The sequence below is a fragment of the Deltaproteobacteria bacterium genome, from assembly GCA_016180845.1.
Lineage (GTDB): Bacteria > UBA10199 > UBA10199 > JACPAL01 > JACPAL01 > JACPAK01.
Map to the genome: position 1 here is coordinate 287,472 of JACPAK010000001.1, position 54,443 is coordinate 341,914.

Consider the following 54,443-nt stretch of genomic DNA (forward strand, 5'->3'; position numbering starts at 1 on the left):
AATAAAAAGTGCATGCCGAGAGAGGAATATTGTACTTGCGGCAGCTCTCCTCGGCATAGTGAAGCTTGTCCTCTCCGTAACAAAGTGGTAGCTGAAGTTCATTGATCAAGATTCCATTTTCAATCTTCGGTCCTGAGGCATGAAAACCATCGACGCCTAAATATTCGGAAAGCGGTTGGATCGTCATATAGGGGCCAGAGGTCAAGAGAATAACGACATCACCCGCTTCTTTATGCTGTCGAATCTGTTCGATCCCTTTTGAATAGAGCCGCGGTTTAATATCCTTCTCTAAACATTCACGCCCGATCTCAAAGGCATGTTCGAGCGTCATCCCGGCCATGTCAGCGATGGCGATCCGATAGATCTTATGGACATCCTGATGTGAAAAAAGATTGGCCAGAGAATAATAGATCGCTTGAAAAAGACGCCGTTTCTTCAAGATCCCGTGCCGGACCAGTCGAAGGGTCGTGTAATAACCCGAATTCCCATCGACCAATGTTTCATCGACATCAAAAAAGGCGATGGACTTCTTTGCCACCATAGTTTCATTTATCAGGCCGGTCTCTCCATACTGCCTTCCTCGACACGCGTCGTTCGCCCTCTTTGGCCGGGCTCACGCGCTCCCTCTCGGCCATCGCAGAATCATAGGCCATTGAGACGATGGCCTCCGAGAGGTCTCGTCGGTCAGCAGAAGAGACCGCCCTGTATAGAAAATCTATCAAGCCCCACCTGTCAATATTTAAGATGCTTTAGAATACTTTGAAAAAAGGAACCAACAGAAGAATGCCGCTGCCGACTTCAGAAGGTCACCGAAGAGGAAGGGATAAAGTCCCTTCGCCAAAGTCTCTTGCCAGGCACCCCCCAGAAACTGGTGGAGCCAAAAAATACCCGGGACAAAGAGAATCGTATGCGCGAGGAGAAAGAGAAAGAACTGGCCTATAGGATTCCGAAAGGAAAAAAATCCCAAGAGCGAGGCGGCGAGGACAAATCCCAGAAGATAACCACCCGTCGGTCCCAAGAGATAGGCAAATCCGGCCGACTGATTCGCAAAGAGTGGAAAACCGACAAATCCCAACAAGAGATACCACGCGATCATCTGCAACGAATAGTATCTCCGAAGATACGCGGCACCGACTAACAGAAAAAAGGTCTGAAAGGTCATCGGAACCGGGGTGAAGGGGAGATAAATTTTAATATGGGCGCCGAGGCCGATCAGGAGGGCGAAGCCGAGGGCAAGGAGTGAGCGGGTCAGTGTGACTGAGCACGTGGAGTGAGAAATAGAAGAAACCTGCATGAGCCCTCTCTTATCTTTCTTGCTACAAATGTGTCAATTCCCTATAACTTCCCTCGATGGCAAAGGAAGAAGCCCCGAAAAGAAAACCTCTCTGGCAAAACCGTTGGTTTTGGGTGATCACCCTTATTTTCTCGATGGGGCTTTATCTTTTCTATCTCGACCTCACGATCCGTGGAAAATTTGAGGCGCGGCGATGGAATCTCCCCTCTCGAGTCTATTCCGATGCCACGTATCTCTTCCCCGGACAGCGGATCTCTCCTGTTCGCGTCGAGGAAAAACTGAAACGGCTTGCCTACAAAAGGGTGAATCGGATGATCATGGATGTCGGCGAGTTTTATCGCCAGGGACGCGAACTTTTTGTTTTTTTGCATAATTTTTCGTACCCCTCCGAGGAGTTTACAGGATTCCCGGTGAGACTCGAGTTTGATTCAGATTCCCTGAGTGAAATTGTGAATCTCCAATCCAGCAAAGAACTGAAAACCCTGAAACTGGAACCAGAGCTGATCGCCTCGATCTTCGATGAAAAAATGGAGGATCGTACCGTTATCACACTTTCAGAAATCCCTGAGGAATTGATCGCAGCGGTTATCGCGATCGAGGATGAGCGATTTTACTCCCATCATGGAGTCGACCCGCTCGCGATCCTGCGCGCCCTTCTGACCGATATCCTGCATCTGAAACTGGTCCAGGGGGGGAGCACGCTAACCCAGCAACTGGTCAAAAATTATTTCCTCACCTCCAAAAAAAGCTTCGTTCGAAAATTCAATGAGATGTTGATGGCTGTTATTCTCGAGCAGCGATATTCCAAGGAGGAAATCATAGAGGCCTACCTCAATGAAATCTATCTGGGGCAGAGAGGACCTGTCTCCGTCGCCGGTGTGGAGGAGGCCTCACGCCTCTATTTTTCAAAAAGGGTGAGTCAACTGACCCTCGGTGAGTCAGCCCTGCTCGCCGGCATGGTCCGGTCTCCTGGTTCCTATTCTCCTTTCCACAATCTCTCCCAGGCATACGACCGGCGAAACTTTGTCTTGAAGGAGATGCTGGATAAGGAATTGATTTCGGAATCAGAGCATCGGACCGCGCGAAAGGAAAAGATCATTGTCTCTCCACAGATCAAAACCCCTTTGGGGGCCCCCTTCTTTATTGATTTCCTGAAGACACAACTCAAAGAAAACTACGGTGAACAGCTGACCAGTGAGGGGTTGAGGATCTTTGCCACGCTGGACGCCGAGGCCCAGGAGGTAGCGGAAAAGGTTATTCAAAAAAGACTTGCCGAATATGAGAGAGACCGCCCCAAGGTCCGTGAGTGGAAGGAACAAGGGAAAGCGCTCGAGGGGTGCCTGATCGCGATGGACCCGCATACAGGCTATATCCGGAGTTATGTTGGGGGCCGAGATTATTCTGTGAGTCAATTTGACCGGGTTTCGATGGCTGAGCGCCAGCCAGGCTCTGCCTTCAAACCTTTTGTCTACCTGGCCGCGCTCTCCGAGGAAAAGTGGACCGCCGCCTCTCAGATCGAAGACAAGTCTTTTACGATCGAGTCCGGTGGCGAACCCTGGAGTCCCAAAAACTATGATGAAGAAGAGCATGGTACGGTCACCTTGAGAGAGGCTTTGGAGAAGAGCTTCAATATCGCCACGTCCCGTCTAGCGATTGAGGTGGGGCCTGAAAAAATTGTCACCATAGCCAAAAAAGCGGGGATTGAGAGTCCGATCGAGCCTTATCCTTCCATCGCCCTTGGGGTGTTTGCCTTGACCCCTCTGGAGCTGGCGCGCGCCTATACGATCTTCCCGAATAACGGGATCCTCTCGGAGCCGATTGGGATCACGAGTGTGGTGACTCGCGAGGGGGCGCTTCTGGAAAAAAAGAGTTTTAAAATGCATCGGGTCATTTCCCACGAGCTGGCCTATCTGATGAATAATTTAATGAAGGGGGTGATCGATCATGGCACCGGTCATGCCGCAAGACTTCTCGGATTGACCCGGCTTGCTGCCGGGAAAACAGGGACAACGACCGACTTTCGAGACAGCTGGTTTGTCGGGTACTCCCCACAACTTTTGACGCTCACCTGGGTTGGGTTTGATGAAGAGGCGGAGACCGGTCTCTCAGGCGCTTCAGGAGCATTGCCGATCTGGACCGATTATATGAAGGAAGTGGATCGGTCGAATGAGACCGATTTTCTGGCGACAGATGAAATCATTTTCGTTAAGATTGACCAGGTAACGGGCAAGCTCGCCTCGAGAAAGTGTGGCGAAAACTACGAAGAAGTTTTTATTCGGGGGACGGAACCTAAGGAGAAATGCCGATGAGAATTTCTGGAGTGTTTCTTACACTCCTCATTTTTTCAGCAGTCTCTTCGTTCTTCTCTTGCGCTTCCCTAGGCAAAAAACCGCTTCCCCCCGGCGCCCGAAGGGCGCCGGTTCAGGAGACAACGGTAGGTCCTGAACGCGAGGCCTCGAATGCCTTGATCGAGCAAGGCAAGTCGAAACTCGAGGCGGGTCATTATGACAAGGCGTTTGATTTTTTTCAGGAGTCGGTCAATGTCGATCCAACCAATGGCGTCGGATTTTATTACCTCGCCTACGTCAAGTATAAGACTGGCGAGTACCAAGAGGTCGCGAACTTCCTCGAAAAGGCAGAGGCCCTCCTCTCTTCATCGAAAGAATGGCAGGAGCGTATCGATTTGTTAAAGGGTGAACTCAACAGGTAGCCGATGCGTCGTTACCGATTACTCGACCACACCGCTGATATCCGACTCCGAATTTTTGGTCACAACTTACGTGAACTCTTTCAAAATTCTGTCTATGCGCTGACCGATACACTGACCGATGCAAAAAAGGTCCGGACAAAAGTCAGTCGATCCTTAAAGATAAAAGGAGAGGGTAACGACCTCTTGCTTCACGCCTTATTGAAAGAGGTCCTTTTTCTTTTCGACACGAAGCGTTTTTTAACCCGTCGTCTTGTGATAAAAAAACTAAGTGATAAAATTCTCTTGGTAACGTTGAGGGGAGAGAGATTGAAAGATCATGCAATCAAGACGGAGATCAAGGCGGTGACGTATCACAGGCTGAAGGTGGAGAAGAGACGAGGGAGGTGGATAGGAGAGGTGGTTTTGGATGTATAAGCTCGACAATTTCACCTGGCGTGTCCCGCGTGAAGGGAAGATGCGGGTCGATGGGATTATTTTTGCCAATGATAAACTGATGGAGTCGATCCGCGGTGATCAGTCGATCGAGCAGGTAAAGAATGTCGCGACATTGCCAGGCATCGTCGGCGCCTCATACGCCATGCCGGATATCCATTGGGGGTACGGTTTCCCGATCGGCGGCGTCGCCGCGTTCGATCCGGGCGAAGGGGTCGTGAGTCCCGGTGGTGTCGGCTATGATATCAATTGCGGCGTCCGCCTCCTGCGCACGAATATCGAAAAAAATGAGATCCTTCCGAAAATGAAACAGCTCGTGGAGATTCTATACCGCAATATCCCTTCCGGTGTCGGGGCGGGCCGGAAGGATATCAAGTTAAACACCACCGAGGTCAGAGAGGTCCTGAAAAAGGGGGCGCGATGGGGTGTCGAAAAAGGTTATGGTTGGAAGGAGGACCTTGAACGGATCGAATCTTCCGGGACGATCCCGGGTGCCGACCCCTCCGCCGTTTCGGAGCGGGCAATCGAACGTGGGAGAAATCAGGTAGGGACCCTCGGTTCCGGAAATCATTTCATCGAGGTCGAATTTGTCGAAGAGATTTTCAACCCAAAGATCGCGGAGGCGTTTGGCCTCTTCAAGGATCAAATCTGTGTCCATATCCACTCGGGATCCCGAGGACTCGGGTATCAGGTCTGCGATGACTCTCTCGAGGTGATGTTGAAGGCAGCCTCAAAATACGGGATTGAGCTGGTGGACCGACAGCTCTGCTGTGCCCCGCTGAAATCTCCAGAGGCGAGGGCCTATCTCGCAGCGATGTCGGCCGCCGCCAACTTCGCCTTCTGTAATCGACAGCTGATGGCGCATTTTGTTCGACAGTCTTTCGAAAGTTTCCTCAATCGATCGGCAGAGGATCTTGGAATGCATCTCGTTTATGATATTGCCCACAATATTGCGAAGTTCGAGGAACATACGGTGGAGGGACAAAAGCGCCGCCTCTGTGTCCATCGAAAAGGGGCGACACGTGCCTTCCCACCGGGACATCCGGATGTCCCTCCCCTCTACCGTGATTGCGGTCAACCGGTCCTGATCCCAGGGGATATGGGACGCTACTCCTTCGTCTGCGCCGGCACCCAAGAGGCATTCCAAAAAACATTCGGCAGCTCCTGTCACGGGGCTGGCAGGATGATGAGCCGGGTCAAGGCCAAAAAGGCGGCTCGTGGGCGCAAGATTTATGAGGAACTTGCCGCTCAAGGAATCATCGTCCGCTCCGCGACACTCGATGGGGTCCTCGAAGAGATCCCGGAGGCGTACAAAGATGTCGCTGATGTCGTCGATGTCGTCCAAGGCGCTGGACTCGCTACCAAGGTCGCCCGCCTGCGACCGATCGGGGTTATTAAAGGATAGTCCCTCAACATACCGCGTCATAGAATTTCTCAAATAAGGCACAACTCTTTTTGAGAGTGAAGCGAAGTCTTGTTTAGAAGGGGGGCCAGACGCATGTCAAAAGTTGACCTAAAACCGCTGATCGAGGGGCAGTGGACACATAATCGGGTCGATACCTTACTCACGAAGATTGCCGCTGAAGACAACAATGCCGAGGCATTGGATGAAAATGATTTTCCGTTGGGGATTGTTGATGGAAACACCGAAGAGGTCGCGAAATTCCTGGATCTCGCAGATACCTATCTCAAGACCCGCCTGAGTGCGAAGGGGAATGAAAAGGGTGCTGTCGATTTCTTCGTAGCAGAATTCAGCAAACTCAAAGCGCTCTCTTCGAAATATAAGGTGGAAGAGCTCCCGACAAGACAGGAAAATCCGCTGCGACCGTCGGTAACCGTTCGAGGGAGTTTTACCGGCTTGGCCCTCTTGGGAATAGGGGATGCCAATGGGACAGCCGATCTTGTCGAAACCGATCCGATGACAGGGCTACCCAAACAAGGAAGTGTCGATTGGGATATTCAGCGATATGGTATTGCGGTTGAGAAGCTCTCTCCGATGACCTCATTCCCCGGAGCCGACCAATTCCCTTGGGTCCGCTATGGTTGGCAGGCAGGCTTTACCTTCTACGATGGACAGATGGATTACGAAGGGGAAAAGGTCGCCAATCTCGACGGGCAATCGATTTCTTCGGGTCTGGTCGGTGGCGTGGAGTATCCCTTTACGAGCTGGGCTACCGGTCGCTTCTTCGCCAACTTTAATGTCGAGGTGGGGCGATTTGACACCACCCTGACGGACACAGACCCTGATGTCGATGGTTCTCAAAATCCGATTAAAGATCCCTGCTCCGGACTTGGTCTTGGTCCGAGTGCCGGCTGTGAAGTCGAAAGAACACTCGCTGTTTACGTGTCTCTCCCGATAGAGTTTGTCGCTGGGGCGAGGCTCTTCAACTTCCTTGACATTGACTTCGCCTGGCAACGCCCCGTAAAGATGGAATCCTCAGGGTATGTCTTTATACCTGATGAAATGAATACCTTTTGGGTGAGACTCGGAATCACCGATAGCCATTAGACATTACTCTTTTGAAATAATAAAATCGTCGTAATCACACGCCGCCGGTGAGTGGGTTGCATTTCCATCGGTCAGGATCCCAAGTCCGATCGGATTATCCTTCGGCTCTTTTTTGAAAAGCCTTCGATAATCCTCTAACACGTTGACATGAATCTCTCTCCATCCCCCTTTGGAGAGACCGTTCCCCTTCACAATGACGTAGAACTTTCCCCCTTTTTTTTCATAAACAGTCCCGACAGGGAGCGTGCTGCTCCAGACATATTTTAATCCATCACCGGTATACGCCCCAAAGATCACATAAATACCACAGGCGCTGTCGTTGCGATCTGGCTCGGACTCCCGAGCCCCATCAGGAAGAATACGGGCCCGCCATCGCCAGCGAAAAGCGGGATATTTTTTAAGATCCCACAGAAATTTTTTGAAAATCTGCGTTGAGATCTCTTCCGAATCGTCGGCGGAGAGGTAGAGGTTCTCCCCCTCCTGTTCAATTCGATAAACCTTTTCGGCCTTCCCCCTCTGAAAAGGCTTTGTCCTGAAACTTTTTGGGAACTCTCCTAGAGCCCCTTTTGAAAAATCCTCGACGATCTGAAAAGAAGGAACTTGGGAAACATCGGCATGAGCCATCGAAAAGGCAAAAAACAACAACCAAAAAAGCATCAAGACCCTCTTTGATAGCGAATCGAGAGAGAGATCGGCCTCTCATATCTCGGGAAAGGCGATCCTCTCTGAATCGAAATAACTGCCGCCTGATCCAGCAGTGAAGAGCCTGAGGATTTTAATATTTCAGTCGAGATCGGCCTCCCCTGCTCATCAATCCGGAATCGAATTGAAACAACCCCTTCCAAATCTGTTTTTTGGGCAAGATGCGGGTAATGTTTGGCACGCTCGATTCGAGAACGAATTTCAGATAAAACAGGGTCGGAACCGCTCCCATCACCAGAGCCACTTCCTCTCGCGGTAGACGATCCGGTCCCAGATCCTGACGGTAATTGCGATAAGATCTGTGGAGGGCCCTCAGTCAGGATTTCAACAAAAACAGTCCCCCCACTGCCTGACACTGGAGAAGGATGACCCAAAGAGAAACCCCTTCCCACAAGAAAAATAAAGGCGAGAAGGGAATGAAATAAAATCGAGAGAAAAAGAGAACAGAAAAGTCTCACTCGAGATTAACTATTACGCAAGCGCCGCTTGTCCTCTGACTGACGGAACCCACCGCTCGAGCAGCGCAAACCCACCGAAAAGGGTGACGGTATAGAGGGCATCGCCCAAGAGCTGATTTTGGAAAAAGGGAAGCGCCGCCAGATAACAAGTCATCAGTCCGGAGAGGGTCCTTGGATAAAGCCCATCGATGGCCCAGACCCCAAAATTTGTCAGGACAAAAAAGAGGAGGGAACTCGTGAACGCGATCCCCGCTACGCCTCCTACTGTCCTCTTTTCGCGAAGTGTTCCTCCGAGGAAGACAACAAGGACGAAACTGAGATAGACAAGTGCCATCTGATCATGAAAACCGATCAAAAGATCGCTCAGGAACATGGCCCCCAAGGGGATGATTAGGGAGGAGCGTCGGTTGAAATAGGCACCACCAAAGAGTGCGATGGCCATGATCGGTGCGAAGTTAGGTGGGTGCGGAAGCAGTCGGCTAGCCGCTGCGGCAACAATCAATCCAACCAACGTCATGAGTCTTAGTTTCATAGAAATCCTCCCGTTTAGTATGGCCTTTTTTACCCTGCTAGCGGCTTAAAGCAACATAAAAATCTACCTTGAATAATGTAAGGCCTTGACCCCATTGGACGCAAATCGGAGTAATCGTTTAGGGCTAACTTGCCAAAAGGGCACCCACGACCACTCCTTTCTCTTCGTTAGCTGACTTGACAATACCCAAATTTACGGTAAATTTGGGTGTAATGTATACAAGATCCCTCAGAGCGCCGAATCGCTCCTTTTTTCTTTTCGGCCCCCGCGGGACCGGTAAAACAACCTGGTTGTTGCAGCATTTCAAAGAAGCCAAGTTTATTGACCTGCTTCCCCCGCAACAAGCCCTCGCTTATGAGAAAAACCCCTCTCTCTTGCGCGCCCAGGTCAAAGCTCTCCCCAAGATGCAGTGGATCGTCATCGACGAGATTCAAAAAGTCCCCATCCTGCTTGATGAAATTCATTTTCTTATGGAACGAGAGGGATATAAAAAATTTATCCTCACCGGTTCGTCGGCCAGAAAAATAAAACGGGGGCAGGCGAATCTCTTGGCAGGGCGCGCCGTTCTCCTGAAAATGCTTCCCCTCACTAGCACTGAAATCAATTTTTCTCTGGAACCGCAAACGGCTCTTTCTTATGGGATGCTTCCTCTAAGTGTCCTCTCCAAATCGGTTTCGGAGAAAGAGAGTTTTTTAAAAGCGTATGTCGATACCTATCTTCGGGAGGAAATCAAATACGAGGGCATTGTCAGAAACTTGGGCAGTTTCTCGCGCTTTCTGGAAATCGCTTCGCTCTGCGCCGGGCAACAGATCAATATGTCGAATTTGGCGAGGGATGCGGAAATCAGCCGGGACACGGTGCGGAGTTACTTCAGTGTTTTTGAAGACACACTCTTGGGGAGCTGGCTTCCGGCTTATCGTCCCAGAGCAAAAGTCAAGGAGGTCGCGGCACCGAAATTCTACTGGTTTGACAGCGGGGTCTTGAATGCAACGGCTGGCGCCTTTGAACAACCGATGCCGGCCGATTGGAACGGCATCCTTATGGAACACTGGATTCACCATGAGTTGGTCGGTCACATGACCTATGGGCATAAAAAGGGATCACTCGGGTTTTGGAAGACTCCGAATGGAAATGAAATTGATTTTTTGTGGTGGTACGGAAATGAATTTATTGCCATTGAAGTAAAGTCTTCCAAAAAATTCAAAAAGGAGTTTCTCAAAGGAATTCATTCTTTTCAGGAAAAGAAACAGCTCAAAAGTTCATGGGTTGTCTATTTGGGGGAGGAGGAACTCAGAATCGATCAAACACATGTTGTTCCAGCCCCGCAATTTTTGAAACTTCTCTCCGAGGGGAAAATCATTCCCTGATTTGTGGTTGATCAACTTTTGGTTAGTACTTTTTTATTGAGAAGTTTTCCCATTCACCACCGCAATCGCATCGAGATCAAACCCCCTCATTCCGTTTGCCGCCGGTCCAAATGTCTTGTCCCCATCCCGGATCCGGACAAACCGGGCATATGAGAGACCGACATCCTTCAAGTCAAAAGGATCCCCGCCTGCCTTCTCTGGATCGGTCGGGTCGATATCATTGAGATCCGGATTCGCCAAAACTGCTCGAACCCCTGCGCAACCGCGATAACTTCGCACTGTCAGATCACACGGAAAGTCGACAAAATTAACCCCATCTTCAGAAACTGAAACCATACCCGGCTCTGAGTACGTCCCATACTTGGCATCGGGGTTATACTGCCATGGATTTTCAAAGACGATAAAATCATCCCCCTCGCCATCACAGGGGAGGTAGTCGGTAAATTCCAGGACAATCACCCCCTCCTTCCCCAACGAAACAACATCGAAAGACCCATTGAGTGGGGCCTCGGGATGGGCCTGAGGAGGTCCCAGAACAATATCAGGCAGGAGGTCCTTGTTATACCCTCCCCCCTCTCCTTTATTATAGGAAACAACACGATCGGCAAAGGGATCCTGATTGATAGTCAATGGATCACAAAGAGTCTCTTCCGAATCAGCGGGCGGGTCCTCCTCATACTCAACCGGATCGACATTGAGTTCGATATCAATATCAAAATCCTTCTCTTCTGCAGCAACTCCTGGGGCAACTTCTTCTTTGTTCTGAATCAAAAGATAGGCGATCGCACTCTTCTCCCCGATGGAGGCCTTCACGAGTGTCTCCCCAGCGGACGTCGGGGTGAGCAACCCCTTTTCATTCACGATAGCAACTTCTTTTGCTGACGATTCCCACAAGACCTGATGCAACCTCCTCGACTGCGGATCCAAAACACGGTAATTCACCCCCTCTTTCCGATTCTGATCCACAAAGGTAATGTCGACGACGAACTGGATCGGCGCCACCCCAGGAGACGAGGACTCAATCACCTTCATTTCGAGAGAGGAGACAGCAGAAGCGGTCGCAGAATCGGTGGGGGGGGTTGTCGTTTCAGATTCATGAGGCGCCGGAACCTCTTCTTCTGCCGATGTCTGGGTCCTGCCACAGGCAGCGACCACTAAAGTGATACCGATTAAAAAAACCAGCTTTCTCATCTCTTCCTCTCCACAAAAGTAACCGATGCGGGTGGGAATCCGACTGAGATCGGCCCGGCAATCACCTCTGCTGATTCCGGGTCAATAAAAACAATCCCATTTTTATCCGGATCCCGATCGCAGATGAGAACCTCTCCCCGGGGATCGATAGCAACCTCCGGCAAATAACTGGAGCTCTCATAGAGTGTCTTCAAATTTTTCGGATCATCCAGTGAGAAGCGAACGAGACGATTCTCCGAATAATCAGAAAGACCCACGATGACAAAACCGTAATGGTCTCCCACCTCGATCCCCCCGATCCAACCACCAAAAGATTCATCGGACAAGAGAATCCCTTCGCTCTGAAACGTCTCCAAATCGACCACCTCGACCCCTCCATAAGGGGAATTCAGGTCGAAAAAGTCGGCGCAGGCGATATAAATTTTCCCCAATCTGTCAGAAGAGGTGATGTCAAAAGGATCCCAACAATCAAGAACCAGCGCCCCCTCAACCTCATCCGTCGTTGTATCCACCTTCACCAGTTTCCCCGGCTGATCCGGCTGCAACGCCAGATCGCGAGGAAGATCTTGGACAGCAACATAGAGTTTTGATCCCATAAGAAGGAGCGAGGAGGCCCTCGCAAAGCGTTCACCATCGTCCCCCGTATAGAGGGTGAGATCGATCGTCTTCTCGATCAGACCGGTCTCAGGGTTCAGGATCACAAGATCATCGACCGAGAGATCGGTACTCTGATTTTCCTCCGGCTCATAGAGTGTCACGTAGGCCTTCGTCTTTGAAACGGCAACGAGGTCTTGAGGATTTGTCCCGAGACCGGTCGAAATCTGGGAGATCGTCGAGAAATCTATCGGATCGATCACCTGGATATTATCGGCCCCCTTCCGATTCACCACATAGATCAACCCACCAAAAGATCGGACCACCGCATCGCTATGGGTGATCTCCAGATTCGCCACAACCGAACTCGGGGAATCGAGCGGAATCATGCTGATGGATCCGGTTGTGCCTTGCCAATCGGCACCCAGAACGACGGCGATGTCACCGCTCGAAAGACTCTCCCCTGGAGTCAGTGGAGTGCGTTCATTGACAGTGATGTCGCCGCAGGAAACAAGGACCACCAATATCAACATCCTAAATCGAAACATCGACCCTCCCGTAGAAACTCCTGCCCGGCAGCGAAAACCCAACCACATCCGAGATCCGATCATTCAAGAGATTCTTCGCATCGAAACCGGTCGTGATCCTCTTCGTCGGTGTCCAGGAGATTCCAACCCCCCAGAGGACCCGATTATCGACCCTCACAAGATTCTGCGTATCGAGGAAGTTGTCGTCGATATACTCAAGGCTGCTGTATATTTTCCCAAAACGATTGAAGAGGGAGAGTTTTGAATTCGCTTCATGCCGGGGCCTCCCCGGAAGAAATTTCCCGTCACTCCCTGGAAGACCGCTCGTATCCTTGGGCCATTGAAAGGTATAGTTATTGGAAATTTCCAAAAAAGAGGTCAGAGGAATCGCGAGCGTCGTTTCCACCCCTTGAACCCGGGCCGATCTCAAATTCTGGGCCTGTGCCGTAAATTGTGAGGTCTGAAGAACCTGGATCAGATCCTTCAGGTGATTCAGGTAATAGGTCGATTCCAGGGAAAAGAAATCGGTCTTCGCCAAAAATCCGGCATCCCAATTCCACCCCTGCTCAGGTGAGAGCGTCGGATTCCCGATTAACGATCCTCGATCCCCAAAAAGCTCCGAAAAACTGGCGACCCGATAGGCCCTGGCGAAACTGCTGCGCAAACTGAAGCGTTGATCCGGAATCCAACGGGCCCCCAATTTCCCACTGACCGGATGGACGGAAGACTCGGCGGTCGAAAAGTCGCTCACGACATGTTCCGATCGGAGAGAGGGGTTTAAAATAATCTTGTCCTCGAATAAAACAATCTCGTCTTCCAGACCAACAGCGATCTGGTTACGGATCGATTTCGAATTGTCAGGAGGAGAGATAAAATCGTCCGGCAGGAACTGCTCCCCCCGATAGTTGGCCGAAAATGTAAAACGTTGAGTGGTCCCTAAAAGAAAAAAGGCGGCGGAATCGGCACCATAGGAAAAGGTGTCGTTGTCATTGTCCTGAGACCCAAGCCCAATCTCCCCCTCGAGATCGGTAAATTGCTGCTTCTGAAAGGTGAAAAAGGGAGACAGGTTCAAATTTTTTCGAGACCAGTCGATCTTGGTTGCCGAGCGGGTGGTCGAGAGGTCAGCATTTTCCGAAATAAGAGACCCCAAACCCGGGACACCGCGATCTTCACGGAAAAAGATCTCTTGGAATTCGAATCTGGATTCCTTTTTCGACTCGGTCCCTGTCTTGAAAATCATCTGATGACGCTGAAATTCGTTGTTGGTCCGAACAAGCGTCTGATCATCATTCGGATTCAGTGGCGTCCCATTATCACTCTGAAAATCAAAATCTCCATCACTCCTCGAAAAATGATAATCAACGGCATAATGGGATTGATGAAACTGTTCTGATTGATGAAGCGACGTTTCCAGCGTGTTAAAAGAGCCGTAGGATCCCGAGAAACGTGTCGTTCTGTCCTGTGAGGCCTTTTTTGTCTGGATCAGGACAACCCCACCCATCGGACTCGTGCCGAGAAAAGAGGGGGCCGCCCCGCGATAGACCTCGATCCTCTCGATCTGATCGGTCGGGATCGCCGCGAGGTTCACCCCACCTCCCTCGGCAGAGTTCAAGAGGACCCCGTCGAGATACACAGCGACCTGCTCGGAGGTCGATCCTCGAAGTGAAACTGTCGCAAAGTCATCGAGTCCCCCATACCGCCGGATCTGAACGCCGGCAGTCTCCGACAAGACCTCCGCGAGAGAGCTTTTCTTCTGTTCGAAATCTTTTCTCTCAATGACTGTCGCGGACAAGGAAGAGTCTCGCCCTCCCCCTGGCCGGATCGGTGTGGAGGGGGTCACAAGGATCTCCCCTAATGAGGCCTCACCTGCAAAAGAGGTGCGGGCAACACAGAGACAAAGCAGGAGAAGGGAAGCCTTCCTATCTATAAGGAACGGCATCGATCGGTGCCAATCCTCCCTCAAGGAGATAAGGACCATCTTGGTCTTCTCCATCGGCACTGGAGAGCCAAATCCCAGGTGTCTCCGGATCCTGATCGGCGATCGCCAATCGACTGTTAGTTGGATCGGTTGCCTCAATCCATCGAACCATCGGGATCCAGTAACCATTGCTACCGAAGATAGCTACCGCCTCTCCCAACAGGTCAGCTCCGACACGAACAACCGATGGTGGTGTAAATCCGGCTGTTGTAAAAACATAACCACCACCGACTGCCAATGGCCCCGGTGTCCCACCGAGCGTCTCGTCGTTGATCATCCGAATCAAACGTCGCCTTTCTTCGGGACTGGAAGAAGCCATTATCGAAGCCATCATTTCACCGTAATTGAAAGAGACAATTCCACCACGTGTATCCGTTGTGTCATAGGTCCCGGCGCAGGAGGCGTAGAGGGTATCGTCGTCCTGCCTGTACGCCAGCGCCACCACGTTACTGCAAGGAAGCTCGATCGCTTCATCCTGAAGCTCGCCTGTCTCAGTATTCAGGACAACTAGTTTGGCTGGAGCGGTGTAGTTTGCCGAGTTCAAAAGGTCTGTTGGAAGATCTTGAACCCCGATGATCACGTAGAGACCGATCTCCAGAAGTGGCGATGGGCGTGGACGACGATCTCCATCATTGATTGTAAAACGGACCAGGTCATGCCAATCGACAGGGAGTCCGGTCATGATGTCATACTTGACCACCTCACCCGTCTCATACTGAGAGACGTATGCAAACCCATCCTTGACAACTCCATCCTGGAGGTTCGCACCCGCCTCAACAGAGATTTCCGGGGAACAGATCACTTCCTTTTCAGGGTCATAGCATTGAAAGGAATCTCTTGGGACCCGATTCCAAAACCACAGTTTTCGATCAAAGATACGAATCGCCGCATCATTATGGACAGAGAGGTTGATCCTCGTCGCAGCAAAACTCGCAAGATTCAGGCTCCAGGCATCCCCATTCACAAAATCACTCCCAATAACGCCGAGAGACGTTGGGGTTGTCTCTTCCGAAACACCAGCATCCGGCTGATCGATTCCATGATCCGCTCCTGCATCAGGTGGTGGATTAGAACCGGTCGGTGGTGTTACCCCTCCAGAAGGACCTGGTTGGTATTGATTATCGTCATCACTTAACAAACCACAAGCTGTGGTAAATGCGGCGACTCCTAAGGCAATTCCGAATTGAGCTCGGTTCATGGCACCCTCCTTGTAATTAATTGGTAATGAATGAAATGTATTGAGACTGGCCTGAGCATTTCCTTCCTCCCGAAGGTTTTTTGCTTTTTTGTTACTCTTTAAGGCCAGTCTCCTGACTCGTGGGTCAATCTAACGGCGCCTTCCCATCCGCTTTCACAGACAGTGGCTTTTTTGCCGTCTCTTATCCCACTCACAGTGCCGGGGGGCGTGGCGGATTTGAACCGCCTTCCTGATTAAGCCTCTCGCACCTTAAAGACCTATGGCTACTTAACTCCCTCCTCAGACATGTCAAGATCTATTGGATGACAATCCTTCAAATCCTCTCTTATTTTTTTTATTTCCTCGAGCATCCTTTTCTCCCTCTCAGCGCTCTGACGAATAAAATCCTGCTGTCTTTGCAATAAAGTGTACTGGCTCACGGCATTATCACCAGCGAAGGAGGGGTAATTGATCCCCAAAAATTTAAGACCGGAGGCAATCCAGGGTTTTAAGAGGTTCGTATAAAAGGGAAGAAACAGGTCCTCCGAAAATTGGTAAAAGATATTCAGAACCGATGCCCCCAGTATCGCACCCGTCACTACCGGATGTTTTTTATAAAACTCTCTGATGTTGCGAAACATTCGAAGGGAAGGAACTTTAAGGGATATCGCAAAAATCGACAGGGCAGCTATTTCGCTACCGATCAAAAGATAAGGGCCAGAATTTATCTTACTTGAATAAAAATAGGAAAGATTCTGAACCTGCTCCGCGTCTCGATGATGATCGATTTGACGGATCATTCCCCCACACCACTCTTAGGTGAAGGGGCCTACCCTGTCAATGATTCGCTTTATCTTGCCCTTGATCGCCGCCTCTTGAGTGATTTCCTCGGGACCACCGTAGATTTCCTTTATCTTTGTGATCAGACGGTCATATTCACCGTCAATCTCCTCAAGATCGACGTCGGTCAGTTTGGGCCACTCCTGTTTCAGGAATTTTTTGACCTCTTCCCAGTGCTCCTGCATCCGATTGGGGGTTGTTTTCATCAGGGAGAAACTTTGATCGGATATTTTTTCTTGTCAATGACAAGATAGTACTGACCACTCTTCGGATCCTGTTGAATCGATTTCGCCAACTCAAGATACGATTTTCGATTGAACCGTGCCGAGAACCTTCCCTCTCGAACCTTGCAATAAAGAACATTCTTCTTCCCAACCCAGAGGGTCGTCGGATCAAGCGCTTCCTGATACCCACCGGGGAAAATCAGGAAGGGTAAATCAATCTCCTGAACAACATACGGAATATCCTGACAGGAGATGATACACTCCTCCCCTTGGCAGAGGACCCGAAATTTTCCGCCGGAATAGGGTTCGAGATTTTTGAGAAAAAAGGCAATTAGGTCAGGGTCATCAAATGGAACCTTGTCATGCCAGACGACCCCCTCATCGTCGATGGTGTAGTACCAGATCCGTTTTTGTGGTGGCGTCAAGACTATGGCTTGAGGTCGGGATTCGGATGTTTCTTTCGTGGCGCATCCTGTGATGGCCGAGGGGTGACCGGGGGGTTGTTTTTATACATCGGTGTGTACTCGGCATTCATCTTTGCCCACTCCGGTGCCTCATCGACAGAGGCAACGATCGCCTCAACAGGACACTCAGGGAGACAGGCGCCGCAATCAATACAGATATCGGGGTCAATGACCATAAACGGTTCGCCTTTATAGTCACCGGGATAGATACAATTCACAGGGCAGACATCGACACAATCGGCGTATTGTTCCCCCAAGCATTCTTGATTGATTACATAGGGCATTTTGCTCCTCCTGATTGTTTTTTCTTTAGGTCATCAATTTCTGGGCGTCAAGGAAGTGTTGAGGTCATGACAAGCAATCCGATTTTGTGGAGAGTTCCGAGAACCAGGAGACCTGCGATCGGAATCAATTGTGTGGGGGGGGAACCCTGTAGATTTCACAGGGGAACTTCCCCGCTTGCCGGGGAAGATGTCCCGAAGGGACAGAAGGGGCGGATGGGGCCCGCCACGATTCATTGATGCAGGCGAGTTTTCGAGGAACTTGGAGCAATGTCGTCTTGCCAGCTACACAAAAACTTGTCATAAGCACGACCTATGCGCGCCATCCGAATCCACGAACATGGCGATCTCAGTGTCCTCCGAATCGACGAGATCCCTCAACCAACACCGAAAGAAAACGAGGTTCTTGTCAAAATCAAGGCGGTCGCGATGAACCACATGGACCTCTGGGTCCGACAAGGGATGCCCGGCGTGAAACTGCCGTTGCCAATTATTTTGGGATGCGAAGCGAGCGGGATCGTTGAGTCATCTGGATCCTCCGCAAAGAAATTCAAAAAGGGAGACGAAGTCGTCATTATCCCGAATCGAAGTTGTGGTGAGTGTCCTGCATGTCGCGAAGGGAATGATCATTTCTGCCCGCAATTTGGTCTCTACGGCGAGACAGAGGATGGGCTCGAGGTAGAATATAAGTCGGTGCCTGAAAAAAATCTGCTCTTGAAACCAAAAGCGCTTTCGTTCGAAGAGGCGGCAGCGATCCCGGTCACCTTCCTGACCGCCTGGCATATGCTTATTGATAAATGCCAGCTTCAAAAAGAGGAAACTGTCCTGGTCGTTGCAGCATCGAGTGGTGTCGGGTCCGCAGCGGTCCAGATCGCGAAACATTTTGGCGCCCAAGTGATCGCCACCGCCGGTTCGGAGGATAAAATCCAACATGCGAGGGAGCTTGGTGCCGATCATGTCATCAATCACACCACTCAAGATTTTTCAAAAGAGGTCAAAAAACTGACCAACGGCAAAGGGGTCGACATCGTCTTCGAGCATGTCGGGGCCGTGACCTGGGAAAAATCGATGCGATCTCTTGGGTTCAGGGGAAGGCTCGTCACCTGCGGGGCAACGACAGGTCCCGAGGTAAAGATCAATCTCGTTCATCTCTTTATCAAACATCAGCGAATTCTCGGATCGACAATGGGGCCTTCTCGAGCCTTGTCAGATATCTATCAGCTCGCCGCCGATAAAAAAATCCATCCGGTGATCGACCATACTTATTCTTTTGATCAGGTCAAAGAGGCCCATCGGCGACTCGAAGGGCGTGGGCAGTTTGGAAAAATTGTCCTTATCCCTTAATCTTTCTTCTTGTCCGTTTTTTTCTCTGGTTCCTTCTTGACAGTCGTCTGACTTGCCGAACCTGACTTTACCGAGGAATACCCATCCTTGTACCACCCGCCTCCTTTCAGTTGGAAGGTAGAGGCCTGAATCAATTTCTCCAACTTCCCCCCGCAGACAGGACATTTCTTCAGGGGAGGATCCGAAAACTTCTGGATCACCTCGTGTTCTTTCTGACAGGAGCGGCATTTGTAACTGTAGAGCGGCATGATTTTGTCCGTGGCGAATATTCCTGATCATTCCAAAAAATTCAAGTCCCCAAAATTTATTCGCAACGAAGGGCCTGCGAAAGCCGATCATGGGCCTGATGCGAGGCGACACCGCTCATTTTCAACGATACACCGACCTGCTTGTGGGACCAGGGCTTGCCTTTTATACGGAGCAGAGCGAAGGGGCTGTTGAGATTTTTGTTCATCCCCTCGATGAAGCGACTGTCGTTACCCGCTACACCCCCAACCCCCCTCATACAGGACACCTCGACTTCACGATGACGAGGCGACGGGGGACATCACCGATTTTCATGCTTGCACGGGTCTTGGGGGAGAATGGAACCGCCGTTTATGGCTACGAGGAGAGATTCCCGAGTGATCTCGGGGTCGACGCCCCTTATCAGGTAATCGGACGTCATTATCAGGAGGGGACCTCTGTCCTTTGGAAGGGGGTGGTCCACTTCCCGATGAGTGCCCAGGCAGACGACCTCCCTCAAAGGGCCGTCATCGCCTATAATTTGACGAGGGGACGTAGACCAGAGCTTGTTGCGATTGCTGAGCTTTTACAAAATGACCAGGTCGCTATCACCTGGCTTCTGGATGATATCCCTCGTGGGAATGCACCATTTCGGACACCGCTCCAGTATGAGCGTCGCTTAGAGGAGATGCTCCCTTTTTTTGAGATCCCTCGATTGAATATTGAATACCAGGGAGGTTCGTACACGATAGCCAGACATCGCGTTTACCTGCCTCGATTCCCCAGAGGCGTGGATCGGTTGATTCACCAGCCGTGGCAGGCACTGTCGCATGGGCTTGAGACATTTCATATGGTGGGAGATGGTGTCCCACGCGCCCTCTCTCTCGGGAAATCGGCACTACTTATTGCAAGTGGTTTGACGGTGTTTGCTTTTATACTTGGGGCGTCTCTTTTGGGAAATGGGTCATTGCAGAAAGGGTTATCAGAAAAAGCCCCCCGAGCACAACAGCCGGAAGACCAAATCGCCCGCGAAACCGGCCTTCAACAAAGGTAAAGATCGACTCGACGAGACCACTCGCAGAGGGCATCCTTTCGACTCGTCCCTCAACAATCTCAGCACCGTTATTCCGTAACGCCTCAAGAGAATAGTCGCGCATCGTGCGGAGCCATCGCCAGGTTTTGTCGAAGGAGGCGGTTTTGAGATTGGAGACAACATTGGCCTCGTGACCTGAAACCACCATCTTGAACCGATCACTAAGCCCATGGAGCTCTCCCAAAGCCATGTCAAATTCCGCCAAATCGGCACGGAGGGTCTCTCTCAACGGGGACTGGAATTTAACAGCCCCTAAGTAATACTGGGCATGGTGTGTGATTTTGGTCCCCCAAGCGACAAACTCGTCATGGGTATAGTCACAAGTTGACGTCAGTTTTTCCCAGACTCTCGACCAGAAGAGAAGCGCGTCGGTATCATTTAATAGGGGCGGCAGATATACCGGTAGTGACATGACACTAGTCATTTCGACGAGGTGTGATAACAGTTGCTGGAAATCACCTCTTTGCGAAGCGACCGATCTTTAAATAGAAGCCGAGGTTGGCGTTTTTGTTCAAGACAGGGTCAATCCTCCCCTCACGTGAGGTCAGGATCGTCTGGACCCCAGGGCCATGACCGGCAAGGTGGGAATTTCCATGGACCACCACCGCAATCGAAATCGCCCCTTTTTTATACGACCAACCAAAGGTCGATTCGTGATCGATGATCGCGACGAAATCACCGAAGCGCAAATTTTCGAGATGGTATTTCTTGAGAACGGATGGATCACTCGTCTGGATATCATAGTCTCCCTTGAACGAATCATTATGCCCAAGGCCCGAACCCATCAGTTCGGCAGGGACACAAGCAACGACCGGAACCATCAGTGATTTTCCTTTGGCCTTGATCGGAATCTTTTTCAAAAGTCTGGGATCGAGCCCCGTGATCGTAATCTCCGCGTAATCGAGGAGCTTGAGCCCTTGTCCGACACCACGAATCAAAATCTTATCGTCATACGAAAGCTTTTCGAGAATGTTGTTTGGGAAATCGATCAGGACATGCTCGACACCGCCATGATGACCGGTCACAGTCCCTTTTTTCCCTTTGGCAGAACCAGAAAGAATCGTTGCCTCATTACCGATACAACTAAAGGCATTGAAGCTTAAATTTGGATTCGAGGTCCTCTTATCATTGAAACCGCCTCCGATACAGGAGACCCCCGGTTCAATGTGATCCGCCTCGAACCCGAAGACCGAATCACCGATTCGAACATTATACGTAATGCCACCGACCGATGGGAAAACCTTCCCTTCTCCTCGACGTGTCACCTCCCATCCGAAGCAAAGCGGCGGGATGATCGAGCCCTGGAGGGCGAAATGGACGAGTTGGGATTCGTTGGTGCGGAGCATAGGCGCCCTTAAATCACTTTTTTAACTATTTGACAAGGAAAGGGATGACCAGTTGGTACCTGGCACCTTTTGGTCCTATGCAGAGAACAGACGAATCTTGGGAAGTTGATTGAAGACCTTATCCAACGACCAGAGCGATATTTTCTTTGCAAAAGAGTGGGTTGCAATGAGACAATCAACAGTCGTCAGAGTAATACCTTTTTCCCGACACTCCAGATAGTAAACTGGCGCTGCATCCCAGATTTCACTTGTTATCAGATCAACAGGAATTGGATCCAGAAGCCCAGTCAGCTTCTTCTGATGAGCCTTGTCTTTTGCTCCCTGAAGGAGTTCTGTCCGAATCAGCGGGTTGATAACCGCTTCTCCCGCCTCCACGATGACTGAAAGCTTGTTCATCAGATCAGGATGGTGGCCCCTCCAGGCGGCAATCCAGACACTTGAATCAACCAAGATCACGGGACCGTCTCATTTTTCGAATATCGGGGTTCCAATTCTCAAAGGAACCGAAGCTCTGGACAAGCCTTTTTCGTCTTCGGAGATCGAGATAGGCCATCAGCGCCTCGCGAATTGCCTGCGTAATTGTCTTTGCTCGAGACTCCCGCATCACCTGGTGCAGGAGATCATCCGAAACATTAACTGATGTCCTCATATGAATAATCTAATGTATTTTTCATACGATTTCAACCACTTTTTCATATAAAATTTTCCCCAGTGCCACTTGGTACCTGGTACCTTTTGGTCAAGAGCCGGCGAGGGGCGCCAACTCTTCTGGGGGTCTTGGAGAGGGGTGATTGTGTCCCAGCATCGACAAAATGGTCACCGGAGAAATAGTTGTCTGATGACTACGGAAAATCCCCTTCACCAGACCCCTAGCAAATAGCTGTCCTTTTCGAACAAATCGTTGTTCGAGATAAAACCATTTTTCGTCCCATGCAATCAGTCGAGTCTGTAGCTGGTATCTTTGAAAAAATCTGAGTGGTTTTTTGTACTGTATCGAGACGTATCCAACCAGCGGCATCCACTTATTCTTAAGACTCAGGCGTCCTATGCCGGTTCGTAAAATGATATCGAATCTTCCGAGATCCATGATCGTTAGGTAACGTCCGTTATTCATATGGAAAAGCGGATCCAAATCATGAGGCCAAACGATAAAGTTCAGAGTTCCCATCTCGAGTGTGCCGAATCGTGGACGAAAAAAGGAGAGCAGGATGACTTTAATTAATCTAAAAAGGAGATTCATTTTTTTCTGGCTACTGACCAGTTGGTACCTGGCACCTTTTGGTCAATAACCCATGGCCGACCCTTCGTCGCGTGGATCGGCGATACCCACCCATTGCCCTTCCGATTTCGCAACCAACTGCACTCGACCGAGCTCCTTTTTAAATGTCAGCTTATGTCCCCGGCCCTGAAGTCCTCCCCTGAAGACCTCCGGGATTCCCCCCTCTTCATGAAAGATCTCATTCGGAAGCCACTGATGATGGACACGAGCCGCCGCGACCGCATTCAGAGGGGCCATGGAGTAGTCGACCGAGTTGACAATCGTCTGAAGGACTCCCGTAATGATCCGACTCCCTCCTGCAGCGCCGAGCGACATCACCAACTCACCCTTTCGATTGAGAACAAGCGTCGGGGTCATGCTGGAGAGGGGGCGCTTGTGCGGCTGAACGGCATTTGCCTCGGCGCCAACCAACCCAAATTCATTCGGCACGCCCGGCTGGGCAGAAAAATCGTCCATCTCGTCGTTCAGGACGATACCGGTCCCCTCCGCCACAATCCCTGAACCAAAGGCGAGATTGATCGTCAGTGTCGTAGCGATCGCATTTCCCCACTGATCGACCACCGAAAAGTGGGTCGTTGATCCACGCCCCATCTGGGTTGCCCATTCCTTAGGCTTCAGCGCCTCACTGTCACCAGCCCTTTCCCCGATCTTCTGGCGGAGCAGCGCCGCATATTCCTTTCCGGTCAGGTGACCCACCGGAACATCGAAAAAATCCGGATCACCGAGATAAAGGGCGCGGTCCGCATAGGCGAGCCGCTCTACCTCGCTCATCAGATGAATCGTTTTGTCAGTCTGTGGCCCCGAGGAGGCGAGGTCATATCCCTCCAACATATTGAGCATCTGTACCAGGACTATCCCGCCCGAACTGGGCGGCGGCATGGAATAGACCTGGAGTCCCCTGTAGGTCCCGACAATCGGGTCCCGCTCCCTGACCTGATAGTTTGAAAGGTCTTCCGCCGTGAGGTTCCCTCCCACCCTTCTCAAGGAGCGAACGATCTTTTCGGCAACAACCCCCTGATAGAAACCGGCACGACCCTCCCTGACGATCCGTCTCAAGGTTTCTGCGAGATCTTTTTGAACGATCCTTTCCCCTGCCTGTGGGACAGTTCCGTCGGGCTTGAGAAAAACGGACCGGCTTGAGGGGAACCGACCCAACTTCTCTCTCTCCTTTTCTATCGCCTTTGAGAGGGCCGGTGTAACTTCAAACCCCTCGTCCGCCAGCCGGATCGCCGGTGCAAGGAGTTGTTCGAGCGTGAACCGTCCGCTTCCATGTTTCTCCTGAATCTGCAGGATCCCTGCGACAAACCCCGGCACGGCGACAGACAAGGCCCCCTCGGTAGAAAGCCTCGGATCGGCCTTCCCGTTCACAAGAAACATATCGCGGTGAGCCGCCCCGGGGGCCATTTCCCGAAAATCGAAGGTTCGGGCCTTCTTGTCCGGATCCATCCTGATGACGGCAAACCCTCCGCCCCCCAGCCCCGCATGATGCGGCACGACGACGGAGAGGGCAAAGGAGACCGCGGTCAGAGCATCGACGGCATTTCCCCCCTCTTTCAGTATGGCAAGACCGGCGCGCGTCGCCTCCGGATGCGCGGTCGCAACCATTCCATGAGATGCCCTCGACTGAAAGCTGTCAAAGGACCTCCCCGATTGAACCGGCTGGATCAGTGTGACAGCAGGGTCTTTCCGGATGATCTTCGAACAGGCGACGATAGGGACAACTGCAAGAACCCCAACTCCAAGAAGCGCGAGCCTCAAACTTTCCTCCTTATTACTTCGGTGAAAGCATCGACTTCGGATCGAGAAGCCTGTCGATCTGCTCTTCGGCCACGAGTTTTTCCTTAAGCAAGATCTCTCGGACCGAACGATTTTCTTTGAAGGCCTTTTTGGCGACCGCCGCTGCCTTATCATAACCGATGACCGGATTCAGGTTCGTGACAAGCATCAGGCTTTTTTCGAGGAGCTCCTGACACCGTTCCTTATTGACCTGAATTCCCTGCACACATTTCTCCGCAAGCATGATCGAGGCGGTGGTCAAGAGTTTAATCGACTCGAAGAGATTTCCGGCGATCACCGGCATCATGACATTGAGTTCAAAATTTCCATGCTGTCCACCGATCTGCACCGCGAGGTCATTTCCCTGAACCTGCGCCGCCACCTGCATCACTGATTCCGGAATGACCGGATTTATTTTCCCCGGCATAATCGACGAACCGGGTTGGAGTTCCGGCAGTAGAATTTCCCCTATTCCACACCGCGGCCCCGAAGAGAGCCAACGGATATCGTTCGCGATCTTCATGAAGGAAACGGCGATCGTCTTCATCGCCCCACTCACAAAAACAGAGGCGTCCTTTGCCGCCTGGGCCTCGAAGTGATTCTTGGCTTCGTAAAACTTGAGCCCCGTTTTTTTGGAGAGAAGGACGCAAACCTTTTCGGCGAACTTCGGATCGGTATTGATCCCGGTCCCCACCGCGGTTCCACCAATGGCTAACTCCAGCAGCTCTTCAAGCGCCTTTTCAGCCCTCTTGATTCCATGTTCTACCTGTGAGGCGTAGCCCGAAAACTCCTGCCCTAGCGTCACGGGCGTTGCGTCCTGAAGGTGCGTCCGCCCGACCTTGATAATCTCTTTAAACTCAGTCGCTTTTTTGGTGAGCGCCCCTTCCAATTTCTTGAGGACTGGAATGAGACCTTGTGAGATACCCAGTGCCGCACCGACATGGATCGCCGTTGGAATCACATCGTTTGAGGATTGCCCCTTGTTCACATGATCATTCGGGTGCACGGGGGACTTCGACCCTAACTTGCTGCCCAGACTTTGGTTGGAGACGTTGGCAATCACCTCATTCGCATTCATGTTCGTCGAGGTACCCGAACCGGTCTGATAGATATCGAGGATAAAATGCGGGTCATGTCTTCCCTCAGCAACTTCTAAAGACTTTTCGGCAATAATCTTGGCGATCTTAGGATCAAGTTTTTTGAGCTCTTCATTGGCGAGGGCCGAGGCCCATTTGATGAGGCCTAGTGCCTCGATGAATCGGCGATCGAACCGCCGGTGAGAGACATTGAAGTTTTCAACCGCCCGTTGGGTCGATGCCCCATAAAGAAATTCCTCGGGGATCTTCACCTCTCCCATCGAGTCGGATTCGGTGCGGTATTTCATTAAGGTGCGGTTTACCGTGTGAGTGAAGGGATGGCAAACAGAAATTACCGGCCCTCCCTTGCAACAATTCGAATCGGATTCGAGACAACCGCCTCACTCATATCCGGAAAATCTTTTCGAAACTTCTCCGGAAATTTAATTCGAATCGTCACAGCTCCTTTCGGTGAAAAATCAGCGGGGATCGTCCAACGTAGCGTGGTCAGTCTGTCGGTACGACGCGCGATCTGGAGCGGCTCCTTGGTTCCATCAAGAGAGAATTTCCTCGGTTTCCCAGAATCATCCAAAACTTCGATCTCAGGATCAGCAACAATAGGGTAGTCAGTGACTCGGACCAATTTTAGAGAAACCGTCTCGCCGGGGAAATAGATGTCGCGGTCGGTCCAGGCAACAATCATGTGGTTTTTTCGGAGATCGACCTTTTCTGTGCCGGTCGTTGTCTCATCCCAGTAACGTTTGGGACCGGTATCGACATGGACCGTTCCGCCAACTCCGGGGTATTTTTTGGGGTCCCGATAGATCCCAATGCCACAACACTCCAGCGATCGCACATACTCCCAAACCTTCTGGGAGGGAATTTTTGGGAAAATCAGATCGGCCGCCTCTCCGTCCAGATGAAGACTCATGCGGGCCGCCTTCGCCCCGTTTTCCTTCAATTTTTCGTTATATTGAGGATCACGATAGCCGGAGAGGATCTCGACCCGATCGACGCGGAAATGATCCTCCAGAAAATCGACGAGGGAGAGGAAACGAAGCGATATCCCCTCTGAGCTCCCTTTTGGGACATCAAAGATCCGGTTGATTTCCCGAATCCCCTCTTCGGAATAGGTCCCATCCGGATTTCGGTAGCGAATCTTTCCGGACCGCTCGTTTTTCCGACTGTAGAGGGTCAGTTCACCATTCCCCTCACGAAAGAAACGCCCCGGTGCTGGAGATTCTGCTGCCGGAAGGAAGGGCAGACAATAAAAGAACCCTGCAATGATTGTCATTTTCAGTAATAAGAATCTTCTTATCTTCATCAATTTGTCAATTACCCGTTGATTTCTCCTTTTTCCAAGACCAGATTGATTCGGATGACAACAGCCACGCTCGAAAAAATCCTTCATATCTTAAGAAAGGAAATAAAGAAATGGAAGGTTCCTGTTGTCGGGGTGATTGCCGATGAGGCGATCGATCGCCCGTTTGAGACACTCGTCAGCTGCCTCCTATCACTCCGAACCAAGGATGCGGTAACTGACGAGGCGAGCCGACGACTCCTTGGTCGTGCCTCAACCCCTGAGACGATCCTAGGCTTAAGTTCCCAGGAGATCGAAAAACTGATCTATCCGGTCGGTTTTTATCGGACGAAGGCGAAAAATCTCCACAAGATCTGTCAGATCCTGATGGATCAGTATGACGGCCGCGTACCGGACAGTCTGGAGCATCTCCTCGCCTTACCCGGCGTCGGACGAAAAACCGCCAATCTCGTGATGACGGTAGGACATGACAAGTACGGGATCTGTGTCGATACCCATGTCCATCGGATCTCGAATATCTGGGGGTATGTGAAGACGAAAACGCCGGAGGAGACGGAATTTGCACTCCGGAAAAAACTGCCGAAGAAATACTGGAAAACTTATAACGACATCCTCGTCACGTTTGGCCAAAATCTCTGCGTCCCTGTCTCGCCGTGGTGCAGTCGGTGTCCGGTGGAATCGTACTGTAAAAAGATTGGGGTCAAACGCTGGCGTTAGTTCGTCCAACGAGTTGGTAAGCTCCTTTAACGACGCTCCCTTCGAGGAAAATCTGATCGAACGCGATCCCACAGAGGAGGAGGATGCCGATCCGTTCGAGGGTCGTAATAGACATGCCAGGGAGCCAGCCCGGGTGATGGCGACGAAATCTAAAAAAACCTCTGTCGAGAAGAGGCTCTACCGCTTCAGCGTATTCCCCTCCATAAGTAATAATATGAACATGGTTTCCCACGTCAGGTGCGGCAAGCAGGCAGGCCTCTTCCATCCCCCTGATCGCTGCCTCTAGTGGGGGTGCTAGGCTGACGTCTGTCCATTGCGGACTTCCACCGATGACAGTCGCCACGTAAGATCTTAATTGTGCCGCAAAGACAGAAGGTATTCCGTCACCCATATCAAGTTTTCCTTTCTCTAATGGTTATCGACGAAAAGTGGTTTAAGTTGCTGTTTTATTTTAAGAAAGGCTTGGCGTAAATTTCCAGCAACCTTTAATCATAATTGTCGTAAATAGTGGCGTATGTCACGAGCCCTCCGAACCCTCATCGGCGGCATCACCCTCACCACGATTTTTGCTGCCTGTTCATCGGATCATGACTCTCCTGCATTGGCTGATGCAAAACCGACCGCTCCACCGGATGCGGGATCAGACGCCCACTCGACGGACCTTTATATCCCTCCTATGGGACCAGCACCGATAGCGGCAGTCCTTGGGAGGATCGACGATTTACGCTCTTCAGGCGACGGTCGGCTCTTTTTTCTGGATCTTCAAAAACGCACCTTCCTGAAAAACCCGGTCTTCGAGGACTGGTTTTGCTCCCCTCTCCTGAGAAATGTCGGTACAAACTATTATGTAGCGAATGGTAACTATTGTGATTCGCTTCAGGTATTCAATCAGGAAAGCGGCGAAGAGAGAGAAATCGATCTGGATGAGGGACGTGTTGGTCGATCACGGATCGGTCCTATTGATTTACTCATTTCACCCTCCGGTGAAGGGATTTATCTTCTGACTCGATCGGCATTGTTCCTTTACGATCCGACGGCAAATTTATTGACTCAAAAACTAGATTTCACCACCCAGTATTCTCCTGAAGAAAACATGGGGACGATGGCAAGTAGGATCATAAGTCTTGGTGGACTTCTCTATATCGGAGTCAGTGACTTTGGTATTGGTGATTTCTCTTTTGGAGTTCCGCAACGAAGCCGCGTCCTCGTCGTCAATCCGCGATCAAATCCAGAGGCAGCCGAGATTCTTGCCAGCGTGGAACTTCCTTTTATCGCTCCCGTCTCAATGAAGGCCCATGAAGAGACAGGACGTATTTTTATCTCTTGCGCCGGACTAACCGAATTGGATCGGCGGCTCATTCGGACGGGGGGACTGACTTACCTCGAGACAGAAACGCTTCGTGTTGATCCTGGCATTGATGATCTGGAACTCGAGGGGATACCAGGAGATCTGGAACTTGCCGATGAATTTGGTTTTCTCCTCATCCGTCGGCCCAGAAATATTGACATCGACCATCCCTACTCGGAGGTTCAACGTTTTCAGCCTTATCCTTTTCGTATGGAGCGAGTGGGACCCGTTTACCGAGACCTCGGCCCGAAACGAATCGCCGACATGAAGTGGCGTCCCGAAATCGAACAGCTTCTTGTTGGAAGAAGATCTCCACCGGCCGCGATTGTCTTTGTTACCGCTGAAGGGGATATTAATGACGAAGTCCCGATACCCGATTACCCAGTAGTGGCCATTGAATGACGATACCAAAAGATACCGGTTACTTTCTGGTCATTTTGGTCCGAATAATATTCTCAAGCCCCTGGTCTGAAACCTCTACCAACGACCCTTAGAGTGGAAATTTGGGTTGTCTTAAGTGGTCGACCAAAAACCCAGGCGAGGAGGCCACCCAACAACAGTTGGCAGTAGGGGACAGCATCGAATTCACTACGTGGATTAAAAAGTTCTGCGAGTACCGTCACCGCACTACCCCCAACCGTCGACCAAACCAAAATCGGAGACCAAGTCTTCGCAAAGTTTCGATTCCGAATATTCATCCTTAAGCCAAGAGCGATTGCCCCGATTCCCAACAGGGAGGTGAAGAACTCTTCCAAATCGGGGTGGGATGAAAAACGTGGCCCCTCAAACCGATGGGTAAAGACCCGATCAAAGGCACGCACTCCATTATAGAGAAGGACAGCAGAACCAGCGACACCCGCCAGCCGATAACCTGTCAGGGAAAAGGCATCCTTCCGACAAAACACCCCCCCCAAGCAGGCACTCGCCAGCCCTATGATATTGACAATGCCATCGGTCTTATTGAGTTCGACCTCCCTCATTTGGAACTACGTCTCGTCGAAGACGAGAAGATTGTTGTGGGAAATATTCCCCCTACAAATTGGGTCTCTTGACCTCATGGGAGAAGTACAGACATATCGATTGCATACACAACCTATTGAAATCAAACATAATATTTAATTCATGGGGAGACCCAATCCGGCACGGAAAATGCTTCTTAAGCCTATGAAGCTATGATTTCGTCTATTCAAAATAGGCCCCCCGCGAACGGTCCTGAGAAGACCGAGGCCAAATCGACCCAGGAAACCAAGTCGACCGCCACCCCTTTCTCTGAGACCTTGAGCCAGGTGAAAAATAAAAAGGCAAAGGCAGAAATTTATCACTCCGTCATGGAGTCTTCCGCAAAATACAACCTCCCCCCCGAACTGGTCTTCTCGGTCATCCAGCAGGAAAGCTGCTTCAAACCGAACGCCACCTCCCACTGTGGTGCCTCAGGCTTGATGCAACTCATGCCGGAGACTGCCGCGTCGCTTGGTGTCGAAAACCGCTATGACATCCAACAAAATATCGATGGGGGATGTCGCTATCTTCGAGAGATGCTCGATAGATTCGGGGGAAGGACCGATCTCGCCTTGGCCGCTTATAATGCCGGCCCAGGGAATGTCGAAAAATATAATGGGATTCCGCCATTCGAAGAAACTCAAAATTACGTGAAGAATATCCTTTCGAATGTTGACGATTTCTCAGGCGCTGCTGATATGAAGCTTGCCTACGAGTCCCTCTTTAAAAATATTGACCCACTGCTCTTCCCCGATCTTTTGGCAAAACGCTACCAGATCTCCGGTGAGCCGGTGGCCCCAGAATTTTCGCAGATTCGTAAGAGAGTTTAATTACCAAAGATAATACCGAAGCCCTAACGTGCCGGTGACATCGTAGACCGTGTGGGGCGTAAACTCGAATCCATGTCCCATCTCGGCGGTAATCTCGAAGGTCCCATCACCAATCACAACCGCAGCACCGATCGGGATCCGAAAGGCGCCAAACCATTCACCATCATGGAGGCGTGCCACACCGGGACCGGTCCTCATCCCACCACCGAAATAAGGAATCAGCGTAAAACCTGAACCATCCATCTCAAAGATTCTTCGAAGATAAACGAGGGCACTTGGTGTGAACTCTATAATCCCATCGATCGGCGCGTAACCAACCGTCAGATCAAAAGCGATCTGATCGGTGAAGAAGTAGCGACCATTGAGCCCGATCGGTTCTCCGATCTCCAGTCCAACCCCGAGTGTCTTATAATCCAGACTTCCCGCCCGAAGCGAGACCGGAAGAAACAGACTTGTGGCAATCAAGACGAAAAAAAACTTTTTCATAACAATGCCTCCTTTTCGCGGGGTTCAATAATCTAAATTTTTCCAATTGAAAAGATTATTGTACCAAAAGGTACCGGTTACTTTCTGGTCCAATCTGTAAAATAAGCCACAACTTCATTGGAAAATAACCGACGAGTAGGAAAATAGAGTTTTTATGAGTAGAACCTCCGAATCAACCGTTGCCAGGCCGGCATTAACAGCGGCATCCGTTTGGACTGCCGGGGTCTTGACCAATATCCAGACTTTTCGACATCTAGCCTCTTATGCCCCAGCTTTTCCGGAAATGCGGCCATTCGATACGGCTCTCTGCTCTGAAAACGGAACGAGATGGTGGAATCGATTGGGTGACTTCATCGGTTTGATTCGTAATCGTACTCTTCCTGGACACCTCTATACTCGATCAGAAATGCCACGCCCCCTGAGTTGGCCCAGAACCATTTTGGCCGCCGCAGATCCAGCTCATAGCGCCAGTGTCTGTAGTCGTTTTATTGACCTATCTCATGAAATCGGACCTGCTCGAGGACGTATTGTCATGGCAAGCTCCGCTGATGAGTTTGCTGTATTATTGGAAAGGCTGCCTTTTGAAAATGCCTCACATGTTCTTCGATTTGGTGGGTATACGATCGGAATAGGGATATTGGTTTCAGCTTATTTCTATTTAAACAATCATTCTAATGGGAACGCAAAACCAATTGATCTGCAAATTGTTTGCTTTTCGATGCTCTCGAGTTCACTCACAATAGCATTGGCCTATGTAGCTAAAATAACCTCTCCGACACGACTTCTTCCTGCAGGGGCAAGTATTTTGTCTGCAATGATTGTAGCAAGCGGGATTGATTATTTACTCCGTTCATCAACACTATCTTCTCAAAAATCCTGAACCCGATTCATCAAACCCTCATCGGATTTGGTTTTTCAGGATCAAGACCAAATTCCTTGATCGCTGTTTGGACTGTTTGGGCAGGCACCTTCCCCTGCCGCATCAGTTGAGCAAAGGCAGTCACCACAATCGACTCGGCATCCACCTCAAAAAATCGTCGGAGATCGGAACGTGATTCACTACGCCCCAAGCCATCGGTCCCCAATGTGACGAGACCCGGAATCCAACGCGCAATTTGATCGGGAACCGCACAAACCCAATCAGAAACAGCGACAACAGGGCCATCAGGTACCCCTAATGTTTTTTGAATCCAAGGAACCTTCGGATTTTCCATCGGATGCAGCCGATTCCAGCGTTCCACCTCCAACGCCTCACGCCGAAGCTCACTATAGCTCGTGACATTCCAAACCTCCGCAGCAACTTTAAATTGTTCCTCCAAGATTTTTTTAGCCTTTAAAACTTCCTGCAAGATCGAACCGCTTCCCAAAAGGTTGACGGTGAGGTCCCCTTTTTTTCGTTCGGACTTTGAGAAGCAATAGATTCCTTTGATAATCCCTTCTTCAGCCCCCTCCGGCATCCGTGGCATCGCGTAATTTTCGTTCTGAAGCGTGAGGTAATACATCAGCTCTTCCCCTCGTTCGTACATCTCCCGAATCCCTTCTCGAATGAGGATCAAAATCTCATAGGCGAACGCCGGTTCATAACTCTTCACCCTCGGATAGACACTTGAAAAAAGATGACTGTGACCATCCTCGTGCTGAAGTCCCTCGCCAGACAGGGTGGTCCGGCCCGCCGTAGCCCCCAGAAGAAACCCACGACAACGCTGATCCTGCAAGGCCCAGATCAGGTCACCGACACGCTGAAAACCAAACATCGAATAATAGATGTAAAAAGGGATTGTTGTGACACCATGGGTCGCCTCCGAACTCCCTGCCGCCGCAAAAGAGGATATCGCCCCCGCCTCCGTCAATCCCTCCTCAATTAACTGCCCATCCTTCGCCTCTCGATAATAAAGAATCATCTTCGCATCGACCGGCTCATAAAGCTGACCAATCGCCGAATAAATTCCGACCTGACGGAAAAGTGGCTCCATCCCGAACGTCCTCGCCTCATCGGGCAGAATCGGGACAATCAATTTCCCAAGCCGGGGATGTCTCAAAAGCTTCGAAAGGAAAGAAACAAAGGCCATTGTCGTCGAGACCTCACGCCCTTCACCGGTCCCTTCCAAAAACTCCTTGAACTCCGAGAGCGAGAAAGGGACCACCGGCGTCTTTCGGTCTCTCCTTTTGGGAATAAAACCGCCGAGCCGATGACGCCTCTCCGTGAGATACTGCATCTCCTCACTCTCCGGAGAAGGCTTATAAAAGGGGGCGCTTTTCAAGATCTTGTCCGAAATCGGGATATTAAAACGGTCTCGAAATTGACGGAGCTCCTGTTCATTCAGTTTTTTTTGTTGGTGGGTGATATTCCGTCCTTCACCCCCCTCACCGAGACCGTATCCCTTGATCGTTTTTGCGAGGACCATGGTAGGACCTCCTCGGTGTTCTACCGCCGCCTTATAAGCAGCATGGATTTTCTGTGAATCATGCCCACCACGCCCCAGTTTCCGGATTTGATCATCGGTCAGGTGTTCGACAATTCTTGAAAGCTCAGGTCTCGTCCCGAAGAAATGTTGTCGCGTGTAGCTCCCAGGCTCCACCACATACTTCTGATAATCCCCATCCACCGCCTCTCCCATCCGTTCCACGAGATACCCTTCCGTATCCGCCGCCAGAAGCGGATCCCAGTCACGTCCCCAGATCACCTTGATCACATTCCATCCCGCCCCCCGAAAGATCGACTCGAGTTCCTGAATAATTTTCCCATTCCCACGGACCGGACCATCGAGCCTCTGAAGATTGCAATTGACGACAAAAATCAGATTATCGAGCCCCTCCCGCGAGGCGACGGTGATCGATCCCATCGATTCCGGCTCATCCATCTCGCCATCCCCGACAAACGCCCAAACCTTCTGTTCGCTCGTATCCTTGAGTCCTCGATCATGAAGATACCGATTGAAACGCGCCTGATAGATCGCCTGAATCGGCGAGAGACCCATCGAGACGGTCGGGAATTCCCAGAAATCAGGCATGAGCCAAGGGTGGGGATAGGAAGGAAGTCCACCCCCTTTTTGTAATTCACGGCGGAAATTCTCCATCTGTCCTTCACGGATCCGCCCCTCAAGATACGCACGCGCATAAATTCCCGGCGAGGCATGCCCTTGGAAAAAAACCTGGTCCCCATCACCCGGTTTGTCGTGACCCCTCAAAAAATGATGAAACGCAACCTCATAGAGATTTGCGCAAGAAGCGTAAGTCGAGATGTGACCGCCAATCCCCGGTTCACGAGTATTGGCACGAACCACCATTGCCATCGCATTCCAGCGAATAATGCTTCGGATCCTCTGCTCAATCTTCTCATCACCAGGATAGGGAGGCTGCTTCTCAACAGGGATCGTGTTGACGTAATGGGTCTCAAATGGAAATCGAACTCGTTTCATAAACGATGACTCCCTAACATTAGAAAAACGAAAGAGACAAGAATCCTCTTCTTTTTACCTTGCTCTTTCTTTGCCACTCCACTAAATGCACCGCGTAAATTGGGGGGAAATAAAAAGGAGAAAACATGGCCCACGATGATGAAATCTTCGACTTAAAAAGCTTTACGGGACGACTGGCGACCCCTCGAGGGAAAAGTCTTATCTGGATTGCCGGTTTTATCTTCTTTTTCTTCCTTCTTTCCAAGATGATCACCGTGATCCCAGCAGGTCATATCGGTGTTAAGGATTTCTTTGGCAAAGTTTCAGACAAAACCCTCCAGGCCGGGATCCATCTCGTAAATCCATTCCTCAAGATTCACAAGATGTCGGTACGAACCCAGGAGATTACCGAGGAAGCGACTGTCCCCTCGCGTGAGGGGCTTAGCGTCCGACTCGATGTTTCGCTCCTTTTTAACCTGGATCGCGAGAAGGCGGCCGATGTGTATAAGACGCTGGGTCTTGATTACACACGGATCGTCGTGATCCCACAGTTGCGCTCTATCGTCCGAGGTGTAACGGCAAGCTACGATGCGAAGGCGCTCTACACCACAGAGAGGGAAAGTATTTCGACAGAGATGTACAATAATCTGCAACCAATCCTGTCAGAGCGTGGAGTGAATGTTGAGAAGGTCCTCCTTCGGAGTGTCACACTCCCCGATATCCTCGCCACCGCGATCCAGAAGAAACTCGAGGCTGAGCAACAGGCCGAGCAGATGAAATTCGTCTTGAATAAAGAAGAGCAAGAGGCGGAGCGAAAAAGGGTCGAGGCGAAGGGGATTGCCGATTTTCAGAGAATCGTCACGAGTGGCCTGACCCCCGAGTTTATCCGCTGGAAGGGGATCGAGGCGACCGCCAAACTGGCCGATAGCCATAACACCAAAGTAGTTGTCATCGGTGGTGGCAAAGACGGTCTGCCGATTATTCTGGGTGGGCAGGATAAGTAACGTTTTTTCTTCTTGTCCTCTCCGATCAAAAAAGTTAGCTCTGAGCTCCTAATTAACAAAGGGGGTTTACGATGAAACAAACAATTCTTCTCATCTCTCTTTTCGCACTCTTAACTGCCTGTTCGAAGGCAAAGCAACCTGCGGAATCTCAATCCACTCAATCAACACAGGAGGCGGTCGTGGCGAATGAACAATCAACTCCTACCGGGCTTAAATATGTGATCCTTAAAGAAGGAGCCGGAGCTAATCCACAACGAGGACAGATGGTGACGGTCCACTACACAGGCTGGCTCACCGACGGGACGAAGTTCGACAGCTCCGTCGACCGAGGGACACCCTTTCAGTTTCAGGTCGGTGTGGGACAGGTGATCCCAGGTTGGGACGAGGGAGTCGCCATGATGAAGGTGGGCGAAAAGCGGAAGCTGATTATCCCACCCCAGTTAGGATATGGCGAGCAGGGGGCGGGTGGTGTGATCCCACCGAATGCCACCCTTGTGTTTGAAGTCGAACTCCTTGAAGCCTCCTAAATCCCCCCTCCCCCCCTTTGTTAAAGGGGGGAGAGAAATGATCGAGGCGGTCGCTGCTGTTATCAAGGGCAACGACCAGTTTCTCATCACGAAGCGTCTCGAGAATTCACCGATGGGTCACTGTTGGGAATTTCCGGGTGGCAAGATCGAGCCCGGTGAAACAATCGAAGAGTGCATTATCCGCGAATGTCAGGAGGAGATCGACGTCACAGTCACCCCCCTGAAGCGTCTTCAAGACGAGTGGTACGATTATCCCCATGGCCGCGTTCATTTGCACTTTGTCTTGTGTGAAATCACCGATGGGACACCGAAACCTATCCAGTGCCGTGAAATCCGATGGATTAAGCCGGATGAGTTCCCCAACTACGAATTCCCGCCGGCTGATGTGGGGGTAATTAAGGCTTTAATATGAAATTTCCCGTAACCACTGAAGTAACGATATTTTTTTCCGACTGTGACCCAATGGGTCACTGCAACAATGCCCGATTCTTCTCCTTCATGGAGCATGCACGTGTACAGTATTACAAGAAACTGAAGGCGCTCGACCTCCGAACCATGAATGCCCAAACCGCCTTTGGTTTCATCGTGGCCGAGGCGACCTGCAGCTTTAAATCTCCGGCGACTATCGATGAGACGCTTGTCGTGGGGGCGAGAATTGCGGAGATCGGTAATAAAAGTTTTCAATTTGAATATGAAATCCGTGAGAAAAAAACAGGCCGACTCGTTGCCACGGCGCGAACAGTTCAGGTGATGTTTAATTACAAAAAACAGAAGAGCTTTCCCGTACCCCTCTTGCTGCTTAAAAAGATTGAAAACCTTGAAGGACGAAAATTTAAACCTGATTGAAAAAACCTACCGCCAACTCATCTCCGAGGGAAAAGAGATCCGGAAACTTTTCTCCGGGAATCCCAATGAGCAAGGGATCCGTTTTCCTTCAGGACCTTTGAAAAAAAGTTATGAGAACTATTTTAACCATCAGGATTATCGACCCGATCCGAAGGGACTCTTGGTCGCCCGAGAGACGATCCAAAAATATTATGCAAAAAACGGCGCCTCTCTGCAGAAAGAAAATATCCTGCTGACCTCCGGAACGAGCGAGTCTTTTTTTTATCTCTTTTCCCTTTTGGCAAAACCAGGCGACAACATTCTCACACCGAACCCCTCTTATCCCCTTTTTGATCATATTGCCAAACTTGCCGGTGTTGAACTTCGCCAATACTCCCTCGATGAGGAGAAAAACTGGTCAATCGACATGCAAGATCTCCAGGGAAAAACCGATCACAGGACAAGAGGAATTGTCCTGATCTCCCCCCATAATCCAACAGGGGCTGTCCTCCGTCGCGAAGAGCTCCTCGCCATCACTGAATGGGCCAATAAAAACGAGATCCCGCTCATTTGCGATGAGGTCTTTTCCGAATTTTATTTTGAAAAAGGAAAATTTCCTCGCGCGATGGTGGAGAGCTCTCCAAGACTCTGCTTCACACTGAACGGCATCTCGAAGATGTTTGCCCTCCCTGCCTTAAAATTGGGTTGGATTGCTGTCACCGGCGAGGAATCCAGGGTCCGCCCGATGGTGGATCACCTGGAAACCACGGCGGATACCTTTCTCTCTGTCCATATCCCTGTTCAAGAGACCCTTCCCTCACTTTTCAGAGAAGGAGAGTCCTTTCTTCAAGAATATCATGCGGAGGTTCATCGTCGTCGCGAGAGGGCAATAGGCACTCTTCGTCGATTCTCCACGATCCGATTTGTCGAACCTGCTGGCGGTTTCTATCTCATGGCAAAAATTCAAAAATCGGTCGGTCTCACAGAAGAAGAGTTTGTGATCCGTCTCATGAAGGAAAAAAAGGTCTTCGTGCATCCGGGGTATTTCTATGATTATGAAAAAGGGATCCACTTCGTGATTTCCTTCTTGACAAAAGAGGAGGAACTTGAGGAGGGACTCCAGGCGGTCGGTGATTTTATTTCGCGCCTCGGATGACATCACACCCTTCTTCCTGTATAATCCGGAACGATGAATCCTCAAACCCTGGAAGATCTCTCGACACTGAATATCGAACAGTACTCCCTCGACCGCATTGTCCTCCTCGTCGCGCGTGAAAAATATCCCGAACTAAAACTGGAACAATATTTCGAGAGGTTAGATGAGTTTGCAAAACGAGCTGAGCTTCATGTCAAAAATGTTCAAGGGGGTCGTCAGATCGTAGAGGCACTGAATTCCTACCTTTTCACCGACGAGGGGTTTCGCGGAAACAGCTCCGACTACTACAACCCTTCGAATAGTTTCTTTAATGACGTCCTGGATCGGAGGATGGGGATTCCTCTCACGCTTTCCGTCCTTTATGTCGAGATCGGAAGGCGCCTCGGTATCCCGGTCAGTGTTGTCGGTTTCCCGGGGCATGCCCTGGTTCGTTACGAAGATGGTCGTGAGACCTTTTTCCTCGACCCCTTTTATGGAGGCAAGATCCTGACAGAAGAACATTGCAAGACAATGCTTTCAGAGATGTATGGGGATCAGCTCCCCTTTCGGTCCGAATACCTGAGGCCCGCGACCCATCGCGAAATTCTCACCCGAATGCTTTCGAATCTAAAAATCATCTACATGTCGAAAAAGGAATTTGAGATGGCGCTGAATATCCTGAACAAGATGCTCCTGTTCAACCCCCTCGCCGCTGATTCGATCAAAGAACGGGGAATGGTTCACTATCAGTTGGAATGTTATTCCTCAGCCCTGAAAGATTTTGAGAGCTACCTCGTACGCGAACCGACCGCCCCTGATCGATCGTTTATTGAAGAATGTATCGCGGAACTCCGACCGAAGGTCGATCAGATGCATTAACTCTTCCCCTTGAGTTGTGAATAGTCGACGACTTCAGCGTCTGTGGAGGAAGGGGGTTTCCCGGAGACAATCTGCTCCCTCACCTTCTTCACATCCTCCGGTTTCAGATGGGACGGTTGTCCGAGCGCCCCCATCACCTCATTCGTCATCCGCGCAAGGATTCGATTGTGGATCGTCCCTTCCCCGTCCGGATCCGCCTCGAGGAATCTATCGATCTTTTCCGTCGAAACCCCCGTCTCAAGAAGGAAATCCAAGAACTGGCGAAACCCAAAAGAGGAGGGGAGCTGGTTCACCGCCTCGACTAATTTCAGGCAATCAGGGCAAGTTCTCTTAAAAAAACCGGCCTTTTCATGACAGTAAACACAACGCATACGCAATTTATGATCCCAACCCAAAAAGTTCGCAACTTCTTTCCTGATTCAGCGAAGTTACGATCGACTGACGCACCCCTTAGGGAGGAACTCTTGTCGGAAAAAAGAAAGTACCCGCGAAGAGAGGTCCTGTCTGGATCAGCGCTTAATGCAAAGTTGGTTTTAACGGGCGGTTCGCTCCTCAGCACCACCCCCCGATCGATTGAAATCGATGCCCAACCCCTAAATATCAGCCAGGGAGGGATCGGACTCCTCTTGAAGCTTGATGTCCCGTGGGAGACCTTGACCCCACAGAAAGAGGTCGCCCTGCATCTCAATATGGGGAACCAGATCTGGCGTCTTCTGGCAAAGGTGGTCCATCATGCGAGGGACCATCGGACGATCGGTCTGGAATTTACCCAGCCACTTCCCAGTCTGACACCGTTCCTCACACCGGCAGAGTTGCAATAAAGTTAACCCCTCAGTTTCACCCTTTCCGGACCCTGCGGAACTCGCCCGGTATGGTTCCGCAATTTTGCTCCACGCCCCCTCTGTCCACCTCCGGTGGACATCTCCCCCGACAAGCGGGGGAGTCCGGTCCAAGGCTTCCCGCCGCAAAATTGCTCTTCTTAAAGGTGGGCCTCAAACAGGTCCTCGGGTCCTTCAAGGGTTAAACTGAGGGGTTATCAATAAATCTAAAAAGAATTTGAATGCTATCCCCCTCTTAATGTAAGAGGGGGATCCATGTTGCATTTTCAATATTTGAAGGGGGCGTTATAGTTGTATAAGGAGACTGACCATGTACAAAAAAACTAAGATGGCGATTCGAAAGAGAAAAAGGAAGACTAAAAAGAAGATCCGCTCGCTCCGATATCGGGGGCGGTAATTTATTGAAATAGCGAAACTTTTCCAAGGTAGTCTCGATAATCCCTACGTGCTTTCCGCCACCCAAATCCTCCGCTCGTCATGGGAATTTGACTACAATCCCTTCAATCCATCAAACTACGAACGGGATATAACGAAACCGTTTTTGGGTGCTGCTGCTGTTGGTGCAGGAATCATTGCTGTCGTCTGTTTGAAACGCCTTGGAGTCGGGAATGCCCGCTGGAATTTCTGGGGGGGGAACTACAAGACACGTAAAGGATGGAGACTTATTTCTCCATCATCAAGAACTGATCTTTCACAAACTCAGGTTATAGCCAGAAAAGGGGGTAACATTCTGAAAATTGTTCCAGACATGACAGTGGAGGAGGAAGCACAACTGTTAGGGAGAGGATCTTTAATCATCACCCTCAATGATAATCCTGTAGGAACACAAACTTATCGAATAGAAAGAGATTGTTTGAGGTTGTTAGACATAGTTATCGGAGAATCTCACAATAAAGGAATTGCATCGGCTGTTACAAAATGGCTTGCCCTCCTAGCAGCACGACAAAATAAATCTTTTGGGCTCATAAATGTTAGGAATCCTCTGATTGAGAGAATTATTGTCTCCGAAAAAATTTTTAGAGGCCCCTTTGCGAGATTACAAAATGACAGCCTCGATTTTTTGGGGACCCCCTCTGGATAGATACTCAATGTCAAAACCACCACCCCTCGCCGTCTTCGACCTCGACAACACAATCATCAAAAACGACTGCGGGGAGGCATTTTTTCATTTTTTGGTGGAGGAGGGAAAGCTCCCAGCGAGCCGCATCAGGGAATATTATGAAAAGGTTCAAAAGGAGGGAGGGATTGTCGCCTACCCCTGGGTCGTCTCACTGATGGCCGGAATGAAAGAGGAGGAGATTTATTCAGCTTGCCAAGAGGCGATTCGGAGGGAACTCAAAAAAGAGATCGGGAAAAAGGAATTGGGGGGTATTCAAGTCGCCCAAGGGATCCGGCTCTCTCCTCAGATGAAAGAGCTCATGAAACGAATGAAACAGGCCGGTTTTGAGATCTGGATTATCTCGGCCTCGAACCGATGGGTCGTCGAAACAACGATTCAGCAACTCGAACTCCCTGTCGACCATTCTGTCGGAATGGCGGTGACCGTAAAAGACGGTATCCTGACCAATATTCCTGTCAAACCGGAGCCTGTGGGACAGGGGAAACGAGAGGTGATCGAGCAAAAAATCGGCCGCCCCCCAAACTTTGTTGCCGGCGACAGCGCCTCTGACTTCCCGATGATGGAAATGGCGACAGAGATTGCCCTTTTCATTGACCACGGGAATAAAGAATGTCAGAGGGTTGCTCTAGAAAGAGGTTGGGTTGTTCAAAAGGGATCACTAGTTGATTAGGGATCATTGCCAAAATTGTTCATCGTCAGGTGCCTCCGCGGCGACCCTAATGGATCCATCAGCCAATGAACCTTCGCGCAGTACTGCCGCGCGTTTTCATTGTCTGCTGAATCTCATTGGGTACCCCGCCGCTCCCGGCAATGCCGATTCGCAATTTTAACAATGACCCCTTTTGACAACATGAAGTCACGATATTCGCTTTGGCGAATCCGCATCTTTGCGATCACCTGGATCGCCTATGCCGGTTTTTACCTCTGTCGAAAAAACCTGGCCGTTGTCAAAGTTTCGCTGAAAGAGGAGTTTGGATTTGATAACCTCCAGCTCGGCTATATCGGCACCGCCTATCTCGCTACCTACGCCATCGGACAGTTTCTCAATGGAATTTTGGGTGACAAATTGGGGTCTCGGATCACCGTCGGTATTGGGCTTGTCGTTGCTGCCGTCTCCAATTTCATTTTTCCGATCGGGACAACCGCCGGTTTCATGATGGTCCTTTATGGATTCAATGGCTACGCCCAGGCGACCGGATGGCCCGGACTTGTAAAGACAATGGCAAACTGGTTCTCCGTCCATGAGCGCGGCGTTGTCATGGGGTGGTGGGGAACTTGTTATCAGATCGGTTCCGCTGCCGCGACCGCCCTTGCCGCCTATCTCTTGAGTCTCTGGGGCTGGCGTTATTCCTTCTATGTCCCCGCAGCAATCCTTTTGGGCATTGCACTCCTTTTCATCCTCCTTCAGAGAGAGCAACCTGAAGATGTCGGTCTCCCAGATATCGAATCCTATCATGGGGAGGTCGAAAAAGAGGAATCTGGGGAAACGACAGTCACCCAGCTCCGTCCCTTAAGCTCGACGATCCGAAAGGTCCTTTCGAATAGTACCGTCTGGTTCTGTGGACTCAGCTATTTTTGTCTCAAACTGATCCGCTATTCGCTGATGTTCTGGCTCCCGCTCTATATGGTAGAAAAACTGGGGTATAAGGCAGACCAGGCCGGTTATTATTCGATCGCGGTCGAGGTTGCTGGTTTTCTAGGGGCGGTCTTCGCGGGATACGCCTCTGATAAACTTTTCGGTTCGAGACGTGGGCCGATCTGCACACTGATGTTTTTGGGGCTCGCGATCAGCCTCTACGCCCATACCCATCTCGTCCTTATGGGGAATTTCTGGAATGTGGTCGGTATGGCGCTGATCGGTTTTATGACCTACGGCCCCGACTCGATCATGACCGGCGCTGCGGCGATGGATTTTGGCACAAAAGAGGGGGCCTCCACCGCTGCCGGATTTATCAATGGCATGGGCTCGATCGGTGCCGCGCTCGAAGGGATCCTGGTTGGCTACATCTCCCAAGCCTTTGGCTGGAATTTTCTCTTCTATATCTTCGTGGGACTGGCTCTGATTGGCGCCCTCCTGATGGCGACCCGGTGGAAGACCGAGGCACCGCACAGGCTATCTTCCTAGTCTCCCATCAACTCTTCGACAAAAAACTTGGTCTTTGGAGGGATCTGGCTGTCTGGATAGTATTTTGAAATAATCTCAAAAACCTCACGAGGTTTCTTGATCCCAAGATAATCGATTAAAAACTTAACGTCCTCCTTGTCGTGCGTATCGAATCGGGCTGAAATAGACTTCATCGCCAGCATGTAATCGGCACGTGGTGCCCAGACGCGAAGATGAGAGAGCTCCATAACAGACTCGCGTGGAGGATCGACATGAAAGTAGGCCTTGGCAGCATCGTTGAGCCAGTTCGGTGGCACGCCAAGTTTTTTTGCAACCTTCTCGCTCGCCTTACGGATTTCCTTCGTTGGATGAAAGATCCCGTCGACATCTTTTGTTGATTTTCGGGCCTGAAAAACGAGGCACATCACAGCACCACCACAAATTCCAATTTCTCCCTTCGCGTCTAGCGAACGAAGCTCTTCATTGAGAGCACGAAAGAGTTTTTTGATCAGCGCTACAGAAAGCATTAGATCCTCTTCAAAAAGTTTTCTAAGACAAAAATATTTCTTTTTCTGAAGTGAACTGGACTTTCGATAAGGGCCATCGCCTTAAGACTCTCCATGCCAGAAACAAACCAGGGCTCGGCCAGAGGGGGCACCGACTGACACCACTCCGGGCACGTCATCCCGACTTCATCGCAAAGGGTCTCGACCGTCGAGGCAAGAAGCGCCTTCATAGAAACAGGTGTCTCCGGCAGGGGAGACAGATCAACGAAACCCCTCTTCGGTTTTGTCCTGAAGGCATCGACAAAACTAAAGAGCCAGCTCTTCCAGCTCCCTTCTCCTTCTTCGAGGATATGTTCTGAAATCCCGACAACCGAATCGGGAGGTGATTCAAATAATGACTCAATGAATCTCCCGAAGGCATGCCTTGAATATCCGAGGGCCGTGGCGATCTTCTCGAGTGACGAGATTTGCGGATCATGTCTCCCCGACTCCAGCAGTTGGAGGGTTCGGAACGAAATCCCGGCCAGCGCCGCCAGACGGCGCTGCGAGAGCCCCTTCTCTTCCCTTGCCTTGACGATCGGATTCATGGGCACATTTTATTTGACATACTTAAGTATGTCAATAGGCCTTGTCATTAGAATTAACTTTCGAATCGTGGAAGAGTGTGATAAAAAACAATTGTCTATGTCGAAAAAAAAGGTTGTCATGGAGCGGTTTGTCCCGCTGGAGGGATGCGACAAAGATTTTGATCTCGAATTTTGGAGACGTGTTGGGACTCAGGGAAAATTCGAGGCGGCGTGGGAGATGGTTCTCGATCTTCCCAACTGGAATTCTCGATATGCCAATCAACAAAGACTTCGAAGAACTGTTTCATCACTTAAACACCGCGGGGGCTGAATATATTGTTGTCGGGGCCTACGCGGTCATTTACCATACGGAACCACGTTACACGAAGGATATCGATATCTGGATCAATCCAGATCCTCGGAATGCGGTAAAAGTTTATGAAGCCCTCAAGAAGTTTGGGGCTCCTCTGCGAGACCTGACACCTCAGGACCTCTCGAATCCGAAAATGGTCTACCAAGTCGGAATTGAACCAAACCGGATTGATATCCTGATGGGGATCGGGACCCTCCCCTTTAAGGAGGCTTGGAAGAAACGATGTGAAGATCATTACGGTTCCGAAAAGATCTTTGTTTTGGGACTGGGAGAGACCATTCGCGCGAAAAAAGAGGCAGGAAGGCCACATGATGAAAGAGATCTCGAAATCCTGGAGCAGGCAAAGAAAAAACAAGACAAGAAATCCCGATAATCAGGAAAAAATCTCCCCCGACCCAAACCGAAAAATAGATTTTTCCCAAGCAACCATTTTCGGATTTTAGCGATGAAATGGCATAGTAAGCAGACAGGCTTGGATCTAAAAACACGAGGAGGGGCTTATGGCAATTATTAGTAACCTTTTGGCATCACCAGCTTTACCGAGGGAGGGCTCTGCTCCCGCACCAGAGCCAGTACCACAACCACCCCCCTCTTCTCGATTTACTTATACAGGCTGGATAGCGAGTAGCATGGGTGCGACAATCCTATCAGGTTTCGCTCCGGAAATTCTTGCAAGAATATCAGGAAGGAGGAGGATGAGCCTCCCCAAATATGCGCTTGGGAACGCTGTTCTTGGTGGTGTTGGGGCACTGGTGGCTATCGCTGTTTTTAATCGCCTTAGCGATGAACCTTGCAAGGCACAATGGGGCGCTGTTGCATCTGGAACTATTTTCAGTGGAATGGGATGTATAGTCGGCGCCGCCTGCGGTTCCGTAAGATATGGGGCACCGCTGTTTGCCTTCTTGGGAACCGGCTTGATTGCCTTTTCCCTTCCATCATAAAGACAGTTCCATTGAACCAGTTGCTTTTTCCTTGAAGGATTATCAAAGCAATCTCGTTTCCCCGTTGCTTCACCAAATCCGCAAAGAGGCGGTTGAGATTAAATAAAAATTCGTGCTTTTTGATCTTCTTGAATTAAAAAAAATAGCGTTGTAGGGCTTCGGGTACCCATGCCGACCAAGGAAGAATTGATCGCCTATGTTGAGAAATCACCCCATCCCGAGGTCAAGGTCGCTGTCTGTGATATCGACGGCATCCTTCGCGGAAAATATATCGCGAAGGAAAAACTCCTCTCGAGCCTGGAAAAAGGTTTCGGATTCTGCGATGTCGTCTTTGGGTGGGACAGCGCCGATGTCCTTTACGATAATGTCCAACTGACCGGATGGCATACCGGTTATCCGGATGTCTTGACGAAGCTCGATCCGGCCACATTTCGTAAAATCCCGTGGGAAGAGGATCGTGCGTTTGTCTTGGGTGACTTTTACCTCAAAAACGGAGAGGCGTATCCAGCCTGCCCACGGAATCTTCTGAAAAAGGTGATTGAAAAATACCGCAAGGCGGGACTCGAACCTTATTGTTCGGTCGAGTTCGAGTACTTTCTCTTCGATGAAACCCCCCACTCCCTCCACGAAAAGGGGTTTCGAAATCTTAAGACCGCGAGCCCTGGGATGTTTGGTTATTCAATCCTCCGCTCCTCCGCCCGTAGCGAGTTCATCACGAGCCTTGTCCAAAAGATGAAGGCGTTTGACTGCCCGATCGAAGGGATCCACACAGAGACAGGACCGGGCGTCATGGAAGCGGCACTGCTCTATACGAAGGCGCTTGACGCCGCCGATCGCGCGATCCTTTTCAAAACCGCCGTTAAGGAACTCGCCTACAAAGACGGGAAGGTCGCAACCTTCATGGCGAAGTGGAACGATCAACTCCCCGGCTGTGGTGGTCATACCCATATCAGTGTCTGGAAGAATGGAACCAACGCCTTCGCCGATGAACGAAACAAGTCTGGAATAAGTCCTCTCTTTGAAAATTTTCTCGCCGGTGTCTTGCACGGACTCCACGATTTAATGGCCTGCTACTGCCCGACGGTCAATAGTTACAAGCGATCGGTCCCTGGGGTTTGGTCCCCTCTCAACGCCACCTGGGGAATCGAAAATAGGACAACAGCCCTTCGGATGATCCTCGGCCAGGATCCTAAATCGACCCGAGTGGAACAGAGAACCCCTGGCGCTGACTTGAATCCCTACATCGCGATGGCAGCGACACTCGCCTCGGGCCTCTATGGAATTGAAAAGAAAATGAAGCTCGTCCCCCCCGTCACGGGGAATGCCTATGACCTCCCCAAAGAGGAGGTCCCGTATCTCCCTCGATCTTTGGCCGAGGCGACCGATCGCCTGAAGAGGAGCGAATTGGCCCGGGAGATTTTGGGAGAGGCGTTTGTAGACCATTACGCAAGGACACGCGAATGGGAGGTTCGAGAGTATAATAAGGCAGTGACAGATTGGGAATTGAAGAGATATTTCGAGATTATATGACAGAAATTCACAATTTTTATTTCCCTACCACCATCCGCTTCGGCGCAGGAGCTATCAAACTCCTTCGACAAGAACTGACACAGCGTCGCTGCAAACGCCCGTTCATCGTCACCGACCGCGGGGTTGTCGCCCAACCCTTTTTTCAAACGATCCTCAATGAACTCAAAGATTTTAACCCCGCTGTCTATTCCGATGTCCACCCGAACCCCTGGCTCAGCGATGTCACAAAGGGTGCCAAGATCTGCCGTGAAATTGAGGCCGACTGTATTGTCACCGTCGGGGGGGGATCTCCCATGGACACGGCGAAGGCGATCGCGCTGATGGCCTGTGTGGAGGGGGAACTTTTTCAGTATCAGGATGGCGGTCCTAAAGAAATTCCATCCACTATCCTGCCGATCATCGCCATCCCGACAACCGCCGGTACCGGCTCTGAGGTTGGCCGCAGCGCCGTTATCAGCGAGGATAATACGGGGATCAAACATATTATCTTCTCCCCATCGCTCCTTCCCAAATTGGTTCTCGCCGATCCCGAGGTAACCTTGGGGCTTCCTCACCATATCACAGCTGCCACCGGCATGGATGCCTTGACGCATAATATCGAGGCCTATCTCGCGAAGGATTTTCATCCGATCTGTGACGGGATCGCCCTCGAGGGGACACGACTGGTGATGGAGAATCTGGAGACTGCGGTCAAGGATGGGAAAAACATGAAGGCGCGTGAAGGGATGCTGATGGGGGCGATGATGGGGGCTGTTGCGTTCCAGAAGGGACTTGGCGCAACCCACTCGATGGCCCATCCCTTGACGACAGTCGCCAATGTCCCTCATGGCCTTGCAAACGCCCTCTGTCTCGCGAGGGTCCTTGAGTTTAACAAAGAGGTTGTCGAGAAACGACTCGCGACACTCGCCACCCATCTGGGATTAAAAGACAAAAGCGCCGATGGATTCATTGCCTCTATTCGAAAATTGACCGACGCGATCGGGATCCCCAAACGGCTTCGCGATGTGGGGATCAAGGAAGAGATGATGCCGCGGCTCGTCGAACTGGCGGTCCAGGATGGTTGTCATCAGTGCAATCCAAGGTCGGTGACAAAAGCAGACTTTGAGAGGATGTATCGGGAACTTCTGTGAAGATTTTCAATCCAGCCACCGAGGCACTTCTTCAAGAGATCGAAGAAGATTCCGCTGTCTCGATCCAAGAGAAATACAATTCCCTGCTAAAAGGACAAAAAATCTGGAAAATGATTCCTTTGAAGGAACGTATCGCGATTATCTCCCGATTCTCTGCCCTTCTTGATCAGAATAAAGAATCTCTGACCCGAACCCTCACACAAGAGATGGGAAAACCGCTTCGGGAATCATTCAACGAGATCACTGGCGCGCGGAAAAGGATCCAATTTTTTATTGATAACTCGGAAGAGATCTTGAAACCGCGTGTCACCCACGAGGAACCTGGGATCTCGGAACAACTCGCCTTCGAACCTCTGGGGATCGTCGCCAACATCTCTGCGTGGAATTACCCCTACCTCGTCGGGGTGAATATCTTTGTCCCAGCCCTGATCGGTGGCAATGCCGTCCTCTATAAACCTTCTGAATATGCGACCCTCACAGGCCTCGAGATCACACGTCTTCTTTGGGAGGCAGGGATCCCGCGTGAGGTTTTTCAACCGGTGGTGGGGGGTGGTCCTGTCGGCCAACGACTGCTCGCCCTTCCTCTGGATGGTTTCTTCTTCACCGGTTCCTATCGAACCGGACAGGCGATCGCGAACCAGGTCGGTTCTCGACTGATCCCTCTCGGGCTCGAGTTAGGAGGAAAAGATCCCCTCTATGTCGCCGATGATGTCAAAGAGATCCCGTCCGTTGCGGCCGCGGCGGTGGAGGGGAGCTTTTACAACAACGGGCAAAGCTGCTGCGCCGTCGAAAGGATCTACGTCCACAAAAAGATCTTTGAGCCCTTTCTTGAATTGTTTTTGGGCGAAGTGAAAAAACTGAAGGTCGGTGATCCTTTGGACAGACAAACGACTCAAGGACCACTCGCCCGTCCGCAACAGGTCGTCTTACTAGAGGCCCAAGTAAAAGACGCCCTCCACCGTAGCGCAAAACTCCTGATAGGTGGTAAACGGTGGGGGACCCAAGGGGCCTTTTTTGAACCGACTGTATTCACGAACGTTGATCACACAATGAATCTCATGAGAGAGGAAACCTTCGGACCCCTGATCGGTATTCAGAAAGTAGAGGATGACGAAGAGGCGATCCGGCTCATGAACGACACTGATTATGGACTGACCGCCTCGATCTATTCCTCGGATGAAAAACGTGCTCGGCGGATTTTAGAGCAAATCGATGTCGGGACCGGTTACTGGAACTGTTGCGACCGGGTCACCCCCTACCTCCCCTGGTCCGGGAGAAAACATTCGGGACTCGGCTCGACACTCTCTTTTTTAGGGCTTTATCCATTTGTGAAGCCGAAGGCGTATCATTTACGTCGTCCTTAACCCCTCTCCCATTATTTCCGATACAACCGGCACCTCCCCTTAAACTAAGGGGAGGTAAATGACATCAATGATACCGCGGAGGAGGGGTTAAAACCTAAGGTTAAGCTGCGCCGTCACTGCATAATAGAGTCCCGTACGAGTGATCGGATCAACCCCGACAGTATAGCTTCCCCCATCGACCCCTAAACCGAGCTTGAAAACTTCCTTTCCATTTCCCTTTTTGAAAGGGGCCTCTAATCTGGCCGCCGCACCATAACGCTGCATGAGGGTCGGATCATATTCAGAGAGAAGATCGGCACCACCGAAATTCGCCCCCACCTCAGCAAGACCACCAAGAAAAAGGGCAAGTCCCATATCCTCTCTATCAAATAGCAGGAGCCTTCCACCAACCTCGAGATCAGCAGCGGTCTCATCGATCGTCTTATCATCCTCCTGACTTCGAAGGACGACATGCGACGCCGCCTCAAATGACAAGAGATCCTTAGGTCTCGGCGTCCAACGGAGACCGACCTTCATCACCTGATCCGTCGTGAGGGTCCCGTCAACTGATGGGGAACCAGACTCTCTAAAGTAAGATTGTCCAAAACCGTATAATATTTCAAAATCGGGAGGTGGGAGATTTCTGGCCGAAAAACTGACCTGTCTCACCGCGATCTTCGGAGCGGCTGTTGTCGGTTCCATCGTCCCCCCTTTTTTATTGGCCGGAATGATATCCATCAATCATCGCCTGAAATTCCTCACTGCGTGGACAACCCAATGCGTCCTGATCCCCCTGTTAGAACCAAAAGGTACCAGGTACCTTCTGGTCACCTGTTGAATCGAATATCAAGAAAGGAAGTTGTGGGTTAATTCTGATTAGACAAACTGCGCCCCTTGTTTCTGCCCTTCCCGCTTGATCGGTGAATCGATTAAATACCGTGGCAGGAGAGACTTCCAAAGACCGGTTCGTGTATCTACTCTCGCTGTATAAACACTCCGGCAACGACTGAAAACAGTCTTCTGACAGCTCGCCCCACGCAGAATAATCTGGTCGATGAGCGACTGACCCAGGTTTACCTGATAGAGATCCGCCCCTTCGAGATACCCCCGTGTAAAATTCCCCTCGATCTCCATTCCGAAGATCCCATGCGGCACGTCAGCCAGCTTCACCCCCTCCCAATGGACCTCTTCCAGATTATTCCAACCCCTCCAGATCACGCGGTCCCTCAAGATCGTTGCCCCAAAAAAACCTTGGGTTCGACGCTCGGAGAACCGGGCACGCGTGAAATCACAGGTATCAATAATCAAAGAGGCTCTCAGGTCGCCAAATTCAACGGCCGGATCAAAAACAGCCTCTGGAAATTGACAACGGCGAAATTCTGTTCCCATCAGCTGGGCAACAAAACCGCTCTTCACGCTCCTCGGATCATTGACAAACTGAAATCCGGCGAAGTCACAATCCTCGAAAAGGATGCCAAGCGACCGAGCGTCTTGATCTTGGGGAAGCAGGGAGGAAATTTTGGTCCCTGACATGAGGGAATTCCTGAAATGACACCGAGTAAAATGGGAGTCCAGCCCGAAGTAGCATTCGGTGAAGACTGTCTGCCAGCCTTCTTCTGTCTTCGGTAGTGAGCTGAAATCAACATGGATCCCCCTGAAATTTTTAAATGTCGTCTGATAAAAGAGGGAGCCGGGAAAGCTGCTTTTTGAAACGGACACCCATTCAAAGATCGTATTCTGGATCTGACATCGGTCAAAACGCGAGTTTTTGATATGGTGAAACTTGTCTCCCGCCTCTCCTTTGAAAGTAACACCTTTAAAGATGCATCTGTTGAAGAGATTCCCTTGCAGGGCACAGCGATCAAATCGGATGTTTCTGAGTGTTATTGATTCCCAATGAACATCATCAAAAAAGCATCTTCCAAAATATCCACCATACCCCCCTGTCTCGATCGTCCCACTGATCGTCGTCCCACCGCTAAATTGACAGAAATCGAACGGCGTCTCTATTAAATGGATCCCCTTCATCTGCACATCATCAAAGAGACAGTTTCGGAAGTAACCGTCCGTCAGTTTGAAATCCTCAAAGACGGAGCCGGAGAAATCGATGAAGACGTTCTCCTTGCTTCCGGGAAGATACGTCCCACCTGAAAACTTGACCGATTTCAGATCAAGCCCCTTGATATGAACACCCCTCATATCGATGATCTGGACGGAACGAAATCCGATGAACTCATGTCGGACCCTCACCCCCCCTTCCTGCAGCAGTTCATCAACCATATAAAATGGATTCATCGAATTCGGCTTTTTCTGAAAATAGCGGCTGATGACCGAGTCAAATATTTCCTGGTTTGTCCGCATCCCACCCGCCGGTGGATTCGGCCAGAGCGTTGAGCCTGGTGGAAAGAGCCGGTTCGGGGGATTGAACCGACCGATTCCGTCGATCGTTATTCTTGAGGAGAGAAAGAAGGCACCGGCAAGAATAGCAGCCACCCCTAAAAGGATTCCGATCTGTAAAAACGGGTCCGATAGTTGACCTTGACTCAGATCGGTTTCCTCTCTCTTCACGAAACGGCTGAGGGAGGGGTAGGCAGCAGCGGTGAGAACCGCGAGACTGATTCCAGGAAGGGCTCCCTTAAATGATTGAGCCACTCGACCACTGACCAGTGATCCCGCGTCCGTTACAAAAGACGGCATGATTGGAATCGCAGGACCTCCAAGCGCTGTCGCCGCTACGGTAGTCATTCAGCCTATTATTCGATGGGTTGGGGTATAAAGATGCGGATTTTTTAAGCAGCAACTTCATCAGAGGGAAATACGAAATAGCGACCAAATGCCACCCCCCTTAAGCCGCTATGCCGAATACCTTCGTTCGCTGACCTCGGCACCGTCCTACCCGCAGCCATTGGAGCAACTCCAACCGGCAAGGACGATCGCCCTGACACCAGCACAGGATCTCCTCGACACCATTTTTTCAAGGACACCGCGCATCCTAGAGGAGAGGGGGCCCGAACGGGTCCTGACGCAACCAATCCATCACCTCCAAAGTTACTTGCATAATGTCTCTCAGCAGGCGGAATGGCTCCGAATCCAGGCGGTGAACATGCCGAGGGGAAAGAGTCATGGCTTGTCATGGCTCATGAGAAGGAAGGCAATTGCTCAGGCCCGGGTCATACAAAGGTCCGCCGATGCTGCGTCCAGAAGGGTTGAGGCGATCAAAAGTGGTTGGACTCCGAAATCACTCGAGAGAACACGAGACCTCGTCGCAAGAACGATCATGCTCGTCGATAACCTCAAGGGAGAGGCGGATGAGATTCTGAGGATTGCGCCGACCGCTACCTTTCCGGCCCGACATGAACTAAGCCAGCCATTTGCGCGTGCCTTCTTCGCCTTTCTGAATCGTGTCTATAATTTCTATATCGAAAGAGGGGCAACCCATCAAATAGCTAGTCGCTACGGCCTCCCGATGACGGCAATGATCATGCTCGTCAGTGTAACCGCCGTCTTCAATGGATAAGTTAACCTTCTTTTTTGAGGGAGATGACTTCTTTTCAAGTCTCCGCCAAGCGATCGCGCAGGCAACTGAGTCCGTCGAGATCGAACTCTATTATTTTTCTGATGACGATGTCGGCCTCAGCTTTAGTGAACTTCTCAAGAGAAAGGCCAAGGAAGGGGTCAAAGTCCGCATCATTTATGACGCCGTGGGGTGTCGTGGAACGTCCTCAAAATTCCTGGATGCCTTGGAAAAATCCGGCATGCGGCTCAAGGAATATAATCCGCTTCTTCCCCCTCGAAGGCACTTCGGAAGACGAGATCATCGAAAGATTATGATTGTTGATCACAGGATCGGTTTTTTGGGCGGGTTTAATATCGCCTCGGAATACTCTCGCACGAGCGCCGGCGAAACAGCCTGGAGAGACAGCGGGATCTGCTTTGAGGATCCGGAACTGATTCAAAAACTTGTGCAACTCTTCGAAGACTCCTGGGAGGAGAAAAGGCTTCGCATAAAAGATTTTATTCGGGAAAAAATTCCACGACCCGACTGGAGTCGGAGAAAGCATCATCTCCTGGCAAGTCATGGTTGGAACCGAAAGGGACTCATTCGAGAAGAATACCTTTCTGCGATCATCCATGCGAAAAGATTCATCTACATCACAAATTCCTATTTTATTCCGGATCGGGGAATCCGACGCGCCTTGAGAAAGGCCTCCGGACGCGGCGTTGATGTCCGCCTCTTGGTTGCTGGCCCGACCGATGTCCCGATCGCCCGCTGGGCCAGTCAAGCAACTTACTCTTCATTCCTGAGAGCCGGGGTCAGAATCTACGAGTACCAGGGGCGTATCCTGCATGCGAAGAGTGCCGCTATTGATACCGAATGGTACACCGTCGGAACCTCCAACATGGATCCCCTGAGTTTTTTCCATAATCTGGAGGTTAATTTTTTAGGACGGGGTCCTGAAGAGGCCCGACTCTTGATGGTCCAGTTTGCGGAAGATCTCAACTTTTCAAAGGAGCTCTCCCTTGAGATTTGGAGACGGCGTCCCTGGTGGACCCGATTGAGAGAGCGGTTTTTCTTTTTTTTCAGGGCGTGGCTTTAGGCTAATCTGTCACGAAATGTCACAGAATGTATGCGTTAGCGTCAGGGGAAGCTGCACGTCGCCCACTAAAATTCCAATGAATTCAATAAAGTAATTTGATCCCACCTTTTGGCGAATCTTTTGCAACGATATCCAGGAAAGAAGGAGGTTTTTATGAAAAAGGTAAAAAATATCGCGAGGGGCCTCATGATCCTCATCGGGATTTTGGTGATCTCATTCTCTATCCCTATTCTCTACGGTGCTAGCCTGGAAAAGCAGGTAAAAACCGAAAAGTTGTTTTTTGAAGTCAAGGGAATGAAGAATCCAAAAGATGTGGAGAGGATCAAAAGTGAATTAAGGAAAAACGCCGGGGTCTTTTTGAGTAACTGTGATCATACCGCTGGAACCTGTACGGTTGATATTGATCCCGCGGTCACGAAGTGGGAGGCGATAGTGACATCGATTAATCAATTGGGGTTTAAAGCAATCCCCTCGGAAAAAGATAAAAAGTTCACAGAAATGCCGC

Annotated in this window: 61 protein-coding genes and 1 riboswitch (2 of these 62 cut by a window edge); of the genes, 31 read left to right on the forward strand and 30 right to left on the reverse strand. The window is 50.6% G+C overall.

Translation table 11 applies throughout. The annotated features are described in order from the left end of the window. Positions 1-538, reverse strand: the 5' portion of a protein-coding gene (locus HYT76_01470; GenBank protein ID MBI2082214.1) for an HAD-IB family hydrolase. The gene continues 128 nt to the left of window position 1, outside the view; only the first 538 of its 666 coding nucleotides appear in the window; the start codon lies at positions 536-538; its stop codon lies beyond the left edge, outside the window. Positions 539-739: 201 nt separating this feature from the next. Further along, entirely contained in the window at positions 740-1,294 is a 555-nt protein-coding gene (locus HYT76_01475; GenBank protein ID MBI2082215.1) for a biotin transporter BioY, read from the reverse strand. A 56-nt stretch (positions 1,295-1,350) separates the two neighbouring features. Between HYT76_01475 and HYT76_01480 the strand changes: the two genes are divergently transcribed. The 5 genes from HYT76_01480 (at position 1,351) to HYT76_01500 (ending at position 6,945) form a co-directional block, all read left to right on the forward strand. After that, entirely contained in the window at positions 1,351-3,603 is a 2,253-nt protein-coding gene (locus tag HYT76_01480; GenBank protein ID MBI2082216.1) for a PBP1A family penicillin-binding protein, read from the forward strand. Continuing rightward, the gene (locus tag HYT76_01485; GenBank protein ID MBI2082217.1) at positions 3,600-4,004 is read left to right on the forward strand and encodes a hypothetical protein; all 405 of its coding nucleotides are present in this window, start codon (positions 3,600-3,602) and stop codon (positions 4,002-4,004) included. The genes HYT76_01480 and HYT76_01485 overlap by 4 nt, the downstream gene beginning before the upstream one ends. Positions 4,005-4,007: 3 nt before the next feature. Further along, positions 4,008-4,418 carry an archease gene (locus tag HYT76_01490; protein MBI2082218.1) on the forward strand — a complete coding sequence of 137 codons (411 nt, stop codon included), beginning with the start codon at positions 4,008-4,010 and terminating at the stop codon, positions 4,416-4,418. After that, positions 4,411-5,841, forward strand: coding sequence for an RtcB family protein (locus HYT76_01495; GenBank protein MBI2082219.1), 1,431 nt, complete (start codon positions 4,411-4,413; stop codon positions 5,839-5,841). Before HYT76_01490 ends, HYT76_01495 begins: the two co-directional genes overlap by 8 nt. 93 nt (positions 5,842-5,934) lie before the next feature. Further along, positions 5,935-6,945, forward strand: coding sequence for a hypothetical protein (locus tag HYT76_01500; protein ID MBI2082220.1), 1,011 nt, complete (start codon positions 5,935-5,937; stop codon positions 6,943-6,945). Positions 6,946-6,948: 3 nt separating this feature from the next. Here HYT76_01500 and HYT76_01505 read toward each other — a convergent pair whose 3' ends face one another. The 3 genes from HYT76_01505 to HYT76_01515 all read right to left on the reverse strand — a co-directional run bounded on the left by HYT76_01505 (position 6,949) and on the right by HYT76_01515 (position 8,637). Further along, positions 6,949-7,602 (reverse strand): DUF3047 domain-containing protein, encoded by a 654-nt coding sequence (locus HYT76_01505; GenBank protein MBI2082221.1) that lies wholly within the window; start codon positions 7,600-7,602, stop codon positions 6,949-6,951. Beyond that, on the reverse strand, positions 7,602-8,039 hold the full coding sequence (locus HYT76_01510; GenBank protein MBI2082222.1) for an energy transducer TonB: 438 nt from the start codon (positions 8,037-8,039) through the stop codon (positions 7,602-7,604). The genes HYT76_01505 and HYT76_01510 overlap by 1 nt, the downstream gene beginning before the upstream one ends. A gap of 79 nt (positions 8,040-8,118) precedes the next feature. Next, complete coding sequence (locus tag HYT76_01515; GenBank protein ID MBI2082223.1) at positions 8,119-8,637, reverse strand: hypothetical protein; 519 nt, start codon at positions 8,635-8,637, stop codon at positions 8,119-8,121. A 212-nt stretch (positions 8,638-8,849) separates the two neighbouring features. On the opposite strand from HYT76_01515, the gene HYT76_01520 reads away from it, so the two are divergent. Further along, complete coding sequence (locus HYT76_01520; GenBank protein MBI2082224.1) at positions 8,850-10,004, forward strand: ATP-binding protein; 1,155 nt, start codon at positions 8,850-8,852, stop codon at positions 10,002-10,004. Positions 10,005-10,037: 33 nt separating this feature from the next. Here HYT76_01520 and HYT76_01525 read toward each other — a convergent pair whose 3' ends face one another. The 8 genes from HYT76_01525 to HYT76_01560 all read right to left on the reverse strand — a co-directional run bounded on the left by HYT76_01525 (position 10,038) and on the right by HYT76_01560 (position 17,283). Then, positions 10,038-11,195 carry an Ig-like domain-containing protein gene (locus tag HYT76_01525; GenBank protein MBI2082225.1) on the reverse strand — a complete coding sequence of 386 codons (1,158 nt, stop codon included), beginning with the start codon at positions 11,193-11,195 and terminating at the stop codon, positions 10,038-10,040. Further along, positions 11,192-12,337 carry a hypothetical protein gene (locus HYT76_01530; GenBank protein ID MBI2082226.1) on the reverse strand — a complete coding sequence of 382 codons (1,146 nt, stop codon included), beginning with the start codon at positions 12,335-12,337 and terminating at the stop codon, positions 11,192-11,194. The genes HYT76_01525 and HYT76_01530 overlap by 4 nt, the downstream gene beginning before the upstream one ends. Next, positions 12,324-14,255, reverse strand: a complete 1,932-nt coding sequence (locus HYT76_01535; protein ID MBI2082227.1) for a TonB-dependent receptor — start codon at positions 14,253-14,255, stop codon at positions 12,324-12,326. Before HYT76_01535 ends, HYT76_01530 begins: the two co-directional genes overlap by 14 nt. Beyond that, positions 14,236-15,492: a hypothetical protein gene (locus HYT76_01540; GenBank protein MBI2082228.1), complete on the reverse strand. Its 1,257-nt coding sequence runs from the start codon at positions 15,490-15,492 to the stop codon at positions 14,236-14,238. Before HYT76_01540 ends, HYT76_01535 begins: the two co-directional genes overlap by 20 nt. 84 nt (positions 15,493-15,576) lie before the next feature. Next, a riboswitch (cobalamin riboswitch) is annotated at positions 15,577-15,759 on the reverse strand. Then, on the reverse strand, positions 15,756-16,112 hold the full coding sequence (locus HYT76_01545) for a hypothetical protein (protein MBI2082229.1): 357 nt from the start codon (positions 16,110-16,112) through the stop codon (positions 15,756-15,758). Its footprint overlaps the riboswitch before it by 4 nt. Before the next feature lie 174 nt (positions 16,113-16,286). Next, positions 16,287-16,517: a hypothetical protein gene (locus HYT76_01550; GenBank protein MBI2082230.1), complete on the reverse strand. Its 231-nt coding sequence runs from the start codon at positions 16,515-16,517 to the stop codon at positions 16,287-16,289. Then, positions 16,517-16,960: a hypothetical protein gene (locus HYT76_01555; protein MBI2082231.1), complete on the reverse strand. Its 444-nt coding sequence runs from the start codon at positions 16,958-16,960 to the stop codon at positions 16,517-16,519. Before HYT76_01555 ends, HYT76_01550 begins: the two co-directional genes overlap by 1 nt. A gap of 2 nt (positions 16,961-16,962) precedes the next feature. Further along, a complete protein-coding gene (locus HYT76_01560; protein MBI2082232.1) occupies positions 16,963-17,283 on the reverse strand; it encodes a ferredoxin family protein in 321 nt (106 codons plus the stop codon). 312 nt (positions 17,284-17,595) lie between these two features. Between HYT76_01560 and HYT76_01565 the strand changes: the two genes are divergently transcribed. Continuing rightward, the gene (locus tag HYT76_01565; GenBank protein ID MBI2082233.1) at positions 17,596-18,624 is read left to right on the forward strand and encodes a zinc-binding dehydrogenase; all 1,029 of its coding nucleotides are present in this window, start codon (positions 17,596-17,598) and stop codon (positions 18,622-18,624) included. Here the strand turns inward: HYT76_01565 and HYT76_01570 are convergent. Further along, on the reverse strand, positions 18,621-18,872 hold the full coding sequence (locus HYT76_01570; GenBank protein MBI2082234.1) for a zinc ribbon domain-containing protein: 252 nt from the start codon (positions 18,870-18,872) through the stop codon (positions 18,621-18,623). The genes HYT76_01565 and HYT76_01570 overlap by 4 nt on opposite strands. Positions 18,873-18,961: 89 nt before the next feature. On the opposite strand from HYT76_01570, the gene HYT76_01575 reads away from it, so the two are divergent. Beyond that, positions 18,962-19,903, forward strand: a complete 942-nt coding sequence (locus HYT76_01575; GenBank protein MBI2082235.1) for a hypothetical protein — start codon at positions 18,962-18,964, stop codon at positions 19,901-19,903. Positions 19,904-20,397: 494 nt separating this feature from the next. Here the strand turns inward: HYT76_01575 and HYT76_01580 are convergent, their stop codons facing one another. The 7 genes from HYT76_01580 to HYT76_01610 form a co-directional block, all read right to left on the reverse strand. Beyond that, positions 20,398-21,288, reverse strand: coding sequence for a DUF4438 domain-containing protein (locus HYT76_01580; protein ID MBI2082236.1), 891 nt, complete (start codon positions 21,286-21,288; stop codon positions 20,398-20,400). A 75-nt stretch (positions 21,289-21,363) separates the two neighbouring features. After that, entirely contained in the window at positions 21,364-21,744 is a 381-nt protein-coding gene (locus HYT76_01585) for a PIN domain-containing protein (GenBank protein MBI2082237.1), read from the reverse strand. Continuing rightward, positions 21,731-21,937 (reverse strand): type II toxin-antitoxin system VapB family antitoxin, encoded by a 207-nt coding sequence (locus tag HYT76_01590; GenBank protein ID MBI2082238.1) that lies wholly within the window; start codon positions 21,935-21,937, stop codon positions 21,731-21,733. The genes HYT76_01585 and HYT76_01590 overlap by 14 nt, the downstream gene beginning before the upstream one ends. 90 nt (positions 21,938-22,027) lie before the next feature. Then, complete coding sequence (locus tag HYT76_01595) at positions 22,028-22,528, reverse strand: thioesterase family protein (protein ID MBI2082239.1); 501 nt, start codon at positions 22,526-22,528, stop codon at positions 22,028-22,030. 42 nt (positions 22,529-22,570) lie between these two features. Beyond that, positions 22,571-24,325 (reverse strand): gamma-glutamyltransferase, encoded by a 1,755-nt coding sequence (gene ggt / locus HYT76_01600; GenBank protein MBI2082240.1) that lies wholly within the window; start codon positions 24,323-24,325, stop codon positions 22,571-22,573. Between the two features lie 13 nt (positions 24,326-24,338). Continuing rightward, a complete protein-coding gene (locus HYT76_01605) occupies positions 24,339-25,727 on the reverse strand; it encodes a class II fumarate hydratase (GenBank protein ID MBI2082241.1) in 1,389 nt (462 codons plus the stop codon). Between the two features lie 44 nt (positions 25,728-25,771). Beyond that, on the reverse strand, positions 25,772-26,713 hold the full coding sequence (locus HYT76_01610; GenBank protein MBI2082242.1) for a DUF882 domain-containing protein: 942 nt from the start codon (positions 26,711-26,713) through the stop codon (positions 25,772-25,774). An 84-nt stretch (positions 26,714-26,797) separates the two neighbouring features. Here HYT76_01610 and HYT76_01615 point away from each other — a divergent pair, with 84 nt between their 5' ends. Continuing rightward, the gene (locus tag HYT76_01615; protein ID MBI2082243.1) at positions 26,798-27,457 is read left to right on the forward strand and encodes an endonuclease III; all 660 of its coding nucleotides are present in this window, start codon (positions 26,798-26,800) and stop codon (positions 27,455-27,457) included. On the opposite strand, the gene HYT76_01620 is transcribed toward HYT76_01615, so the two are convergent. Beyond that, entirely contained in the window at positions 27,441-27,848 is a 408-nt protein-coding gene (locus HYT76_01620) for a hypothetical protein (GenBank protein MBI2082244.1), read from the reverse strand. The genes HYT76_01615 and HYT76_01620 overlap by 17 nt on opposite strands. Before the next feature lie 123 nt (positions 27,849-27,971). Here HYT76_01620 and HYT76_01625 point away from each other — a divergent pair, with 123 nt between their 5' ends. Then, positions 27,972-29,207 carry a hypothetical protein gene (locus HYT76_01625; protein ID MBI2082245.1) on the forward strand — a complete coding sequence of 412 codons (1,236 nt, stop codon included), beginning with the start codon at positions 27,972-27,974 and terminating at the stop codon, positions 29,205-29,207. A gap of 53 nt (positions 29,208-29,260) precedes the next feature. On the opposite strand, the gene HYT76_01630 is transcribed toward HYT76_01625, so the two are convergent. After that, complete coding sequence (locus HYT76_01630) at positions 29,261-29,785, reverse strand: hypothetical protein (protein ID MBI2082246.1); 525 nt, start codon at positions 29,783-29,785, stop codon at positions 29,261-29,263. A gap of 192 nt (positions 29,786-29,977) precedes the next feature. On the opposite strand from HYT76_01630, the gene HYT76_01635 reads away from it, so the two are divergent. Continuing rightward, the gene (locus HYT76_01635; protein MBI2082247.1) at positions 29,978-30,634 is read left to right on the forward strand and encodes a lytic transglycosylase domain-containing protein; all 657 of its coding nucleotides are present in this window, start codon (positions 29,978-29,980) and stop codon (positions 30,632-30,634) included. On the opposite strand, the gene HYT76_01640 is transcribed toward HYT76_01635, so the two are convergent. Continuing rightward, the gene (locus tag HYT76_01640) at positions 30,635-31,120 is read right to left on the reverse strand and encodes a hypothetical protein (GenBank protein ID MBI2082248.1); all 486 of its coding nucleotides are present in this window, start codon (positions 31,118-31,120) and stop codon (positions 30,635-30,637) included. It lies immediately after the preceding gene. A gap of 406 nt (positions 31,121-31,526) precedes the next feature. Between HYT76_01640 and HYT76_01645 the strand changes: the two genes are divergently transcribed. Then, entirely contained in the window at positions 31,527-32,000 is a 474-nt protein-coding gene (locus HYT76_01645; GenBank protein ID MBI2082249.1) for a hypothetical protein, read from the forward strand. Positions 32,001-32,010: 10 nt separating this feature from the next. On the opposite strand, the gene aceE is transcribed toward HYT76_01645, so the two are convergent. Then, entirely contained in the window at positions 32,011-34,539 is a 2,529-nt protein-coding gene (aceE, locus tag HYT76_01650; GenBank protein ID MBI2082250.1) for a pyruvate dehydrogenase (acetyl-transferring), homodimeric type, read from the reverse strand. A 125-nt stretch (positions 34,540-34,664) separates the two neighbouring features. On the opposite strand from aceE, the gene HYT76_01655 reads away from it, so the two are divergent. The 6 genes from HYT76_01655 to HYT76_01680 all read left to right on the forward strand — a co-directional run bounded on the left by HYT76_01655 (position 34,665) and on the right by HYT76_01680 (position 38,888). Continuing rightward, entirely contained in the window at positions 34,665-35,522 is an 858-nt protein-coding gene (locus HYT76_01655; protein ID MBI2082251.1) for a prohibitin family protein, read from the forward strand. A gap of 71 nt (positions 35,523-35,593) precedes the next feature. Further along, positions 35,594-36,049, forward strand: coding sequence for an FKBP-type peptidyl-prolyl cis-trans isomerase (locus HYT76_01660; GenBank protein MBI2082252.1), 456 nt, complete (start codon positions 35,594-35,596; stop codon positions 36,047-36,049). Positions 36,050-36,086: 37 nt separating this feature from the next. After that, positions 36,087-36,461, forward strand: coding sequence for an 8-oxo-dGTP diphosphatase MutT (mutT, locus tag HYT76_01665; GenBank protein MBI2082253.1), 375 nt, complete (start codon positions 36,087-36,089; stop codon positions 36,459-36,461). Then, positions 36,458-36,895, forward strand: coding sequence for an acyl-CoA thioesterase (locus tag HYT76_01670; GenBank protein ID MBI2082254.1), 438 nt, complete (start codon positions 36,458-36,460; stop codon positions 36,893-36,895). The genes mutT and HYT76_01670 overlap by 4 nt, the downstream gene beginning before the upstream one ends. Next, the gene (locus HYT76_01675) at positions 36,867-38,030 is read left to right on the forward strand and encodes a pyridoxal phosphate-dependent aminotransferase (GenBank protein MBI2082255.1); all 1,164 of its coding nucleotides are present in this window, start codon (positions 36,867-36,869) and stop codon (positions 38,028-38,030) included. Before HYT76_01670 ends, HYT76_01675 begins: the two co-directional genes overlap by 29 nt. A 33-nt stretch (positions 38,031-38,063) precedes the next feature. Continuing rightward, on the forward strand, positions 38,064-38,888 hold the full coding sequence (locus tag HYT76_01680; GenBank protein ID MBI2082256.1) for a transglutaminase family protein: 825 nt from the start codon (positions 38,064-38,066) through the stop codon (positions 38,886-38,888). Here HYT76_01680 and HYT76_01685 read toward each other — a convergent pair. Then, positions 38,885-39,259: a hypothetical protein gene (locus HYT76_01685; protein MBI2082257.1), complete on the reverse strand. Its 375-nt coding sequence runs from the start codon at positions 39,257-39,259 to the stop codon at positions 38,885-38,887. The two genes, HYT76_01680 and HYT76_01685, sit on opposite strands and share 4 nt — an antisense overlap. A gap of 93 nt (positions 39,260-39,352) precedes the next feature. Between HYT76_01685 and HYT76_01690 the strand changes: the two genes are divergently transcribed. The 4 genes from HYT76_01690 to HYT76_01705 all read left to right on the forward strand — a co-directional run bounded on the left by HYT76_01690 (position 39,353) and on the right by HYT76_01705 (position 42,972). Continuing rightward, a complete protein-coding gene (locus HYT76_01690) occupies positions 39,353-39,709 on the forward strand; it encodes a PilZ domain-containing protein (protein MBI2082258.1) in 357 nt (118 codons plus the stop codon). Positions 39,710-40,172: 463 nt separating this feature from the next. Next, positions 40,173-40,808, forward strand: a complete 636-nt coding sequence (locus HYT76_01695; GenBank protein MBI2082259.1) for a hypothetical protein — start codon at positions 40,173-40,175, stop codon at positions 40,806-40,808. 7 nt (positions 40,809-40,815) lie between these two features. After that, positions 40,816-41,517, forward strand: coding sequence for a haloacid dehalogenase-like hydrolase (locus HYT76_01700; protein ID MBI2082260.1), 702 nt, complete (start codon positions 40,816-40,818; stop codon positions 41,515-41,517). A 180-nt stretch (positions 41,518-41,697) separates the two neighbouring features. Next, positions 41,698-42,972 (forward strand): MFS transporter, encoded by a 1,275-nt coding sequence (locus tag HYT76_01705; protein ID MBI2082261.1) that lies wholly within the window; start codon positions 41,698-41,700, stop codon positions 42,970-42,972. Here the strand turns inward: HYT76_01705 and HYT76_01710 are convergent. Then, complete coding sequence (locus HYT76_01710; GenBank protein MBI2082262.1) at positions 42,969-43,478, reverse strand: hypothetical protein; 510 nt, start codon at positions 43,476-43,478, stop codon at positions 42,969-42,971. The genes HYT76_01705 and HYT76_01710 overlap by 4 nt on opposite strands. After that, positions 43,478-44,044 carry a helix-turn-helix transcriptional regulator gene (locus HYT76_01715; GenBank protein ID MBI2082263.1) on the reverse strand — a complete coding sequence of 189 codons (567 nt, stop codon included), beginning with the start codon at positions 44,042-44,044 and terminating at the stop codon, positions 43,478-43,480. Before HYT76_01715 ends, HYT76_01710 begins: the two co-directional genes overlap by 1 nt. A gap of 97 nt (positions 44,045-44,141) precedes the next feature. Here HYT76_01715 and HYT76_01720 point away from each other — a divergent pair, with 97 nt between their 5' ends. The 6 genes from HYT76_01720 to HYT76_01745 all read left to right on the forward strand — a co-directional run bounded on the left by HYT76_01720 (position 44,142) and on the right by HYT76_01745 (position 49,361). Then, the gene (locus HYT76_01720) at positions 44,142-44,354 is read left to right on the forward strand and encodes a hypothetical protein (protein MBI2082264.1); all 213 of its coding nucleotides are present in this window, start codon (positions 44,142-44,144) and stop codon (positions 44,352-44,354) included. Beyond that, positions 44,296-44,769 (forward strand): hypothetical protein, encoded by a 474-nt coding sequence (locus tag HYT76_01725; GenBank protein MBI2082265.1) that lies wholly within the window; start codon positions 44,296-44,298, stop codon positions 44,767-44,769. Before HYT76_01720 ends, HYT76_01725 begins: the two co-directional genes overlap by 59 nt. Before the next feature lie 322 nt (positions 44,770-45,091). Then, positions 45,092-45,337: a hypothetical protein gene (locus HYT76_01730; GenBank protein ID MBI2082266.1), complete on the forward strand. Its 246-nt coding sequence runs from the start codon at positions 45,092-45,094 to the stop codon at positions 45,335-45,337. Between the two features lie 168 nt (positions 45,338-45,505). After that, complete coding sequence (locus HYT76_01735) at positions 45,506-46,867, forward strand: glutamine synthetase (protein MBI2082267.1); 1,362 nt, start codon at positions 45,506-45,508, stop codon at positions 46,865-46,867. Then, positions 46,864-47,997, forward strand: coding sequence for an iron-containing alcohol dehydrogenase (locus HYT76_01740; protein MBI2082268.1), 1,134 nt, complete (start codon positions 46,864-46,866; stop codon positions 47,995-47,997). The genes HYT76_01735 and HYT76_01740 overlap by 4 nt, the downstream gene beginning before the upstream one ends. Continuing rightward, complete coding sequence (locus HYT76_01745) at positions 47,994-49,361, forward strand: aldehyde dehydrogenase family protein (GenBank protein MBI2082269.1); 1,368 nt, start codon at positions 47,994-47,996, stop codon at positions 49,359-49,361. The genes HYT76_01740 and HYT76_01745 overlap by 4 nt, the downstream gene beginning before the upstream one ends. 87 nt (positions 49,362-49,448) lie before the next feature. Here HYT76_01745 and HYT76_01750 read toward each other — a convergent pair whose 3' ends face one another. Next, the gene (locus HYT76_01750) at positions 49,449-50,078 is read right to left on the reverse strand and encodes a hypothetical protein (protein ID MBI2082270.1); all 630 of its coding nucleotides are present in this window, start codon (positions 50,076-50,078) and stop codon (positions 49,449-49,451) included. 138 nt (positions 50,079-50,216) lie between these two features. Continuing rightward, positions 50,217-52,085: a pentapeptide repeat-containing protein gene (locus tag HYT76_01755; GenBank protein ID MBI2082271.1), complete on the reverse strand. Its 1,869-nt coding sequence runs from the start codon at positions 52,083-52,085 to the stop codon at positions 50,217-50,219. Positions 52,086-52,173: 88 nt separating this feature from the next. Between HYT76_01755 and HYT76_01760 the strand changes: the two genes are divergently transcribed. The 3 genes from HYT76_01760 to HYT76_01770 all read left to right on the forward strand — a co-directional run. Then, positions 52,174-52,857 (forward strand): hypothetical protein, encoded by a 684-nt coding sequence (locus HYT76_01760; protein MBI2082272.1) that lies wholly within the window; start codon positions 52,174-52,176, stop codon positions 52,855-52,857. Then, positions 52,850-53,938, forward strand: coding sequence for a phosphatidylserine/phosphatidylglycerophosphate/cardiolipin synthase family protein (locus tag HYT76_01765; protein ID MBI2082273.1), 1,089 nt, complete (start codon positions 52,850-52,852; stop codon positions 53,936-53,938). Before HYT76_01760 ends, HYT76_01765 begins: the two co-directional genes overlap by 8 nt. A 153-nt stretch (positions 53,939-54,091) precedes the next feature. After that, positions 54,092-54,443 carry the 5' portion of a heavy-metal-associated domain-containing protein gene (locus HYT76_01770; protein ID MBI2082274.1) on the forward strand. 5 nt of this gene lie beyond the right edge of the window, so the window shows 352 of its 357 coding nt (coding positions 1-352); its start codon is at positions 54,092-54,094; the stop codon falls past the right edge of the window.

Excerpts from the sequence above, each read along its gene's own strand:
- HYT76_01720 (MBI2082264.1), top strand. The coding sequence starts at position 44,142 with ATGTCGAAAAAAAAGGTTGTCATGGAGCGGTTTGTCCCGCTGGAGGGA.
- HYT76_01480 (MBI2082216.1), top strand. The coding sequence starts at position 1,351 with ATGGCAAAGGAAGAAGCCCCGAAAAGAAAACCTCTCTGGCAAAACCGT.
- HYT76_01530 (MBI2082226.1), bottom strand. The coding sequence starts at position 12,337 with ATGTTTCGATTTAGGATGTTGATATTGGTGGTCCTTGTTTCCTGCGGC.
- HYT76_01730 (MBI2082266.1), top strand. The coding sequence starts at position 45,092 with ATGAGCCTCCCCAAATATGCGCTTGGGAACGCTGTTCTTGGTGGTGTT.
- HYT76_01560 (MBI2082232.1), bottom strand. The coding sequence starts at position 17,283 with ATGCCCTATGTAATCAATCAAGAATGCTTGGGGGAACAATACGCCGAT.
- HYT76_01760 (MBI2082272.1), top strand. The coding sequence starts at position 52,174 with ATGCCACCCCCCTTAAGCCGCTATGCCGAATACCTTCGTTCGCTGACC.
- HYT76_01595 (MBI2082239.1), bottom strand. The coding sequence starts at position 22,528 with ATGAATCTCCTTTTTAGATTAATTAAAGTCATCCTGCTCTCCTTTTTT.
- HYT76_01645 (MBI2082249.1), top strand. The coding sequence starts at position 31,527 with ATGCCACGCCCCCTGAGTTGGCCCAGAACCATTTTGGCCGCCGCAGAT.
- HYT76_01670 (MBI2082254.1), top strand. The coding sequence starts at position 36,458 with ATGAAATTTCCCGTAACCACTGAAGTAACGATATTTTTTTCCGACTGT.
- HYT76_01490 (MBI2082218.1), top strand. The coding sequence starts at position 4,008 with ATGCGTCGTTACCGATTACTCGACCACACCGCTGATATCCGACTCCGA.
- HYT76_01710 (MBI2082262.1), bottom strand. The coding sequence starts at position 43,478 with ATGCTTTCTGTAGCGCTGATCAAAAAACTCTTTCGTGCTCTCAATGAA.
- HYT76_01740 (MBI2082268.1), top strand. The coding sequence starts at position 46,864 with ATGACAGAAATTCACAATTTTTATTTCCCTACCACCATCCGCTTCGGC.
- mutT (MBI2082253.1), top strand. The coding sequence starts at position 36,087 with ATGATCGAGGCGGTCGCTGCTGTTATCAAGGGCAACGACCAGTTTCTC.
- HYT76_01755 (MBI2082271.1), bottom strand. The coding sequence starts at position 52,085 with ATGACTACCGTAGCGGCGACAGCGCTTGGAGGTCCTGCGATTCCAATC.
- aceE (MBI2082250.1), bottom strand. The coding sequence starts at position 34,539 with ATGAAACGAGTTCGATTTCCATTTGAGACCCATTACGTCAACACGATC.
- HYT76_01485 (MBI2082217.1), top strand. The coding sequence starts at position 3,600 with ATGAGAATTTCTGGAGTGTTTCTTACACTCCTCATTTTTTCAGCAGTC.
- HYT76_01735 (MBI2082267.1), top strand. The coding sequence starts at position 45,506 with ATGCCGACCAAGGAAGAATTGATCGCCTATGTTGAGAAATCACCCCAT.
- HYT76_01700 (MBI2082260.1), top strand. The coding sequence starts at position 40,816 with ATGTCAAAACCACCACCCCTCGCCGTCTTCGACCTCGACAACACAATC.
- HYT76_01765 (MBI2082273.1), top strand. The coding sequence starts at position 52,850 with ATGGATAAGTTAACCTTCTTTTTTGAGGGAGATGACTTCTTTTCAAGT.
- HYT76_01630 (MBI2082246.1), bottom strand. The coding sequence starts at position 29,785 with ATGAGGGAGGTCGAACTCAATAAGACCGATGGCATTGTCAATATCATA.
- HYT76_01625 (MBI2082245.1), top strand. The coding sequence starts at position 27,972 with ATGTCACGAGCCCTCCGAACCCTCATCGGCGGCATCACCCTCACCACG.
- HYT76_01590 (MBI2082238.1), bottom strand. The coding sequence starts at position 21,937 with ATGAGGACATCAGTTAATGTTTCGGATGATCTCCTGCACCAGGTGATG.
- HYT76_01520 (MBI2082224.1), top strand. The coding sequence starts at position 8,850 with ATGTATACAAGATCCCTCAGAGCGCCGAATCGCTCCTTTTTTCTTTTC.
- HYT76_01660 (MBI2082252.1), top strand. The coding sequence starts at position 35,594 with ATGAAACAAACAATTCTTCTCATCTCTCTTTTCGCACTCTTAACTGCC.
- HYT76_01750 (MBI2082270.1), bottom strand. The coding sequence starts at position 50,078 with ATGGATATCATTCCGGCCAATAAAAAAGGGGGGACGATGGAACCGACA.
- HYT76_01540 (MBI2082228.1), bottom strand. The coding sequence starts at position 15,492 with ATGAACCGAGCTCAATTCGGAATTGCCTTAGGAGTCGCCGCATTTACC.
- HYT76_01500 (MBI2082220.1), top strand. The coding sequence starts at position 5,935 with ATGTCAAAAGTTGACCTAAAACCGCTGATCGAGGGGCAGTGGACACAT.
- HYT76_01715 (MBI2082263.1), bottom strand. The coding sequence starts at position 44,044 with ATGAATCCGATCGTCAAGGCAAGGGAAGAGAAGGGGCTCTCGCAGCGC.
- HYT76_01550 (MBI2082230.1), bottom strand. The coding sequence starts at position 16,517 with ATGAAAACAACCCCCAATCGGATGCAGGAGCACTGGGAAGAGGTCAAA.
- HYT76_01610 (MBI2082242.1), bottom strand. The coding sequence starts at position 26,713 with ATGACAATCATTGCAGGGTTCTTTTATTGTCTGCCCTTCCTTCCGGCA.
- HYT76_01575 (MBI2082235.1), top strand. The coding sequence starts at position 18,962 with ATGGGCCTGATGCGAGGCGACACCGCTCATTTTCAACGATACACCGAC.
- HYT76_01565 (MBI2082233.1), top strand. The coding sequence starts at position 17,596 with ATGCGCGCCATCCGAATCCACGAACATGGCGATCTCAGTGTCCTCCGA.
- HYT76_01525 (MBI2082225.1), bottom strand. The coding sequence starts at position 11,195 with ATGAGAAAGCTGGTTTTTTTAATCGGTATCACTTTAGTGGTCGCTGCC.
- HYT76_01685 (MBI2082257.1), bottom strand. The coding sequence starts at position 39,259 with ATGCGTTGTGTTTACTGTCATGAAAAGGCCGGTTTTTTTAAGAGAACT.
- HYT76_01505 (MBI2082221.1), bottom strand. The coding sequence starts at position 7,602 with ATGCTTTTTTGGTTGTTGTTTTTTGCCTTTTCGATGGCTCATGCCGAT.
- HYT76_01605 (MBI2082241.1), bottom strand. The coding sequence starts at position 25,727 with ATGAAATACCGCACCGAATCCGACTCGATGGGAGAGGTGAAGATCCCC.
- HYT76_01515 (MBI2082223.1), bottom strand. The coding sequence starts at position 8,637 with ATGAAACTAAGACTCATGACGTTGGTTGGATTGATTGTTGCCGCAGCG.
- HYT76_01705 (MBI2082261.1), top strand. The coding sequence starts at position 41,698 with ATGAAGTCACGATATTCGCTTTGGCGAATCCGCATCTTTGCGATCACC.
- HYT76_01680 (MBI2082256.1), top strand. The coding sequence starts at position 38,064 with ATGAATCCTCAAACCCTGGAAGATCTCTCGACACTGAATATCGAACAG.
- HYT76_01655 (MBI2082251.1), top strand. The coding sequence starts at position 34,665 with ATGGCCCACGATGATGAAATCTTCGACTTAAAAAGCTTTACGGGACGA.
- HYT76_01545 (MBI2082229.1), bottom strand. The coding sequence starts at position 16,112 with ATGTTTCGCAACATCAGAGAGTTTTATAAAAAACATCCGGTAGTGACG.
- HYT76_01570 (MBI2082234.1), bottom strand. The coding sequence starts at position 18,872 with ATGCCGCTCTACAGTTACAAATGCCGCTCCTGTCAGAAAGAACACGAG.
- HYT76_01535 (MBI2082227.1), bottom strand. The coding sequence starts at position 14,255 with ATGCCGTTCCTTATAGATAGGAAGGCTTCCCTTCTCCTGCTTTGTCTC.
- HYT76_01620 (MBI2082244.1), bottom strand. The coding sequence starts at position 27,848 with ATGGGTGACGGAATACCTTCTGTCTTTGCGGCACAATTAAGATCTTAC.
- HYT76_01725 (MBI2082265.1), top strand. The coding sequence starts at position 44,296 with ATGCCAATCAACAAAGACTTCGAAGAACTGTTTCATCACTTAAACACC.
- HYT76_01615 (MBI2082243.1), top strand. The coding sequence starts at position 26,798 with ATGACAACAGCCACGCTCGAAAAAATCCTTCATATCTTAAGAAAGGAA.
- HYT76_01640 (MBI2082248.1), bottom strand. The coding sequence starts at position 31,120 with ATGAAAAAGTTTTTTTTCGTCTTGATTGCCACAAGTCTGTTTCTTCCG.
- HYT76_01580 (MBI2082236.1), bottom strand. The coding sequence starts at position 21,288 with ATGCTCCGCACCAACGAATCCCAACTCGTCCATTTCGCCCTCCAGGGC.
- HYT76_01495 (MBI2082219.1), top strand. The coding sequence starts at position 4,411 with ATGTATAAGCTCGACAATTTCACCTGGCGTGTCCCGCGTGAAGGGAAG.
- HYT76_01635 (MBI2082247.1), top strand. The coding sequence starts at position 29,978 with ATGATTTCGTCTATTCAAAATAGGCCCCCCGCGAACGGTCCTGAGAAG.
- HYT76_01475 (MBI2082215.1), bottom strand. The coding sequence starts at position 1,294 with ATGCAGGTTTCTTCTATTTCTCACTCCACGTGCTCAGTCACACTGACC.